The sequence below is a fragment of the Paracoccus sp. J39 genome (assembly GCF_000518925.1).
Taxonomy (GTDB): Bacteria; Pseudomonadota; Alphaproteobacteria; order Rhodobacterales; family Rhodobacteraceae; genus Paracoccus.
The window spans coordinates 1-57,671 of sequence record NZ_JAEN01000019.1 but is presented as its reverse complement, the minus strand read 5'-3'; the positions used below and the strand labels follow the sequence as shown (position 1 = coordinate 57,671).

At 69.7% G+C, this 57,671-nt stretch carries 48 protein-coding genes (1 of these 48 running past the window's edge); 33 read left to right on the top strand and 15 right to left on the bottom strand.

Features of this window, described 5'->3' with window-relative positions; genetic code table 11:
* The 11 genes in view from L632_RS23590 to L632_RS0116400 are tightly spaced (at most 24 nt apart) and all read left to right on the top strand, a layout consistent with a single transcriptional unit that may run on beyond the window.
* A protein-coding gene (locus L632_RS23590; RefSeq protein ID WP_051476471.1) for a hypothetical protein crosses the window boundary here: on the top strand, positions 1-1,522 show its final stretch. 3,554 nt of this gene lie to the left of the window's left edge; only the last 1,522 of its 5,076 coding nucleotides appear in the window; its start codon lies beyond the left edge, outside the window; its stop codon occupies positions 1,520-1,522.
* Positions 1,523-2,167, top strand: coding sequence for a hypothetical protein (locus L632_RS0116445; RefSeq protein WP_028713686.1), 645 nt, complete (start codon positions 1,523-1,525; stop codon positions 2,165-2,167).
* 7 nt (positions 2,168-2,174) lie between these two features.
* On the top strand, positions 2,175-2,462 hold the full coding sequence (locus L632_RS22915) for a tail protein X (RefSeq protein WP_051416282.1): 288 nt from the start codon (positions 2,175-2,177) through the stop codon (positions 2,460-2,462).
* 1 nt (position 2,463) lies between these two features.
* A complete protein-coding gene (locus L632_RS0116435; RefSeq protein WP_028713685.1) occupies positions 2,464-3,606 on the top strand; it encodes a hypothetical protein in 1,143 nt (380 codons plus the stop codon).
* On the top strand, positions 3,603-4,100 hold the full coding sequence (locus L632_RS0116430) for a phage baseplate assembly protein V (protein WP_028713684.1): 498 nt from the start codon (positions 3,603-3,605) through the stop codon (positions 4,098-4,100). Before L632_RS0116435 ends, L632_RS0116430 begins: the two co-directional genes overlap by 4 nt.
* Positions 4,100-4,426: a hypothetical protein gene (locus L632_RS0116425; protein ID WP_036698593.1), complete on the top strand. Its 327-nt coding sequence runs from the start codon at positions 4,100-4,102 to the stop codon at positions 4,424-4,426. The genes L632_RS0116430 and L632_RS0116425 overlap by 1 nt, the downstream gene beginning before the upstream one ends.
* Complete coding sequence (locus L632_RS0116420) at positions 4,423-4,785, top strand: GPW/gp25 family protein (protein WP_028713682.1); 363 nt, start codon at positions 4,423-4,425, stop codon at positions 4,783-4,785. Before L632_RS0116425 ends, L632_RS0116420 begins: the two co-directional genes overlap by 4 nt.
* A 3-nt stretch (positions 4,786-4,788) precedes the next feature.
* Positions 4,789-7,296, top strand: a complete 2,508-nt coding sequence (locus L632_RS0116415; RefSeq protein WP_028717145.1) for a putative baseplate assembly protein — start codon at positions 4,789-4,791, stop codon at positions 7,294-7,296.
* Positions 7,293-9,947 carry a putative baseplate assembly protein gene (locus L632_RS22910; protein ID WP_036698590.1) on the top strand — a complete coding sequence of 885 codons (2,655 nt, stop codon included), beginning with the start codon at positions 7,293-7,295 and terminating at the stop codon, positions 9,945-9,947. Before L632_RS0116415 ends, L632_RS22910 begins: the two co-directional genes overlap by 4 nt.
* Positions 9,944-12,013: a hypothetical protein gene (locus L632_RS24420; protein ID WP_028717144.1), complete on the top strand. Its 2,070-nt coding sequence runs from the start codon at positions 9,944-9,946 to the stop codon at positions 12,011-12,013. The genes L632_RS22910 and L632_RS24420 overlap by 4 nt, the downstream gene beginning before the upstream one ends.
* 24 nt (positions 12,014-12,037) lie before the next feature.
* A complete protein-coding gene (locus tag L632_RS0116400) occupies positions 12,038-14,890 on the top strand; it encodes a DUF6519 domain-containing protein (RefSeq protein ID WP_028717143.1) in 2,853 nt (950 codons plus the stop codon).
* 197 nt (positions 14,891-15,087) lie between these two features.
* Here the strand turns inward: L632_RS0116400 and L632_RS0116395 are convergent, their stop codons facing one another.
* Positions 15,088-16,290: a pyridoxal phosphate-dependent aminotransferase gene (locus tag L632_RS0116395; protein WP_028713678.1), complete on the bottom strand. Its 1,203-nt coding sequence runs from the start codon at positions 16,288-16,290 to the stop codon at positions 15,088-15,090.
* Positions 16,291-16,360: 70 nt separating this feature from the next.
* On the opposite strand from L632_RS0116395, the gene L632_RS0116390 reads away from it, so the two are divergent.
* Both L632_RS0116390 and L632_RS0116385 read left to right on the top strand, forming a co-directional pair.
* Positions 16,361-16,642, top strand: coding sequence for a succinate dehydrogenase assembly factor 2 (locus L632_RS0116390; protein ID WP_028713677.1), 282 nt, complete (start codon positions 16,361-16,363; stop codon positions 16,640-16,642).
* 91 nt (positions 16,643-16,733) lie between these two features.
* The gene (locus L632_RS0116385) at positions 16,734-17,249 is read left to right on the top strand and encodes a MarR family winged helix-turn-helix transcriptional regulator (protein ID WP_371255997.1); all 516 of its coding nucleotides are present in this window, start codon (positions 16,734-16,736) and stop codon (positions 17,247-17,249) included.
* A gap of 237 nt (positions 17,250-17,486) precedes the next feature.
* Here the strand turns inward: L632_RS0116385 and L632_RS0116380 are convergent, their stop codons facing one another.
* A complete protein-coding gene (locus tag L632_RS0116380; RefSeq protein WP_028713675.1) occupies positions 17,487-17,915 on the bottom strand; it encodes a VOC family protein in 429 nt (142 codons plus the stop codon).
* A 156-nt stretch (positions 17,916-18,071) separates the two neighbouring features.
* Here L632_RS0116380 and thyX point away from each other — a divergent pair, with 156 nt between their 5' ends.
* Positions 18,072-18,977, top strand: a complete 906-nt coding sequence (gene thyX, locus L632_RS0116375) for an FAD-dependent thymidylate synthase (protein ID WP_028717142.1) — start codon at positions 18,072-18,074, stop codon at positions 18,975-18,977.
* Between the two features lie 120 nt (positions 18,978-19,097).
* Positions 19,098-20,084, top strand: a complete 987-nt coding sequence (locus tag L632_RS0116370) for a BMP family protein (protein WP_028717141.1) — start codon at positions 19,098-19,100, stop codon at positions 20,082-20,084.
* Between the two features lie 20 nt (positions 20,085-20,104).
* Here L632_RS0116370 and L632_RS0116365 read toward each other — a convergent pair whose 3' ends face one another.
* Complete coding sequence (locus L632_RS0116365; RefSeq protein ID WP_028713672.1) at positions 20,105-20,887, bottom strand: 3-hydroxybutyrate dehydrogenase; 783 nt, start codon at positions 20,885-20,887, stop codon at positions 20,105-20,107.
* A 396-nt stretch (positions 20,888-21,283) separates the two neighbouring features.
* Between L632_RS0116365 and L632_RS0116360 the strand changes: the two genes are divergently transcribed.
* From L632_RS0116360 to L632_RS0116350, 3 genes are read left to right on the top strand one after another with little or no spacing between them, the layout of a single operon-like run.
* On the top strand, positions 21,284-23,140 hold the full coding sequence (locus L632_RS0116360) for an extracellular solute-binding protein (RefSeq protein WP_028713671.1): 1,857 nt from the start codon (positions 21,284-21,286) through the stop codon (positions 23,138-23,140).
* Positions 23,137-23,271 carry a hypothetical protein gene (locus tag L632_RS25080; RefSeq protein WP_256380445.1) on the top strand — a complete coding sequence of 45 codons (135 nt, stop codon included), beginning with the start codon at positions 23,137-23,139 and terminating at the stop codon, positions 23,269-23,271. Before L632_RS0116360 ends, L632_RS25080 begins: the two co-directional genes overlap by 4 nt.
* Positions 23,271-23,609 (top strand): hypothetical protein, encoded by a 339-nt coding sequence (locus L632_RS0116350; protein ID WP_028713670.1) that lies wholly within the window; start codon positions 23,271-23,273, stop codon positions 23,607-23,609. The genes L632_RS25080 and L632_RS0116350 overlap by 1 nt, the downstream gene beginning before the upstream one ends.
* Before the next feature lie 349 nt (positions 23,610-23,958).
* Here L632_RS0116350 and xth read toward each other — a convergent pair whose 3' ends face one another.
* A complete protein-coding gene (xth, locus tag L632_RS0116345) occupies positions 23,959-24,744 on the bottom strand; it encodes an exodeoxyribonuclease III (RefSeq protein ID WP_028713669.1) in 786 nt (261 codons plus the stop codon).
* Positions 24,745-24,798: 54 nt separating this feature from the next.
* Entirely contained in the window at positions 24,799-25,134 is a 336-nt protein-coding gene (locus L632_RS0116340) for an iron-sulfur cluster assembly accessory protein (RefSeq protein ID WP_028713668.1), read from the bottom strand.
* A gap of 72 nt (positions 25,135-25,206) precedes the next feature.
* On the opposite strand from L632_RS0116340, the gene L632_RS0116335 reads away from it, so the two are divergent.
* On the top strand, positions 25,207-26,343 hold the full coding sequence (locus L632_RS0116335; RefSeq protein ID WP_028713667.1) for a deoxyguanosinetriphosphate triphosphohydrolase: 1,137 nt from the start codon (positions 25,207-25,209) through the stop codon (positions 26,341-26,343).
* A 93-nt stretch (positions 26,344-26,436) separates the two neighbouring features.
* Here the strand turns inward: L632_RS0116335 and L632_RS0116330 are convergent, their stop codons facing one another.
* Together L632_RS0116330 and L632_RS0116325 are read right to left on the bottom strand one after the other, a co-directional pair.
* A complete protein-coding gene (locus L632_RS0116330) occupies positions 26,437-26,790 on the bottom strand; it encodes a DUF305 domain-containing protein (RefSeq protein ID WP_028713666.1) in 354 nt (117 codons plus the stop codon).
* Between the two features lie 70 nt (positions 26,791-26,860).
* On the bottom strand, positions 26,861-27,754 hold the full coding sequence (locus L632_RS0116325) for a DMT family transporter (RefSeq protein WP_028713665.1): 894 nt from the start codon (positions 27,752-27,754) through the stop codon (positions 26,861-26,863).
* A 105-nt stretch (positions 27,755-27,859) separates the two neighbouring features.
* Between L632_RS0116325 and L632_RS0116320 the strand changes: the two genes are divergently transcribed.
* The 6 genes from L632_RS0116320 (at position 27,860) to L632_RS0116295 (ending at position 36,223) form a co-directional block, all read left to right on the top strand.
* Positions 27,860-28,282, top strand: coding sequence for an OsmC family protein (locus L632_RS0116320; protein WP_028713664.1), 423 nt, complete (start codon positions 27,860-27,862; stop codon positions 28,280-28,282).
* Between the two features lie 635 nt (positions 28,283-28,917).
* Positions 28,918-30,138, top strand: a complete 1,221-nt coding sequence (locus L632_RS22905) for an efflux RND transporter periplasmic adaptor subunit (protein WP_036698605.1) — start codon at positions 28,918-28,920, stop codon at positions 30,136-30,138.
* A 1-nt stretch (position 30,139) separates the two neighbouring features.
* On the top strand, positions 30,140-32,095 hold the full coding sequence (locus L632_RS0116310) for a MacB family efflux pump subunit (RefSeq protein ID WP_028713663.1): 1,956 nt from the start codon (positions 30,140-30,142) through the stop codon (positions 32,093-32,095).
* A 210-nt stretch (positions 32,096-32,305) separates the two neighbouring features.
* A complete protein-coding gene (locus L632_RS0116305) occupies positions 32,306-33,436 on the top strand; it encodes a carboxylate-amine ligase (RefSeq protein WP_028713662.1) in 1,131 nt (376 codons plus the stop codon).
* Between the two features lie 104 nt (positions 33,437-33,540).
* Positions 33,541-34,038 (top strand): superoxide dismutase family protein, encoded by a 498-nt coding sequence (locus L632_RS0116300; RefSeq protein WP_028713661.1) that lies wholly within the window; start codon positions 33,541-33,543, stop codon positions 34,036-34,038.
* 484 nt (positions 34,039-34,522) lie between these two features.
* Entirely contained in the window at positions 34,523-36,223 is a 1,701-nt protein-coding gene (locus L632_RS0116295) for an ABC transporter ATP-binding protein (RefSeq protein ID WP_028713660.1), read from the top strand.
* A gap of 113 nt (positions 36,224-36,336) precedes the next feature.
* Here the strand turns inward: L632_RS0116295 and L632_RS0116290 are convergent, their stop codons facing one another.
* On the bottom strand, positions 36,337-38,388 hold the full coding sequence (locus L632_RS0116290) for a TonB-dependent receptor domain-containing protein (RefSeq protein WP_028717140.1): 2,052 nt from the start codon (positions 38,386-38,388) through the stop codon (positions 36,337-36,339).
* A gap of 150 nt (positions 38,389-38,538) precedes the next feature.
* Here L632_RS0116290 and L632_RS0116285 point away from each other — a divergent pair, with 150 nt between their 5' ends.
* Genes L632_RS0116285 through L632_RS0116270 form a run of 4 tightly spaced genes read left to right on the top strand, consistent with a single transcriptional unit; the run spans position 38,539 to position 42,300 of the window.
* Positions 38,539-39,579 (top strand): hemin-degrading factor, encoded by a 1,041-nt coding sequence (locus L632_RS0116285; RefSeq protein ID WP_028717139.1) that lies wholly within the window; start codon positions 38,539-38,541, stop codon positions 39,577-39,579.
* The gene (locus L632_RS0116280) at positions 39,576-40,454 is read left to right on the top strand and encodes a hemin ABC transporter substrate-binding protein (RefSeq protein ID WP_028717138.1); all 879 of its coding nucleotides are present in this window, start codon (positions 39,576-39,578) and stop codon (positions 40,452-40,454) included. Before L632_RS0116285 ends, L632_RS0116280 begins: the two co-directional genes overlap by 4 nt.
* Complete coding sequence (locus tag L632_RS0116275; RefSeq protein WP_028713656.1) at positions 40,454-41,530, top strand: iron ABC transporter permease; 1,077 nt, start codon at positions 40,454-40,456, stop codon at positions 41,528-41,530. The genes L632_RS0116280 and L632_RS0116275 overlap by 1 nt, the downstream gene beginning before the upstream one ends.
* The gene (locus L632_RS0116270; RefSeq protein ID WP_084648126.1) at positions 41,527-42,300 is read left to right on the top strand and encodes a heme ABC transporter ATP-binding protein; all 774 of its coding nucleotides are present in this window, start codon (positions 41,527-41,529) and stop codon (positions 42,298-42,300) included. Before L632_RS0116275 ends, L632_RS0116270 begins: the two co-directional genes overlap by 4 nt.
* Here L632_RS0116270 and L632_RS0116265 read toward each other — a convergent pair.
* Both L632_RS0116265 and L632_RS22900 read right to left on the bottom strand, forming a co-directional pair.
* The gene (locus L632_RS0116265) at positions 42,228-43,385 is read right to left on the bottom strand and encodes an ABC transporter substrate-binding protein (RefSeq protein WP_198019365.1); all 1,158 of its coding nucleotides are present in this window, start codon (positions 43,383-43,385) and stop codon (positions 42,228-42,230) included. The two genes, L632_RS0116270 and L632_RS0116265, sit on opposite strands and share 73 nt — an antisense overlap.
* A gap of 70 nt (positions 43,386-43,455) precedes the next feature.
* A complete protein-coding gene (locus L632_RS22900; RefSeq protein ID WP_036698586.1) occupies positions 43,456-45,564 on the bottom strand; it encodes a hypothetical protein in 2,109 nt (702 codons plus the stop codon).
* Positions 45,565-45,721: 157 nt separating this feature from the next.
* Between L632_RS22900 and L632_RS24415 the strand changes: the two genes are divergently transcribed.
* From L632_RS24415 to L632_RS0116245, 4 genes are all read left to right on the top strand, one after another.
* Positions 45,722-46,066: a hypothetical protein gene (locus L632_RS24415; RefSeq protein ID WP_156929494.1), complete on the top strand. Its 345-nt coding sequence runs from the start codon at positions 45,722-45,724 to the stop codon at positions 46,064-46,066.
* A 56-nt stretch (positions 46,067-46,122) separates the two neighbouring features.
* A complete protein-coding gene (locus L632_RS23585; protein ID WP_051416280.1) occupies positions 46,123-48,078 on the top strand; it encodes a glucosaminidase domain-containing protein in 1,956 nt (651 codons plus the stop codon).
* A 96-nt stretch (positions 48,079-48,174) separates the two neighbouring features.
* Positions 48,175-49,173, top strand: a complete 999-nt coding sequence (locus L632_RS0116250; protein ID WP_232220989.1) for a zinc-dependent alcohol dehydrogenase family protein — start codon at positions 48,175-48,177, stop codon at positions 49,171-49,173.
* A 64-nt stretch (positions 49,174-49,237) separates the two neighbouring features.
* Entirely contained in the window at positions 49,238-51,016 is a 1,779-nt protein-coding gene (locus tag L632_RS0116245; protein WP_156933680.1) for an alpha/beta hydrolase, read from the top strand.
* 33 nt (positions 51,017-51,049) lie between these two features.
* Here L632_RS0116245 and L632_RS0116240 read toward each other — a convergent pair whose 3' ends face one another.
* The 5 genes from L632_RS0116240 to acs form a co-directional block, all read right to left on the bottom strand.
* Positions 51,050-52,153 carry an acetate/propionate family kinase gene (locus L632_RS0116240; RefSeq protein WP_028713651.1) on the bottom strand — a complete coding sequence of 368 codons (1,104 nt, stop codon included), beginning with the start codon at positions 52,151-52,153 and terminating at the stop codon, positions 51,050-51,052.
* Positions 52,150-53,076, bottom strand: a complete 927-nt coding sequence (locus L632_RS0116235) for a bifunctional enoyl-CoA hydratase/phosphate acetyltransferase (RefSeq protein ID WP_028713650.1) — start codon at positions 53,074-53,076, stop codon at positions 52,150-52,152. The genes L632_RS0116240 and L632_RS0116235 overlap by 4 nt, the downstream gene beginning before the upstream one ends.
* A gap of 425 nt (positions 53,077-53,501) precedes the next feature.
* Positions 53,502-55,217: a cation acetate symporter gene (locus L632_RS0116230; RefSeq protein ID WP_028713649.1), complete on the bottom strand. Its 1,716-nt coding sequence runs from the start codon at positions 55,215-55,217 to the stop codon at positions 53,502-53,504.
* Entirely contained in the window at positions 55,214-55,522 is a 309-nt protein-coding gene (locus tag L632_RS0116225; RefSeq protein ID WP_028713648.1) for a DUF485 domain-containing protein, read from the bottom strand. Before L632_RS0116225 ends, L632_RS0116230 begins: the two co-directional genes overlap by 4 nt.
* A 190-nt stretch (positions 55,523-55,712) precedes the next feature.
* The gene (gene acs / locus L632_RS0116220; RefSeq protein ID WP_028717134.1) at positions 55,713-57,668 is read right to left on the bottom strand and encodes an acetate--CoA ligase; all 1,956 of its coding nucleotides are present in this window, start codon (positions 57,666-57,668) and stop codon (positions 55,713-55,715) included.
* Positions 57,669-57,671: the final 3 nt, after the last annotated feature.

Genomic DNA, 57,671 nt, shown 5'->3' with positions numbered 1-57,671 from the left:
GCAGGCCAAGGGCGAGCAGACGAAAAGCGCCGTGGCGCGGGTGCTGGAATTCTTCGGCATCAGCATCGTGCCGCTGGACCAGAAATTCGCCCCCGAGCTTGAGGCGATGGCCCCCTCGCTGTCCGAGAACCTGCGCCGCTACGTGCTGCCCAATCTGGACGTGGCGCGCTATACGCCGCTGGACTGGCGCGGCTTCGCCACCATGCTGGCCGGCGACGGCAGTGCGACCGAGCCCTGGCGGCGGCCGGCCAATGCCACGGGCGCCGCCCGGCGCTTCACCGGTGGCGGTTTCGACGCGTCCGTCTCGGCCGAGGCGCGGCGGCTGGCCAAGGCGCTGAGCCTGCCGAATGCCGATACCTTCCTCGGCACCGAACCGGCATTCGACCCGGCGCGGGTCGGCCAGCTTTTCGGCGACCATCTGACGCGGCGGCTGAACGAGGGCGGCGCGACGCTGGCAATCACCGACCAGCTTCTGGCCGGCGGCGGGCCGGATTATCCGGCGCTGATGACGGCGCTGGCCACGCCGCTCTCCGAGGCGGTGACCGCCATGTGCAGCGCCGGCACCGACAGCCACGACCACGCCTTCGAGCGGGTGACGGGCAGCTATTTCCGGACGGTGATCGTCGATCAGTTCGACAGCGTGATGACGCAGGGCGGCTGGGGCACCTATTACCAGGACGACGCCATGAACGCCGCCGGCAGCGGCGAGGGCGGGGTGACGAAGCCGCTGGGCCATTTCGTGCGCCCCGACCCGACCGGCAAGGCCGGCTCGAAACGCGCGGCGCGGAACGGCCAGCGGCTGGCCGATGCGGTCAGGGGCGCCGATCCCGGCCAGCACGAATGGATCGCCTCGCGCTTCGCGGCGCAGATCATCCGCAATGCCGCCGACGATGTCGAGCGCGGCGAGACCGAGCGGCTGCGCGGGCTGTGCGAGCTGATCCAGTTCCAGCACCGGGTCCGCACGCCCACCAGGCAGCTGATCTTCGCGCCCCAAGGCCCCTATCCGGCGCAGAAGGTGGTCATCAGCTATCAGGCCTATGGCCACCGCATGGACCCGGAATGGAAGGACACGCCCGAGGACCGCCTGCCCGAGGCGCGGCGCGCGGAATGGTATCCGCCGGGCAGCCCGCATCAGGGCGCGCGCATCGGCATCATGCAGGGCCATCCCGGCGCCATCTATGCCCGCGTCAGCGGCGGCGTCCCCAGCCCCGAGATCAAGCAGCAGACCGCCGGTCACGGCACCTGGGACCAGGCGCTGGAGGGGATCGTGGCCCGCGACCTCTCGGACGGCACGGTCTATTTCAGCGAGATGCACCAGATGGCCGAGAACATCGTCCGCTTCTTCCGGCTGACGGTCTGGAACGGCGAGACGCTGCCCGAGGGCGGCTCGGCCTACGGCGAATATTTCAACTCTGGCCAGCAGGCCGAAAGCCTGTCGGCGCTGGCCGCCGAGTATCGCGGCTATTTCCCGAATTTCGAGGCCACGCTGCAGGCCCAGATCGACCAGGTGAGGAGCGCCTAGATGTCCGGCTATTCCCGCTCGCCCCGCTTGCTGAAAGGCGCCATCGTCGCCTTCCGCCCGCCGGTGCCGCTGCCCGAGGTGATCCCCTTCCAGATCAACCCGGAAAGCCTGCAACGGACCATCGAGGCCAATGCCGCCGAAAGCGAGGGCGGCGCCGACAGCTTCCGCCTGGCCGGCGCCCCGAAAGAGGTCATCAAGGTCGAGGCGGTGCTGGACGCCAGCGACGACCTGGAAAAGGGCGAGGCCGAGGAACTTGGCCTGCATCCGCGCCTGGCGCAGTTGGAGACGCTGCTTTACCCCGCCGCCTCGACCGTCATCGCCAATGCGGTGCTGCTGCGCCTGGGCACGGTCGAGATCCTGCCCGCCAGCGGCACCTTCACCCTGTTCATCTGGGGCAAGACCCGCATCCTGCCGGTGCGGCTGAAATCCCTGTCGATCACCGAGGAAGCCTATGACCCCCGGCTGAACCCGATCCGGGCCAAGGTGTCGATGGATCTGGCGGTGCTCAGCTATTCGGACCTGGAAAGCAGCCATCCCGGCTATGCCATGTTTCTCAGCCACCAGCTGGTCAAGGAAACCATGGCCATGGTCGGGCGCATCAACTCGCTGGGCTCGGTTCTGGGCTCGGACGTGAAGATAATGTGAGGGCGCCATGATCGACCGCGACTCCCGCTATGCCAAATCCGCCGTCCTGCACCTGACCGATGCGCAGGGGCGCGACATCGCCTATCTGGACCGCCGCATCATCCCCGACGCGCCGCGCATCGCCGCGCGCATCGCGGTCGCGGATGGCGACCGGCTGGACCTGGTGGCGCATCGCGCCTATGGCGACGCGCGCCAGTCCTGGCGGGTGATGGACGCCAATCCCGACCCCGAGCCGCTGGCCCTGGCCGACATCCCCGGCCGCCGCCTGAACCTGACCCAGCCGGGGGAGGCGTGACATGCTGCAGGAACTGATCGGGGTCCGCCTGACGCTGCTGGCCGGAACGGGCCTGCCCCGGCCGCTGCCGGCCGAGCTGATGGAGCGCTTCGTCTCGGCCGAGGTGGCGATCTCGGACCGCGAGGTCTCGGGCTTCGAGCTGGTTTTCGACGCCATCCGCGCCCCGGCGCTGGCGGGGGTGTTCCCGATCATGGCCGAGCCGGCGCTGAAGGCGGGCGCGCGTATCGTGCTGACGGCGGTGATGGGCCTGATGCCGGTGGTGCTGATCGACGGCATCGTCGAGACGGCCGAGTTCAAGCCGGCGCAATCGGCCGGCCCGGCGCGGCTGCAGCTGCGCGGCAAGGACCTGAGCTTCGTCATGGACCGCGAGGAGCGCGAGACCACCCACCCCGCCCAGGGCCCGGGCGAGATCGCCAGCATGATCCTGCTGCGCTACATGCAATATGGCATCGTGCCGATGGTCATCCCGCCGATGACGGTGGACCGGCCGAACCCGACCGAGCGGGTGCCGATGCAGCGCGGCACCGATTTCGCCTATCTCAAGGACCTGGCGGCGGCGCATGACCGCATCTTCACCATCATCCCCGGCCCGGTGCCGCTGACCTCGACCGGCTATTGGGGGCCGCCGCCGCGCATCGGCCTGCCGCAGCGCGCCATCACCGCCGACATGGGGCCGGACAGCAACGTCTCGGGGCTGAGCTTCGAGAACGCGGCGGGCGAGGCGGCCGAGGTCCAGGGCCAGGTGCAGGACCCGGCCACCGGCCAGACCATGCCGGTGCGCTCGACCATGGCGCTGCGGCCGCCGCTGGCCGCGCAGCCCTCGATCTCCAATCGCGCCACGGTCCGGACCAACCTGTTCCAGACCGGCGGCGCGCCATCCGCCGCGCAGGCCATGGGCGAGGCGCAGGCGCAATCCGACGCCACCACCGACACGGTCAAGGTGACGGGCGATCTGGATACCGCGCGCTATGGCGCGATCCTGTCGCCGCGCGGGCTGGTCGGGCTGCGCGGCGCGGGGCTGGACAATGACGGGCTTTATTACGTGCAAAGCGTGATTCACAAGATCTCGCGCGGCGCGTGGACGCAATCCTTCACCCTGAACCGGGAGGGCACGGGAACCACCGTGCCCATGGTGCTGCCATGAACGAACAGACGACGCGCGCCGGCTATTTCGGCAAGTATCGCGGCACGGTGTCGAACAACACCGACCCGCTGCAAAAGGGCCGGCTGCAGGTGCAGGTGCCGGCCGTCTACGGCACCAACACGCTGAACTGGGCCATGCCCTCGGTGCCCTTCGCCGGCTCGGGCGTCGGCTTCTACCTGATCCCGCCGGTGGGCGCCAATATCTGGGTCGAGTTCGAGGGCGGCAATATCGACGCCCCCATCTGGTCCGGCTGCTTCTGGGGCGAGGGCGAATGCCCCGGCCAGACGCCGATGGTCAAGATCATCAAGACCCAGGCCGCCACGATCACCCTGGACGAGGTGAATTCCTCGGCCCCGCTGGTGATCGAGACCACCGCCGGCAACCGCATCACCATCACTGCGCAGGGCATCACGCTGGAAAGCTCGGGCGGCGCCAAGGTCGAGCTTTCGGGGCCCAAGGTCACGGTGAACTCGGGCGCATTGGAGGTGACGTGATGACCAACCTTCTGCACATGGGCGCGACGATCCTGTGCCCGCATGGCGGACAGGCGCAGCCCGGCTCCAGCTCGACCCGCGTGCAGCTGGGCGGCCAGCCGGCGGTGACGGTGGCGCATATGATGACCATTGCGGGCTGCTCGTTCTCGACGCCGGACGGGCCGAAGCCCTGCACGCAGGTGCAATGGACCACGCCCGCGACCCGCGTGACGATCGAGGGCAGCCCGGCGCTGCTGTCTTCCTCGGGCGGCATCTGCATCGGCGCGGCCGGGCCCGCCGGCCCACCGCAGGTCGTGGCGCAGCAGGTCAGGGTGACAGGACAATGACCGATCTTTCCGCCCCCTTCCGCATCGACGGCACCGGCCGTACCGCCACCACCGGCGACGCCCGCCGCCATGCCCGCGACCTGATCGAGGCGGTCTTGTTCACCGCCCCGGGCGAGCGGGTGAACCGGCCCGATTTCGGCTCGGGCCTGCTTGAGATGCTGTTCGACACCAACAACCAGGCGCTGGAGACCGCCGCCGATTTCCTGATCCAGTCGGCGATCCAGAAACACCTGTCCGAGATCCTGACCGTCTCGGAACTGCGCCTGCGCCGCGACGAGGGGCTGCTGGAGATCACCCTCTCCTATGTCCTGCGCGACACCGGCGAGACGGTCAGCGACACCTTCACGCGCGAGGTCTAGGCCATGGCACGCTCGGAAAGCTTCCTGGACGAAAGGCGCGAAAGGCTCGCCGCTTCGGCCGCGCGGGTGAACGGCATCGCCGGGATCGAGGTCGATGCCGGCGACATGACCCGGCTGGTGCTGCGCTTCGTCCATCCGCTGCCCGGCCAGCCGAACGGACGGCCGACCGCGCCGGCGCTGCGGCCCTCGGACCTGCTGGTCGAGGGCGGCGACCGCATCCGCGGCGTCAGTGTCATCAGTGCCGAGGCGTCGGGGCGCGAGCTGCGGCTGCGGGTGAACCGGGCGGGCGATTTCTCGACCTACCGGCTGCGCATCCGCGACGGGCTGCCGGGCTGGGACCCGATCCTGCGCGAGATCCGCTTCGCCTTCCGGCTGCATTGCGACACCGGCGATTGCGCCGCGCCGCCCCCCGCCCCCGAGCGGCCGGCCGAGCCGCCGCAGATCGATTACCTGGCGCGCGACTACGACAGTTATCGCCGGCTGATGCTGGACCGCATGGCGGTCAGCGTGCCGGACTGGACCGAGCGCAACCCGGCCGACCTGGGCGTGGCGCTGGTCGAATGGCTGGCCTTTATCGGCGACGCGCTCAGCTACCGGCTGGACCATGTCGGCACCGAATACGCGCTGCAGACGGCGCGGCTGCGGGTCTCGGCCGCGCGCCATGCCCGGCTGGTCGGCTACCGGATGCATAACGGCGCCAGTGCGCGGGTGCTGGCGCAACTGCGGCTGGCGCCGGGGGTGACGGATTTCACCCTGCCCGACCAGGGCGTGGCCTTCCTGACCCGCTCGGACAGCGACGGCGAGGCGGTGATCCCGCTGGCCGCAGCGCAGGCGGCGGTCGAGACCGGCGCCGTGGCCTTCGAGCCGCTGGCGCCCGCCGCCCTGCGCGCCGCCCATCACCGCATCGCCCTGCATCACTGGGGCGATGCCCAGGCGGTGCTGGCGCGGGGCGCCACCTTCTGCGACCTGCGCGACCCGGACCAGGCGCTGCAGCTGGCCGAGGGCGACCTGCTGGTGCTGGTGCAGAACCGCGACCCGGTGACGCGGCGGCTGTCCGACGCCGATCCCGGCGCGCGTCAGGCGGTGCGGCTGACCGCCCCGCCCGAGATGCTGGCCGATCCGCTGGAACTGCTGCCGCCCCCCGGCGGCGGTGCCGCACAGCCGCTGCGGGTCTGGCGCATTCGCTGGGGGCCCGCGGACGCGCTGCGCTTCGACCTGGACCACGGCGCAACCGAAGGCGAGCCGATGGCGCTGGCGCTTGGCAATATCGTGCTGGCCGATCACGGCCTGACCCTGCCGGACCCGGCGACCGACCAGCCGCTGGCCGAGCCGCTGGGCCTTGCCCCCGACCTGACCGACCCCGAAGAGCCGCCCGCCCCCGGCCAGCCCGACGAGCCGAAGCCGCTGGCGGCGCTGGACCGGCCGCGGCCCTTCCATCCGCGCCTTGCCCGCCGCGACCTGAGCTTCGCGGTGCCGCCGGACGGCGGCGCGGCCCCGGCGGCCGAGCTGCTGCGGGTCGATCCGGCACGGGCGGTGGCGCAGATCACCCTGCGCTCGACGCACGAGAGCGACCGCTGGTTGCCGGTGCCGGACCTGCTGGGCCAGCCCCCCGATGCGCTGGTCTTCGTCCCCGAGGTCGAGGCCGACGGCACCACCCGGCTGCGCTTCGGCCAGCCGCAGGGCGCCTCGCCCAGCCTGAACGGCAAGACGCCGCGGCCCGGCGACGGCTTCACCGCCAGCTATCGCGTCGGCCATGGCCGCGCAGGCAATATCGGCGCCGGGGCGCTGGCGCGGGTCGCGGCCTCGGGCGCGGTGGCGGCCAATGTCGCGGGCGTGACAAACCCGCTGCCCGCCGCCGGCGGCGCGGAACGCGAGACCGTGGCGGAAGTGCGTCAGCGCGCGCCGGTCGGCTTCCACCTGCAAAGGCGGGCGGTGACGCTGGCCGATTACGAGGCGCTGCTGGACGCCCATCCCGAGGTGCAGCGCGCCACCGCCCGCAAGCGCTGGCTGGGCGGCTGGCCGGCGATCTTCCTGACCGTGGACCGGGTGGCGGGCCTGCCGGTGGATCAGCCCTTCCGGCAGATGCTGCTCGACTATCTCGAGCCCTACCGGATGATGGGCCACGACCTGACCGTGGACGCGCCGATCCTGGTGCCGCTGACCATCGCCATCCGCGCCTGCGCCGAAGCCGACGCCTTTGCCGACAAGGTGGCCGAGGCGCTGGCCGCGCGTTTTTCCGCCGGGCTGGCCGAGGACGGGCGGCCGGGCTTCTTCCATCCCGACAACGTGACCTTCGGCAGCCGCATCTATCTGAGCCATATCTACCGCGCCGGGCTCGATGTGCCGGGGGTGGCCGACCTGCGCGTCACCGCCTTCGGCCGCTCGGGCCAGCCCGATGCCAGCGCCGAGGGCGTGCTGGATTTCGGCCCGCGCGAGATCCCGGTGCTGTCGAACGACCCGAACCGCCCCGGCGAGGGACGGCTGACCATCGAGACGAGGGGGGGCAGATGAGCAGCGTCAAACCCACGCCGGAACCGATCGCCAACCGCGCCGGCCTGCCGGCGCTGCGCGCCCGCGCCGGCAGGCATCCGACCTTCCTGGCCGCGCTGCGCCGCGGGCTGGCGGACGGCAACCGCCCCGGCCTGTCCGAGCTGCGCAGCCGCGACCGGGACGACCTCACCCTGGGCCTGCTGGACGCCTGGGCGGCCACGCTGGACACGCTGACCTTCTATGCCGAGCGGCAGGCGAACGAGGCCTATCTGCGCACCGCGACCCGGCGCGAAAGCGTCCGCGCCCATGCCAGGCTGATCGGCTACGAGCTTGCCCCGGCCAAGGCGGCCTCGTGCCATCTGGTCTTCGAGGCCGAGCCCCATGACGCGCCCGAGGCGGTGCTGGACTATCCGCCGGGCCTGCAGGTGCGCTCGATCCCGCGCGACGGCGAGCTGCCGCAGCTGTTCGAGACCGTCGAGCCGCTGCTGGCGCGCGCCGAATGGAACGCCATGCGGCCGCTGATGGCCTGGCCGCAGGTCCTGGCCGCGGGCGCCGAGGAGATCCAGCTGGCGCCGGACGCGCCGCGCCTGGCGCTTGGCGATCCGCTGCTGCTGATGCAGGGCGAGGTGCCGGTGGCCACCGGGTCGGGCGATCAGGCCGGGTTCCTGCGCCGGGTCTCGGGCCTGCGCGACGGCATCGGCGGGCGGCGCATCCTGGCGCTGCGCAGCGATCCCGCCAGCCAGCCGCCCTACAGCTTCCAGCCGATCCTGCAGGCCATCTGGATGCCGGGGCTGGCCTTCTCGACCAGCAGCATGGTGGCGCTGCTGGCCGGGCACAGCTGGTCGGTGGCGACGCTGGCCAGCGCCAGCAATTTCCACAGCCTGACCCCGCGCGAGATGCGGCAGGCGGTGCAGGCCTCGGATTTCCGGGCCGAAGGGCCGATCCGCCCGGCAATGCTGCGCATCCGCGCCGGGTTCTTCGGCAATACCGCCGCGGTCAAGCTGCTGCCGGCGAATTCCGGGATCGGCGCGCCGGGGGCGGTCACCGCCACCGCAGGCCAGGTGGGCGACACGCCGCCGGGCAACCGCGCCTATCTCTATCTCGACCGCGATTATCCCGAGATCACCACCGGCCAGGGCCTGCTAATCCGCAATGCCGCGAACGAGGCCTGGCTGCGCATCCATGCCGCCGAGACCCAGGGCGTCGAGGCCTACGGCCTTGCGGCCAAGGTCACGCGGCTGGAGGTCGACGACAAGGGGCTGGCGCCGGACGGCGCGCTGATCGCGCTGTCGGGCTTCACCACCCGCGGCAGCATTGCCCATGCCCTGCCCGAGCCGCTGCCGCTGGCCGACCTGCCGATCACCGATCCGGTCGGGCAGGCCGCGGGCGCGCTCGGCGCCGATCAGGTCGAGATCGCGACGCCCGAGCTGCAGCTGATGCCCGGCAAGGTGCTGGCCATCACCGGCGAGCGCGCCGATCTGGCCGGCGTCGCGGCGGCCGAGATCCGGGTGCTGGCGCAGAACCTGATCGTCGGGGACCATTCGCTGCTGACCTTTACCCAGCCGCTGGCGCATCGCTATGTCCGCGCCACGGTGCGCCTCTCGGCCAATGTGGCGCTGGCCACGCATGGCGAGACGGTGGCCGAGATGCTGGGCGACGGCGACGCCACCCGGACCTTCCAGCGCTTCAAGCTGAAATCCGGGCCGCTGACCCATGTCTCGGCCCGCAACGCGCGCGGCATGGTCCCGGCGATCGAGGTGCGGGTCAACCGCATCCGCTGGGACCTGGTGGAGGATTTCCGCGCCGCCGGGCCGCAGGACCGGGTCTGGCTGCTGCGCATCGAGGAGGACGGCAGCGCCTATGTCGTTTTCGGCGATGGGCTGCGCGGCGCCCGCCTGCCCACCGGACAGGGCAATGTCGAAGCGGTCTATCGGCGCGGTGCCGGGCTGTCCGGCCATCTGGAGGCCGGGCAGCTGGCGCTGCTGGCGACCAAGCCCGCCGGGCTGAAGGCGGTGACGAACCCCCTGCCCCCCGCCGGCGGCGCCGATGCCGAGCGGCTGGAGGATGCGCGCCGCAACGCGCCCATGGGCGTCCTGACGCTGGGCCGCGCCGTGTCCTTGCGGGATTACGAGGATTTCGCCCGCAGCTTCGCCGCCGTGGCCAAGGCGCGGGCCGACTGGACCTTCGACGGCTTCGCCCGCCCGATCCTGGTCACTGTCGCCGGACAGGGCGGCGCCATCCTGCCCGAGGCCGGCGACGACATGCAGAACCTGCGCGCCGCGCTGCTGGCGGCGGGCGAATCCGACCTGCGCGTCGGCCTGCGCAATTATCGCCCGGTCGGCTTCGGCCTAGCGGCGCGGCTCTTCGCCGATCCCGGCCACATGCCCGAGGACGTGATCGAGGCCGCGCGCCGGACGGTGCTGGCGGCGTTTTCCTTCGACGCGCGCGAGCTGGGGCAAGGCGTCAGCCAGGCCCAGGTCATCGCCGCGCTGCAATCGGCGCCGGGCGTGGTCGGGGTCGATCTGGACGCGCTCTATACCGGCGACACACCGCAATTGCGCCCGCGCCTGACCGCCGCGCTCGGCCGGCCCGACCTTGCCGGAGCGCTGCCGGTCGCGGCGGAACTGCTGACGTTGGATCCCACCCGGCTGCATCTGGAGGTGGCGGCATGAAACTGACGACCGAGGACATCTTCGCCCTGCTGCCCGCCTATATGCGGCTGCGCGACGCGGCCGAGGGCGCGGCGGTCAAGGGCCGGCTCGACCCGACCGACGTGCGCGAGGCGCAGGATTTCGGCCCGCTGCGCACGCTTGCCTCGCTGATCGCGCGCGAGGCGCAGGTGATGGACGAGCAGATCGCCCGGCTTTACGACGATGCCTTCATCGAGACCTGCGCGCCCTGGGTGGTGCCCTATCTGGGCGATCTGCTGGGCGTGCGGGGCCTGGGCGAAATCCCCGAGGGGCTGGACCTGCGCGCCCGCGTCGCCGATGCGCTGGCCCTGCGCGCACGCAAGGGCACGCTGCGGGCGCTGGAACACGCGGCCTCGGAAAGCGCCAACCTGCCGGTGCTGGCGGTGGAATACGGCCGCAAGCTGGTGCATGCGCAATCGATGCGCCTGACGCATCCCGCCATGGGCGCGGCGGTGGATTTCCGCGACAAGCCAGGGCTGGCGCGGATCGGCGCGGCCTATGAGCGCGCCTCGCGCGGGGTTGAGGTCCGGCGCATCGACACGCGTGGCGGGCGCTGGAACCTGGGCAATGTCGGGCTGCATGTCTTGCGGCTGCGGCCCTGGCCGATCAGCAACCATCAGCTCAACCCGGTGGTGGCGGGCCGGCGCGCCTTCCGCTTCCATCCGCTGGGCTGCGACGCGCAGCTTTTCGACCGCGCCCAGGCCCGGCCGCCCATCGAGCAGCCGATGCGCGAATCCGCCCTGCCGATCCCGATCAGCCGCGCGCTGATGGCCGAGGATCCCGGCCGCTTCTATGGCGAGGGCCGGGCGATCCGGGTCTTCGTCGGCAATGCCGAGGTGCCGCTGGCCGAGATCCGCGCCGCCCATCTGGGCGACCGCGCCGGCGGCGGCACCGAGCCGTGGAACCGCGCCCCCCTGCCCGACCGCACCCTGATCGATCCGGAACTGGGCCGGCTGGTGGTCGGCGCGAACCGCCCCGGCCCGGTGCGTGTGACCTGCCGTTTCGCCCGCCCCTATGAGATCGGCGGCGGCGAACATGACCGATCGGCCTCGATCGGCTCGGTCGAGGATGCGGTGGCGATCCCGCCCTCGGTGGTCATCGCCACCCGCATCGCCGAGAACGGCAGCATTGGCACCTTCCTGCTGGAACAGAGCACGCATTACCGCTCGGGCGGCAGCATCGCAGTGCCGGATGGCGGCGTGCTGCGGCTGATCGCCGCCGAGGGACGCTTCCCGACCCTGCGGCTTTCCGCGCCCCTCACCATCACCCTGGGCCGCGCTGCGCGGGTCGAGCTGAACGGCCTGCGGATGCATGGCGGCATGCTGCGCATCCGCGGCAATGCCAATGCGCCCGGCACGCTGGTCCTGCGCGACTGCACGCTGGTGCCGGGGCTGGGGCTAGACCGGCTGGGCAACCCGGTCTCGCCCGGCGAGGTCTCGCTGCTGATCGAGGCGACGGGCATGGCGCTGAGCTGCGAGCGGGTGGTGACCGGTCCGGTGCGGCTGGCCTCGGATGTCGAGGCGGGCTTCGCCGATTGCATCATCGACGCCGGCAGCGGCGCGGCTCGGGCGGTCTTCGCGGCGCCGAACGCGCTGCGCCACGTCCTCAGCCTGACCCGCTGCACGCTGCGCGGCCGGGTCGAGACCGACGGCTTCACCGGCGGCCTGACCGCCGAGGAAGAGACCGCCGAGGGTCTGCCCGCCACCACCGACACGCTGTTTCTGGGCAGCGCCCCGGCGGTGACGGCAGCGCCTCGGCAGGTCGGCTGCATCCGCTTTTCGCTGGTTCCCGAGGGGTCGCTGGTGCCGCGGCTTTATCGCTGCATCCGCGGCCCGGCCCCGGTCTTCGCCAGCCTGCGCTATGCGGATCCCGGCTATTTCCTGCTGGCCCCCGGCACGCCCGACGCATTGCGCCGCGGGGCCGAGAATGGCGGCGAGATCGGCGCCTATAACCGCGCCGCCCTGACCGTCCGCGACGACAACATCGCCCGCAGCATCGAGGATTTCCTGCGCTTCGGCCATGCCGCGGGGATCTTCCATGAAAGCTGACGCGCCCAGAACGAGGAGGTTGACATGACCGGAGATTTTTCACGCTGGCGCGGCCCGAACGCGAAGCATCGCGGCTATTCGGGCGTGCTGATGCAGCAGGGCCGGCTTTACACCGACTCGGACTGGAACGAAAACACGGCCATCCAGACCGAGCGCATGGAAAGCGCGCTTGCCCGCGTCATCGGGCCGGGCGGCACGCCCAAGACCGCGCCGGGCTTCGCCATCACCGCCGGCGCGGGCGGCTTCGGCATCGGCGCCGGCAGCTATTGGGTGGATGGCGTCCGGGTCGAGAACCCGGCGCCCGTCTCCTATGCCGACCAGGGCGGCGGGCTGAACCTGGAGCCGCTGGCCGAGATCGTGCAGGACGGCGCCGAGATGCTGATCCATCTGGAGCTGCGCAAGGATGAGGTCTCGGCGCTGCAGGACGGGCTGCTGGCCGATCCGGCGCTGTCGGGCGTCGATACCGCGGTGCGCGAGCGCGCGCATTGGCGCGTCGCCATCCGCCCGGTGACGCTGACCGATGCCGAGCGCGCCGAGATCGTCGCGCGCGCCGGCTGCGGCCATGCCCCGGACTTTCCCGACTGGCGGCCCGGCACCGGCCGGATGAGCGCCGGCACCGCCCCCGCCGCCGACCTGCCCGACGACAGCGACTGCCTGATCCCGCCCGATGCCGGCTATCTGAGCCAGGAGAACCAGCTTTACCGCGTCCAGATCGTCCGGGGCGGTACGCGGGCGCAGGCGCGCTTCGTCTGGTCGCGCGAGAACGGCGCGGTCGCCGCGCGGCTCGGCCGCAACGAGGGCGGCGAGTTCATCCTGCTGGGCGCGCGCGAGGACGAGGCGCTGGGTTTCCCCTCGGGCGGCTGGGTCGAGGTGCAGGACGACCGCGACGCGGCGCTTGGCCGGCCAGGCACCTTCACCCGCATGACCCTGACCGAGGGCGTGGCGACCTTCTCGCCCGGCATCGGCAATTTCGACCAGATGGTGAACCCGCGCATCCGGCGCTGGGACCATGGCGGCGCCTCGGCGCTCGGCCTGCCGCTGACGGGCGCGCCGACCCTGCTGGAGCGCGGCGTGCAGGTCGCCTTCACCGATGGCAGCTATGTCGCGGGCGACGCCTGGATGTTCGAGGCCCGCGCCGCCACCGGCGCGGTGGTCTGGCCGCCCTATCCCGGCGCGGCGGACGAAGCGGTGCCGCCGATGACCTGGGGCGTGCGGCGGGTGCCGCTGGCGCTGGCGCGGCGCGCGGGCGACGGCATCGCCCAGATCACCGACCTGCGCGCCACCTTCCCGGCGCTGACCTGCCTGCAGGCCGAGGATGTCGGCTATGACGACAGCGCCACCGGGCTGGGCGCCGAGACCGTGCAGGAGGCGATCGAGGCGCTGGCCGGCCGCTCGGGCCAAGGGCTCTGCACGGCGCTGGTGCGCAACCGCGACGAGCTGCGCGCCGCCGTCGAGGCGCTGCGCCCCGGCCAGAGCATCCGGCTGTGCCTGACCGGCGGGAATTTCCAGCTGCAGCAGACGCTGCGCCTTGAGCGGCTCGGCCATGTGATCGTGCAGGGGACCGGGCCGCAGACCGTGGTCTCGGTCGCCGAGGGCGAGGCGGCGCTGCTGTTCCGGGGCTGCGCCTCGGTGCGGGTCGCGGACCTGTCGGTGAATGGCGGGCCCAACGGCGATGGCGGGCGGCGCGGCGGCCGCCATGGCGCGCTGACCATGCTGGGCTGCGGCGACATCAGCGTCGCGCGGGTGCGGGCGCGCTGCCGGCCGGGGCCGGACCGCGCCTCGGCCTGCATCGCCAGCATCGGCGCGCTGGGACGGCGGCAGGAGGTGCGGGTGCGCGACTGCGCCTTCAAGGTCGGCCAGGCGCAGATCGGCCTGCTGATCGTCGGCGCCTGGCGTGCGGTCGTGCAGGACAACAGCTTCGTCCCGCTGCCCGGCCGCGAAGGCAGCGCGGCGCTGCGGCTGGCGACCGACCGTCGCATTCTGGCGCGGATCCGCCGGGGCCTGCTGCGCTTCGGCAGCCTTGACGTGCAGCCCGACCTGACGGCCTATCAGACCGACGGGCGACAGCTGCAGGGCCGGCCGATCTCGCTGCCCGAGCTGATCTTCGGCGGCTCGCTGGGCGAGGTGCCGCTTTACCGCCGCGGCACGGTGATCCTGCGCGGCGATCCCGAGGTGCTGCGGCTGCTGGCGACGCTGGCCCCGGGCGGCGCGCGCGGCCGCATCACCGACCCGGCCGAGATGCGGCGGCGCATCTCGAACCTGATCACCGAGGCGGCGGCGAACCAGGGCCGGGTCGTCTTCAACGGCCGGCCGCTGCGGCTGCTGCGCCCCGAGATCTTTCGCACCGCGGCAGGCGCCTATATCGGCGAAGCCATCTGCATCGCCGGCCCCGCCGTCGAAGAGGCGCAGGTCAGCGGCAACCGCATCGAGGGCGCCGATTGCGGCATCCGCATCGCCGCCTCCTCGGCGCGGGACGAGGTGCCGCCGCGCTGGCGCGACCACCGGCCGGGCAATGCCATCCGCCATGCGCTTGTCAACGGCAACACCATCCTGCTGCGCCCGGCCAGCACCGCCACCCCGGCCTTCGGCCTGTTCATGGGCCATGGCGACCGGCTGCTGGCCAGCCAGAACAGCGTGCTGGGCGAGGACCAGCCGCTTCGGGGCGGCCTGCCTTCCCCGCATTTCGGCTTTTGCCAGTTCGGCTGGCACGGCGATCAGCTGGTCTGGTCCGAAAACCGCGCCGCACAGCTGACCAACGGCTTCGCGGTGATCCCCGCCCTGCGCGAGGCCCGGGCCGGGATCTGGCGGCTGCGCGACAATGCCGCGCCCGACACGCTGCGCGCCTATGTCGTGGCCGCCGGCGTGGCGATCAGCTAGAAAACGCTTTGGCAACAGCCGGCTGCATGCTAGGATCTTTCCGTCGAAGGCGGTCTTTGATCGTCACAGGTAGCCAAGCGCGAGATATGCGTCGCGAGTCGCTGTTCAGTCTCAAGTCGTAAGGTGCTGTTCGAATCATCCGGAGACATGGACGAGGCGGGACATACCCGCCTCTACCCATTTTCAGGACTGCATCTTCAGCGCAGCCCCTCGCAGAACCCCTTGATCCGCGCGCAGGCGTCCGTCAGCACCGCGTCCGAGGTGGCGTAGGAGATGCGGAAATGCGGCGCAAGCCCGAAGGCCGCGCCGAAGACCACCGCCACCCCGGTCTCGTCCAGCAGCGCGGTGGCGAAGGTCTCGTCATCGGCGATGACCGTGCCGCCGGCCGAGGTCTTGCCGATCAGCGCCGAAATCGAGGGATAGACGTAGAATGCCCCCTCCGGCACCGGGCAGACGATGCCGGGGCAGGCGTTCAGCCCCGCGACCACCAGGTCGCGCCGGCGCTGGAAGACGGCACGGCTTTCCGCGATGTAATCCTGCGGCCCCTGCAGCGCGGCCAGCGCCGCATATTGGCTGATCGAGCAGGGATTCGAGGTCGATTGCGATTGCAGCTTGGCCATGGCGCGGATCAGTTCCTCGGGCCCGGCCCCATAGCCGATGCGCCAGCCGGTCATGGCATAGGCCTTGCTGACGCCGTTCATGGTCAGGGTACGGGATTTCAGCCCCGGCTCGACCTGCGCCGGGGTGACGAAGCGGAAATCGTCGAAGACCAGATGCTCATAGATGTCGTCCGACAGCACCCAGACCTGCGGGTGGCGCATCAGCACCTCGGTCAGCCCGCGCAGGTGCTCTTCGCCATAGCCCGCGCCGGTCGGGTTCGAGGGCGAGTTCAGGATCAGCCATTTCGTCCGCGGCGTGATCGCCGCTTCCAGCTGTTCTGGGGTGATGCGATAGCCGTTCTGCATGGCGCCCTCGATCACCACCGGCGTGCCGCCGGCCAGCAGCACCATGTCGGGATAGCTGACCCAATAGGGTGCGGGGATGATCACCTCGTCGCCCGGGTTCAGCGTCGCCATCAGCGCATTGTAGAGGATCTGCTTGCCGCCGGTGCCGACCGTCACCTGAGCGGGCGCATAGTCCAGCCCGTTTTCCCGCGCGAACTTGTCGCAGATGGCGCGCTTGAGTTCCGGGATGCCGTCCACCGCGGTATAGCGGGTATGGCCGGCGTCGATGGCGGCCTTGGCGGCCTCGCGGATATGCGCGGGGGTGTCGAAATCCGGCTCGCCGGCGGACAGGCTGATGATGTCCCTGCCCTCGGCGGCCAGGTCGCGGGCGCGGCCGGTGATGGCGATGGTGGGCGAGGGTTTGACGCGGGCGAGCGTCTGCGACAAAAAGCTCATCGAATTCATCCTGCGGCTGGGTCGCCTCGTCATAGGCGCCCCCCCGCGGACAGGCAAGCCGGGGACGAGCATGGACGAGCATGAGGCAAGGCTGAAACGGTTGCGGATGCGCAGCTGGCGGCGGGGCACCAAGGAGATGGACCTGATCCTGGGCCCCTTCGCCGACAGCGAACTGGCCGGGCTGGGCCCCGAGGAGCTGGACCTCTACGAGGCCGTGCTGGCCGAGAACGACCAGGACCTTTATCCCTGGATCACCGCGCGGCTGGGCGATGCCCGGCCGGGACCCGCGCCGCTTCTGCCCATGCTGGACCGGGTGGCGGCCTTTGCCCATGCCCGGCTGACCCGGAAATAGCCGCAATTTTAGCGAACCGCGCCGGGATTAACCGAAGATTGGGAAATATGCGGCATGGTGGCGGAAACGAGGCCATCAACGGAACCCGCATATGCAACAGCGCAGCTCTGCCCAAACGGTGCCCGCCCTGCGGCCCATGCCGCGGACCGGCCGGACCGAGGCTTATCTGGAAAGCCTGCAGATGCTTGAGCGTCTGCACCGGCTTCTGCTGGATCTGGTCAAGGACGAATTCGAGCGGCTGGGCCGGTCCGAGCTGACGCCGGTGCAGGCGCTGCTGATCTACAATCTCGGCACCTCCGAGGTGACGGCGGGCGAGTTGCGCTCGCGCGGGATGTATCAGGGCTCGAACGTGTCCTACAATCTCAAGAAGCTGGTCGAGCTGGGCTATGTCCATCACGAGCGCTGCGAGATGGACCGCCGCTCGGTCCGGGTGCGGCTGACCCCCGCCGGGCAGGAGGTGCGCGATTGCGTGGCGCGGCTGTTCATGCGCCATGCCGAAGGGCTGGACCTGTCCGGCGTGCTCGACGATCCGCCCATCGAGACGGTGAACCTGCAATGGCGGCGGGTCGAACGCTTCTGGGCGGAACAGATCCGCTACATCTACTGAAAGCGCCGCTGCCGAACGCGCCGCCGGGATGCATGGCCCGGCCGCGCCATCATGCCCGGCCCGACGCGAATCGGCCAAGGGGGCCTCTTCCCGCCGGCCGGTCCTGGGGGCGTCGGGCCGGGCATGATCCTGGCGGCACAGCTGCCGCGCGAAAAGGCGGGCCGCCGCGGGAAAGAGCGGCCGCCAGGCGACAGGGCCGCGCCATCCGCGCGGCGCTTTGCGCTTGCGGGCCGGCGCCTACCAGTGGCCGGTATTCTCCATGCTGGCCCAGGGTTCCTGCGGCGGCAGATGTTCGCCTTCCTGCAGCAATTCAATCGAGATGTTGTCGGGGCTGCGCACGAAGGCCATGTGCCCGTCGCGCGGCGGCCGGTTGATGGTCACGCCCGCATCCATCAGCTTCTGGCACATCTCGTAGATGTTCTCGACCCGATAGGCGAGATGGCCGAAATGCCGGCTGTCCGAGGGCAGGCCCTCGTCCCCGTCCCAGTTCCAGGTCAGTTCGACCGGGCATTCCGGCTGGCCGGGCGGCGCCATGAAGACCAGGGTGAAGCGCCCCTTCTCATTGTCGATGCGCCGCGTCTCCTCAAGCCCGAGCAGGCGGAAGAACGCCATCGTCTTTTCAAGATCGAGCACGCGGACCATGGTGTGCAGATAGCGGACCTTCATCGTCATCCCTTTCCCTTTCGTCGCCGCCAGACTGGCATGCCGGCGGCCTGACCGCAATGTGGGACGATTGGCTGCACCCGCCGCGCCCACACTGCCGGTTGATTGAATCACCCGTCGGTGCCACAAGATATGCCCAACAGCACGAAGGATTCCGCCATGCCCCTGACCCCCGAACAACAGGCCGAGATCGACGAGTTGCGCGCCCACCCGCGCCCCACCCTGCGCGCCGTCTCCGAGGGGATGGAGCGTCATCTCTACAAGGCGCATCCGGTGCTGGACCACGGGCTGGTGCGGGTCATCGACTACATGGGCGACGACGGCGCGATCACCCAGGCCGCGCGCGTGAGCTATGGCCGCGGCACCAAGTCGGTCAGCAATGACGAGGGGTTGATCCGCTATCTGATGCGGCACTGGCACTCGACCCCCTTCGAGATGTGCGAGGTCAAGTTCCACGTCAAGCTGCCGGTTTTCGTCGCCCGGCAATGGATCCGCCACCGCACCGCCAACGTGAACGAATATTCGGCGCGCTACTCGATCCTGGACCGCGAATTCTACATTCCGGCGCCCGAGCACCTCGCCGCGCAATCGACGGTGAACAACCAGGGCCGCGGCCAGGTGCTGGAGGGCGACGAGGCCGCCCGCGTCCTGGACCTGCTGCGCGAGGACGCGATGCGCAGCTATGACCATTACGAGGCGATGCTGAGCCAGGAAGGCCAGCAGGGTCTGGCACGCGAGCTGGCACGGATGAACCTGCCGGCGAATGTCTATACGCAATGGTATTGGAAGGTGGACCTGCACAATCTGTTCCACTTCCTGCGCCTGCGCGCCGATGCCCATGCGCAATACGAGATCCGCGCCTATGCCGAGGCCATCTGCGGCATCGTCCGGGACTGGGTGCCCTTCGCCTATGCCGCCTTCGAGGATTACCGGCTGGGCGGGGTGCAGCTTTCCGCCAGGGGCGTCGAGGTCTTGCGCCGCCGGCTGGCGGGCGAAGAGGTCACGCAGGAGAACAGCGGCATGAGCAAGGGCGAGTGGCGCGAGTTCGAGGCAGTCTGGGGGTGAACCGCGTTGCGACGATTTTCAATATTTCGTTGCGACAACCTCAAATTCCTGTGCGTTGACGCGACGTCATCCAAGACTTCCCCTGTCGGAACCCGAAGCCGATAAAGGACAGCGAACAGGATGAATACGACAATTCGGCTGGCTTTGGCCGCCTCGCTTCTGGCGAGCGGCGCCAGCCACGCCCGTGACGGCACGCTTTCGATCGCCATGCTCATTCCGGGCAAGATCGACGATAACGGTTTCATGGAGGCCGGCTATAACGGCCTTCTGAAGATCGAGAAGCAGTTCGGCGCACAGATCGCCTATATCGATCAGGTGCAGCCGGAACAGGACCAGCTGGAACAGGCGCTGCGCACCCTGGCCCGGAAAACCCCCGACATGGTCATCGCCCATGGCGGCCAGAACAACGAGGCCGCCAGGGCCGTCGCGGCCGAGTTCCCGGAGATTCCCTTCGTCGTGGTCCAGGGCGGCGTCACCGGACCGAACCTGTCGAGCTACGAAGTGCTGCAGGAGCACAGCGCCTGGCTCGGCGGCGCGGCCGCGGGGCTGTTGACGCAGTCCGGCGTGGTCGGCCACATCTCGGGCATCCGGGTGACGCCGGGGCTGAAGGGGCGCGGCGGCTTTTACAACGGGCTGATGCATACCAGGCCCGACGCGAAATTCCTGACGATCTTTGCCGGCAACCAGGACGATACCAAACTGGCCGCGCGGGTGGCCAAGGCCCAGACCGACCAAGGCGCCGACATCATCTTCACCATGCTGAACGCCGGCCGCCAGGGCGCCACCGACGCCATGCGCGCAGCCGGCGCGAAGCAGATCGGCAATGTCATCGACTGGACCAAAGTCGAGCCCGATGTCTTCATCGCCTCGGCCATCGCCGATGTCAGCATTCCCAGCGTGCAGGCGGTGCAGGATCTGATGGACGGCACATGGAAGCCCGAAACCGTCAAGCATATGGGGCTGGAAAACCCCGAGGCGGTCTCGCTGACTCTGTCCGATGCCGTCCCGGCCGAGATCCGCAGCCAGATCGACACCCTGCGCGAGCAGATCGTAAAGGGAGAGATCGCGGTCTCGACCGAATATTCCGGGCCGGAACTGGAGATGTAACCAGCGGGTCGGGGCGGCGCCTAGAGCGCCGTCCACCCCCCGTCGACCGAAATCGTCGTACCGGTGATCTGCTCGGCCGCCGGCGAGCACAGGAAGACCGCCGTGCCGCCCATCTGCTCGACCGTGGCGAACTGCCCCGAGGGCTGGCGCTGCAGCATGACCTTGGCGATCACCTCCTCGCGGCTCATGTTATGGGTCTTCATCTGGTCGGGGATCTGCTTTTCCACGATGGGGGTCAGCACATAGCCGGGACAGATGGCGTTGCAGGTGATCGGCTCCTTCGCGGTCTCCAGCGCTGTCACCTTGGTCAGGCCGACAATGCCGTGCTTGGCCGCGACATAGGCCGACTTGTATTCGCTGGCCGTCAGACCGTGCGCCGAGGCGATGTTGATCACCCTGCCCCAGCCGGCCTGGCGCATCAGCGGCAGCGCCGCCGCCGTGGTGTGAAAGGCGGAGCTCAGGTTGATGGCGATGATCGCGTCCCATTTCTCGGCCGGGAAGTCCGGGATCGGCGCGACATGCTGGATGCCGGCATTGTTCACCAGGATATCGCAGGCGCCGGCCTTCTCGATCAGGGCGCGGCAGTCGGCGCCCTTGGACATGTCGGCCTGGATATAGCGCACCTTGACGCCATGCTCGGCGGCAAGGCTATCGGCCAGCGCGTGATCCTCGGCCGCGTCGGTGAAGCTGTTCAGCACGAGATCCGCGCCCGCCCGCGCCAGCTCATGCGCGATGCCAAGCCCGATCCCAGAATTGGAGCCCGTCACCACCGCCGTCTTGCCGCCAAGGAATTTCTCGAACATCGCCGCCTCCACGTCCGCGTTGCTGTTGCGGCCGCAGCATGGGGAAAAAGCCGGCGCCGCACAAGCTTGGACGCCAGGGGCCCGCGGGGCGCAGGAATCCGGCAAGACCGCACATTCCGTTCACTTTTTCGCGTGATCGATTCCCCCGGCCGGGGCGGACCCGTCCGGGACGGCGAACGGCCGGGAAAAGCCGCAAAATCCCCAAGAAAAAAGCGCCCGCACGAGGCGGGCGCAAGTCATGAGGCAGGTTTCATACAGGCAAGAAACCTATCGAGCAGTGCCTTATCTATACGCTTTTCCCCCCATGAGTCCAAGGCGTAAGTTTGCCTCATGGTGAACGGGCGGCTAATCTGCGCGCGGACAGGATCAACGACCCGGAAATCAGGGCAATCGAGCATGCGATTCTTCAAATTTACTAACGAATCCGCGATCTGGCGGCGAATCGCGCTGTGCCTGTGTGTTGCATCCATGCCGCTGGCAAGCCCTGCCGAACCCATGCATGCCATTGCAATGTATGGAGAACCTGCGCTGCCGCCCGGCTTCACCCACCTGCCCTATGCCAATCCCGAGGCGCCCAAGGGCGGCACGATTCGCCTGGCCGAGACGGGCAGCTTCGATTCGCTCAATCCGTGGATCCTGATGGGCAATCCGGTCTGGCCGATCTTCACCCAGCCGGGGCTGCTGGCCGAGTCGCTGATGACCCGCTCGATCGACGAGCCCTTCACGCTTTACGGCCTCCTGGCCGAAAGCGTCGAGACCGATGCCGAGCGCAGCTGGGTCGAATTCACCCTGCGGCCCGAGGCCCGGTTCTCGGACGGCACGCCGGTGACCATCGAGGACGTGCTGTGGTCCTATGAGGTGCTGGGGACCAAGGGGCATCCGCGCTATACCGCCGTCTGGTCCAAGGTCGAGACCATGGAACAGACCGGCCCGCGCTCGGTCCGCTTCAGCTTCAACACCCCCGACCGCGAGCTGTCGATGCTGATGGGCATGCGGCCGATCCTGAAGAAGGCGCAATGGGAAGGGCGCGATTTCAGCCAGTCCAGCCTGATGGTCCCCATCGGCTCGGGTCCCTATGTCATCGACAAGGTGGATCCCGGCCGCGCGATCACCTTCCGCCGCAATCCGGACTATTGGGGGCGCAATCTGGCCGTCAGCCGGGGCCTGCATAATTTCGACGTGATCCGCTACGACTATTTCGGCGATGCCTCGGCCATGTTCGAGGCCTTCAAGGCCGGCGAGATCGATGTCTGGCGCGAGCTGGTCGCGGCGCGCTGGGACCGCGACTTCGATTTCCCCGCCATGCGCGACGGCCGGATGGTGAAATCCGAGATCCCGCACAGCCGCCCCTCGGGGATCATGGGGCTGGTGATGAACACCCGCAATCCGCTCTTCGCGGACTGGCGGGTGCGGCAGGCGATGATCGAGGCCTTCAACCACCGCTTCATCAACATGACGCTGACCGGCGGCAAGGACCCGCGCATCACCAGCTATTTCGCCAATTCCGAACTGGCGATGCAGCCCGGCCCGGCCAGCGGACGCGAGGCCGAGCTGCTCGCCCCCTTCGCGGACCAGCTGCCGCCCGGCACCGTTGACGGCTACGCCCTGCCCGAGGGCGGCGAGCGCGCCATCGACCGCAAGGGCATCCGCGCCGCGCTGGACCTGCTCGGCGAGGCGGGCTGGACCGTCCAGCAGGGCGAGCTGCGCGACGCCCAGGGCCGCCCCTTCAGCTTCGAGATACTGCTGAACCAGTCCGGCAGCGCCATGCGCACCAGCGCCGAGATGCGGCAGATCGTCGACATCTTCGTGCAATCGCTGCGCAACCTGGGCATCCGTCCCAAGGTGACGCTGCTCGATTCGGCGCAATATGTGGAACGCACCAACAACTACCAGTTCGACATGACCTGGTACGAGCGCGGGCTGTCGCTCTCGCCCGGCAACGAGCAGCGGCTTTACTGGGGTCGCGAGGGCGTGACCAAGCCGGGCAGCCGCAACTGGATGGGCATGGACAGCCCCGCCGCCGAGGCGATGATCGCCGAGATGGGCCAGGCCCGCACGCATGAGGGTTATGTCGCCGCGGTCAGGGCCCTTGACCGGATCTTAACCGCCGGACGCTATGTCATCCCGGTCAGCTATTCACGGATTTCCCGCTTGGCCCATCGCGCCGACCTGGATTATCCTGAAAACACGCCGCTTTACGGTGACTGGCCCGGCTTCATGCCAGAAACCTGGTGGCAGGAGGAAAGAGAATGAAATTCAGTCGGATCGCAACCGTCCTGATCGTCCTGGCGCTTGCCGCGTGCAATACCGTGGCCGGCGTCGGCGAGGACATCACCGGCGCCTCGCGCCTGGTTCAGGGCGGGCTTGGCGGAGGAGGCTACTGATGAAATGGGTGCACGTCCGCGACAACTGGCCCGCCTTCTTCGAGGCCATCGTCGAGAAATGGCCCACGGCCGATGAAAGCGACCTGGAGGAGATCGACGGCGACCAGCGCGCCTTCATCGCCTATATCGCCGAGGTCACGGGGCAGGAGATCGACGAGACCAAGGACGAGATCCGCGAATGGCTGGCGGGCGAGATCCCCTCGGACATCGTCATGGACCCGATCCACGACAATCATTCGATCAAGCTTTCCTCGAAATATGTCGGCGAGGGCGAGGACGAATATGACGACGACGCCCGGTTCGGCGATGACGACGAGGTCCCGGACGACGGCGACTGAGCACAGCCTTCGGCCGGCCCCGACGGGCCTGCCGCGCCGCGGGGCCCGGCCGCGATGATCCGGGGCGCGCGGACGGCTGGTCCCCCTCCTGACGGCTGGCCCCGTCCTGACGCGATCCGCCTTCCCATCGCCGCAGCGGCGAAAGCCGGGGCCGCACCGGCTCCGGAAGGCGGGAACCGCACCCGACCGCCAGCCGGGCCGAGCGTTCCTCGGCCAGCCCCATGCCCGGCGAGGCCGGCGGACCAGCGAGTCCACTCCTCCGGCGTTGCCCGGAATGCCCGCCCGGCTCCCGTTCTCCCAATACTCTCGGGGAGTACGGGGGCGAAGCGCCCCGGCTGCTCCAGGACCGTCAGGCGTCGAGGTCGATCCAGACCGGGACGTGATCGCTGGGCTTCTCCTTGGCGCGCTCGTCGCGGTCGATACCCAGGTCGATCAGCAGATCGGCGGCTTGCGGCGACAGCAGCACATGATCGATGCGGATGCCGTTGTCTCTCTGCCAGGCGCCCGCCTGGTAGTCCCAGAAGGTGAAGGGGCCGCGCGTGCCGTCCGGATGGCGCAGGCGCACCGCATCCGCCCAGCCGTCGAAGACGATCCGGCGCAGCGCGGCACGGCTTTCGGGCTGGAACAGCGCGTCGTCCCGCCATTTCTCGGGAAAGGCGGCGTCGCGCGGCTCGGGGATGACGTTGTAGTCGCCCAGCATCACCGCCGGCATCTCGGTCGCCAGCAGCGCCTTGGCCCGGGCGCGCAGCCGCTCCATCCAGGCCAGCTTGTAGTCGAATTTCGGCCCCGGCTGCGGGTTGCCGTTCGGCAGGTAGAGCCCGGCGACGCGCAGGGCGCGGTGGCCCACCACCGTCGCCTCGATATAGCGGGCCTGCTCGTCGCCGTCGTCGCCCGGCAGGCCGCGGCTCACATCCTCAAGCGGCTGCTTCGACAGGATGGCGACGCCGTTGAAGCCCTTCTGGCCATGCGTCTCGATGTTGTAGCCCAGATCGGCGATCGGCTCGCGCGGGAAGCCCTCGTCCTGGCACTTGATCTCCTGCAGCACGACCACGTCGGGCTGCGCCTCGGAAAGCCAGCCGGTCAGGGTTTCGATGCGGGCGCGGACGCCGTTGATGTTGAATGTCGCGATCTTCATGCGTGCGAGACTAGCGGGCCGCGCCGGTTCGCGCCAGATCAGATCGGGGCCGGATCAGATCGAGAAGGAGGTGCCGCAGCCGCAGGACGAACTGGCATTCGGGTTGTCGATGGTGAAGCGGGCGCCGATCAGCTCGTCCGCGAAGTCGATGACCGCGCCGGCCAGGAAGGGCAGCGAGACCGGATCGACCACCACGCTCTGGCCGCCGCCCTGCAGCACCAGATCGTCCTCGGCCGGGTCGTCCAGCCGGATGTCGTATTGAAAGCCCGAGCAGCCGCCGCCCGCCACCGCGACCCGCAAGGGCCGGGCGGGGCCGTCGCCATTGATCTCGGCCAGGCGCGCAAAGGCGCGCTCGGTGACCCTGGGGGGCAGGTTCAGACCTGTGTTCATGGGGCGTTCCCGTTTCCGTCGTCCGGCATGGAATATAGGGTTCGCCGCGAAGCCCCGCAAGGAAGCGACGAGATGATGGCACCCTATGCCTGCCAGCCCGAAGAAAGCCGCGGCCGCCGCTGGCCCGAGCGCATGTCCACCTTCCGCAGCCCCTGGCAGCGCGACCGCGACCGCATCATCCATTCCAGCGCCTTTCGCCGGCTGAAGCACAAGACCCAGGTCTTCGTCGAGCACGAGGGCGACTATTACCGCACCCGCCTGACCCATACGATCGAGGTGGCGCAGGTCGCCCGCACCATCGCCGGCACGCTGGGGCTGAACACCGACCTGGCCGAGACCGTGGCGCTCGCCCATGACCTGGGCCACCCGCCCTTCGGCCATACCGGCGAGGATGCTCTGGCGGCGCTGATGGCGCCCTATGGCGGCTTCGACCACAATGCCCAGGCGCTGCGCATCGTGACCCGGCTGGAACGGCATTACGCGGATTTCGACGGGCTGAACCTGACCTGGGAAAGCCTCGAGGGCATCGCCAAGCACAACGGGCCGGTGACGGGCGATCTGCCCTATGCGCTGGCCGAGGTGAACGCCGAATGGGACCTGGAGCTGCACAGCAATGCCAGCGCCGAGGCCCAGGTCGCGGCGGTGGCCGACGACGTGGCCTATAACCACCACGACCTGCATGACGGGCTGCGCGCCGGGCTGTTCACCGAGGAGGATCTGGCGCAGCTGCCGGTGGTGGGCGAGGCCCTTGCCGAGGTCGACGCGCTGCATCCCGGGCTCGAGCCGATGCGGCGGCGGCACGAGGCGCTGCGCCGGGTCTTCGGCATCATGGTCGAGGACGTGATCGCCGTGGCGCAGAACCGCCTGGCCAGCCTGCAGCCGCAGAGCGTGCAGGAGATCCGCGACATGGAGGGGCCGATCATCCGCTTCTCCAAGCCGCTCTACCAGAATCTCAAGGCGATCAAGCTGTTCCTGTTCCAGCGCATGTATCGCGCCCCCTCGGTGGTGATCGAGAGGAAGCGCGTGACCGAGATGCTGAACGGGCTGTTTCCGCTGTTCCTGAACGACCCCTCGAAGATGCCCGAGCATTGGTTCACGGCCGCCGAGGCCGCCGGGGACGAGACCGGCCGGGCGCGGGTAGTGCTGGATTACGTCGCCGGCATGACCGACCGCTTCGCCATCCAGGAGGCGCAGCGCCTGCTGGGCTGAGGGAAGGGGGGGCTTTGCCCCCCGCCGGCCCTGCCCCTCGCCGGGGGCCGGGCCGGCTCCCCCCAGGATATTTGGGCAAGAAAGAAGGGCGTGCTATTCGGCCGTGTCGTGTTCCTGCAGCCATTGCCGCATCATCTCGATCTCGGCCTGCTGAGCGTTGATGACCTCTTCGGCCAGCTTGCGGACCTGCGGGTCCTGGCCGTGTTCCAGCGCGACCCGGGCCATGTCTATGGCGCCCTGGTGATGCGGGATCATGCCGCGCATGAAATCGACGTCGGCATTGCCGCTGTAGTCGATCATCATGTCCTGATGCATCCGCTCCATCGCCTGCCGGTAGCCGGCGGTCGAGGGGCTGTCGTCATGCCCGGCGTGATCCCCGGCCGAATGGTCCTGGGCGACGGCGGGCAGGGCGATCAGCGCGGCAAGGGTGAAGGTGGCGAGGCGCATGGCTTTCTCCTGTCGTGGCAACGCGCCAGAGAGAAGCGCGGCAGGGCGCCGGGGGCAAATGACAAACCCGTCAGCGCAGGAAGATCAGCGCCATGCCCAGCACCGCCAGCAGCGCCCCGGCCCAGGAGGTCGCCGAGGGCCGCGCCCCGATCATCGCCCAGAGCACCGGCAGGATCAGCACCGGCGACAGCGCCGAGAGCGTCGAGACGATGCCGACCTTGCCGCCCTGCAGCGCAAACATCAGCAGCGTCATGCCGATCACCATGGCGATCAGGCCCGACAGCGCGGTCAGCAGCAGCACGCGCGGCGTCGGGGCCGCGCGCGGCTGCACCGCGCGGATCGGCAGGGCCATCAGTAGGGCCAGGCAGGCGACCGCCACGCCCACCCGCACCAGCGAGGCGACATAGGGATCGAATCCCGTCGCCATCACCGGCCGCGCGATCAGCGATCCCAGCGCCTGCCCCGCCGCCGCCATGAGCCCGAAGCCCGCAGCGACCCAGACCGAGCCCTGCACCGCCTCGAACCGGTGCCCGCCCGAGCGGCCGGGCCGGCCCAGCACCGCCATGGCCACGCCGAGGGTGGACAGCATTACCCCCAGAACCGCCGGCAGCGACAATTGCTCGCCCAGGGCCAGCCAGCCCATCAGCGCCGCCATCGGAGCGTTCAGGGCGAAGAGCGCCCCCGAGCGCCTTGGTCCCAGCCGGATCAGCGCGACGTAAAGCAGCGTATCGCCCAGGAAGATGCCGATCACGCCCGAGAGCGACAGCCGCCAAAGGTCCTCGGCCGAAATGCCCTGCCAGCGCCCGGTGGCGACCACGATCGCCGCCAGCATGGCCGCGACCATGGCCTGGCGCAGCCGGTTGAAGCCGAAGGCCCCCAGCGCCTGCGCCGCCGATTGCGACAGGATGCCGGTGATGGCCCAGCAGGCCGCCGCGCCCAACGCCGCAAGTTCATGCACCGGCATGCGGTTTTTTCTCCCCCTCGTTCTGCACGGGATAGGCCGGCGATTGAACCCGCGCAAGGGATCGCGCGTTCAGCCGGCAGGTCACGGCAGAAAAGGAGAACGGCGATGATCGTGAATTCCGGTTCGGCGAAATGGGAGGGCGGGCTCAAGGACGGCAAGGGGGCGCTGTCCACCAAGTCCGGGGCGCTGAGCAACCAGCCCTATGGCTTCAACACCCGCTTCGAGGGGCTGCCCGGCACCAACCCCGAGGAACTGATCGGCGCGGCCCATGCCGCCTGCTTCAGCATGGCGCTGTCGATGATCCTGCAGGAGGCGGGGATCGGCAATGTGAAGATCGAGACCACCTCGGAGATCGGGCTGGCCAAGGAGGGCGACGGTTTCGCCATCAAGACCGCGCATCTGAACACCCGGATCTGGGGCGACGGCGACAAGGCGGTGATCGAGGACTGCGCCCGCAAGGCCGAAAAGGGCTGCCCGGTCAGCAAGGTGCTGAATGCCGAGGTGACCATGGACGTGACGGTGGGCTAGGGCCGGGAGGCCGGAACGCAATCCCGCGAGGGTGCGCGGCGCGAGTCGCGTCCCCGCCCCGTGGGTGATTCCGCCATCCGGCAACTGCCGCGGCATATGGCAGCTGGACGGCCATGCCTCCTGCAACTGCGGCGCCAGGACGGCGGCAATGCCGGCTGGCGGGCGGCCAGGGGCGGGGCGAGCTTCACCCGGCCGGGCCGCTTGCCGTCGTCACCACCGCTGTCGAGAATCTGCCCGGTTTTCGAAGCTCGGACGGGCGGGACGATCCACCCAGAGCGGGAGCCAGCTACGGCGCGACCTCGGGCGGCAGGCTGCGTCGACCTTGCCGCGGGTCTCGCCGGCCGAAGCGTCGCGCGCATTCGGAAACCCTCGGCGGCTGCGCCGGGCTGGACAGGAATCGCCATCGAGGGCGGGCCGCGGCCATGCCCCGGCGGCTCGGGGCGACGACGGGCATCGAGCCCGCGGCCGGGCGCTGTCCCGACAGCACGGAAAGATGACCGATTTGATACAATTGCGCAGTCGCGCAGGGCGGCCGCGCGCGCTACAAGCGCGCGAAGCGGCGCCCGGCGCCCGGTGCGTCTTCATCCTTGTCGCCCGGCGCGCAGGCGGTCCGGCCGACTGTCATGGAGCATCGCATGCGCAAGCCTGTCGCCCTTGTCCTGATCCTTGCGGCCCTGGCCGCGGTTCTGGCCGTTCTCGCCGGCCTGGCCGAAGGAAAATCCGCAACTCCGAATTATCTGAGCGCCCGGGTCAGCCGCGGCGATGTCGAGGTTTCGGTCCTGGCCGAGGGGCGGCTGAAGCCGCAGAACCTCGTCGCCGTGGGGGCGCAGGTCTCGGGGCGGATCACGGAACTGGCGGTGGGGCTGGGCCAGCGGGTGGAGCAGGGCGACCTGATCGCCCAGATCGACTCGGTCCAGCAGGCGAACGAATTGCGCACCGCCAAGGCCGCCCTGGCCAATCTCAGGGCGCAGATGGCCGAGCGCCAGGCCGTGCTGACGCTGGCGGAAAAGACCATGGAGCGCCAACAGAGCCTGATCCGCTCGGCCGCCGCCGCGCGCAGCAGCTTCGAGAGCGCCGAGCAGGAGGTCGAGGTCGCCCGCGCCCAGATCGCCGCGCTTGAAGCGCAGATCGCCCAGGCCGAGGTCGCCATCGAGATCGCGCAGACCAATCTCGACTATGCCCGCATCACCGCGCCCATCGACGGCACCGTGCTGGCGATCGTCAGCCAGGCCGGGCAGACGGTGAACGCGGTGCAATCCTCGCCCACCATCGTGGTGCTGGGGCAACTGGATCGCATGGACGTGCATGCCGAGATCTCGGAGGCGGATATCGGCAAGGTGCAGGCCGGCCAGAAGGTGCGCTTCGTCCTGCTCGACGACAGCGGCAGCAGCTACGAGGGCGTGCTGGCCTCGATCGCGCCGGCGCCGCAGAGCATCGTCAACGACGGCGCCATCCAGGGCGGCAGCACCGACAGCAGCAGCACCGCGATCTATTACACCGGCATCATCCCGGTGGCCAATCCCGACGGCCGGCTGCGCAGCTACATGACCGCGCAGGTCAGCATCATCCTGGGCGCGGCGCAGGACGTGCTGACCATCCCCGCCAATGCGCTTGGCCGGCGCAACCCGGACGGCAGCCACGAGGTCCGGGTGCTGGCCGAAGGCGGCGGGATCGAGACCCGGAATGTCCGGATCGGCCTGAACGACAAGGTGGTGGCCGAGGTGGTCTCGGGCCTTGACGAGGGCGAGCGGGTGATCACCGGCGAGCCGGGGGCCGGCCCGGCAACAGGCGCGGGCTCGGGCGGCGGCGCCGGCCGCAGCGGCCGGGGGCGCATGATGGGTCCGCTGGGTGGCTGAGATGGGCGCCCCGCTGATCCGGCTGCGCGGCATCGGCCGCGCCTACCCTTCGGGCGAGGGCAGGCTGCAGGTGCTGCAGGACATCGATCTCGACATCGCGCGGGGCGAGTTCGTGGCCATCATGGGCGCATCGGGCTCGGGGAAATCGACGCTGATGAACATCCTGGGCTGCCTCGACCGGCCCAGTTCGGGCAGCTACCTCTTGGACGGGCGCGAGGTGGCGCAGCGCGATTCCGGCGCGCTGGCCGCGCTGCGCCGCGAGTTCTTCGGCTTCATCTTCCAGCGCTACCACCTGCTGGCCGAGATGACGGCGCTGGGCAATGTCGAGGTGCCGGCGATCTATCGCGGCCTGCCCGCCGAATCGCGCCGCGCCAAGGCCCGCGCCCTGCTGGACCGGCTGGGCCTGGGCGACCGGCTGGGCCACAAGCCGGGCCAGCTGTCGGGCGGCCAGCAGCAGCGGGTCTCGATCGCCCGGGCGCTGATCAACGACGCGCGGGTGATCCTGGCGGACGAGCCGACCGGGGCGCTGGACAGCCGCAGCGGCGACGAGGTGCTGGGCATTCTCGAACAGCTGAACGCCGAGGGCCGCACCGTGGTCATCGTCACCCACGACCCGAAGGTCGCGGCGCGGGCGCATCGCGTGGTCGAGATCGCCGACGGCCGCATCATCGCCGACCGCCGGCCCCCGCGCACCGCGCCCGCACCCGCCACCCCGCCGTCCCCCGGGGAAGCCGGCGGGGCCGGCCGCGCCGCCGCCCCGGTGCTGGGCCGGCTGGCCGAGGCGCTGCGCATGGCGGTGCTGGCCATGCGCGCCCACAAGCTGCGCAGCTTCCTGACCATGCTGGGCATCATCATCGGCATCGCCTCGGTGGTCTCGGTGGTGGCGCTTGGCGAGGGGTCGCGCCGGCAGGTGCTGCAAAACATCGCCGGGCTGGGCACGAACACGCTGCAGATCATGCCGGGGCGGGATTTCGGCGACATGCGCTCGGGGCGGGTGACGACGCTGGTCATGGCGGACGGCGCGGCGCTGGCGCGCCAGCCCTGGGTCGCCTCGGTCAGCCCGACGGTCAGCACCAGCCAGACCCTGCGCCACGGCGCCACCGAGGCCAGCGCCCAGATCAGCGGCGTGGGCGAGCAGTATTTCGACGTGGCCGGCATCAGGCTGACCGAGGGCCGCGCCTTCGACGCCGGCGACGTGGCCGCGATGACCCAGAACGTGGTCATCGACCAGAACACCCGCCAGAGCCTGTTCGGCGACGGCCAGGCGCTGGGGCGGACCTTCATGGCGGGCAAGGTGCCCTTGCGGGTGATCGGCGTGGCCGAGGTGCAGAACCGCGGCCCCGGCGGCAGCACCAGCCTGGGGGTCTATGCGCCCTATACCACGGTGCAGGCGCGCTATCTGGGCACCACCAGCGTCAGCGGCCTGACGCTGCGGGTGGCCGACGAGGTGGACATGGCGCTGGCCGAGCAGTCGGTGACCGAGATCCTGATCCAGCGCCACGGCAGCAAGGATTTCTTCATCGTCAACAACGACCAGATCCGCGAGGCCATCACCTCGACCACGCAGACGCTGGCGCTGCTGATCGCGGCGATCGCGGTGATCTCGCTTCTGGTCGGCGGCATCGGGGTGATGAACATCATGCTGGTCTCGGTCACCGAGCGCATCGGCGAGATCGGACTGCGCATGGCGGTCGGCGCCCGGCGCGGCGACATCCGCGCGCAGTTCCTGATCGAGGCGGTGCTGGTCTGCGTCATCGGCGGCGCGGCGGGCATCCTGGCCGCGCTCGGCTTCGGCCTGGCCTTCGAGCGGCTGAGCAGCGATTTCACCCTGGTCCATTCGCCGCTGGCGATGGCGGCGGCGCTGGCCAGTTCCTGCGGCATCGGGCTCGTCTTCGGCTACCTCCCCGCCGTGAACGCCGCCAAGCTCGACCCCGTCGCGGCGCTGGCCAAGGGGTAGGATCGGCGCCCCGGTCGCCGGCCGCGCCCGTGCCCGCATGGCAACAGCGGCGACGCTATCGAAGGCATGGCGGCTCCGTTCGGCCGGCCTGCGCCATGCGGATCGGGGCCGCGCGACCGCCCGACCGGCCGCGCCGGGCCAAGCCGCCGGAACAGACCGCCCCCCTGCCCGGTTAAGGCCGGTAAACTCCTGACAAGGAAAGGGCCTGCCATGGCGGAAGACATCCCGTTCTCTCTGGGCATCGAAGAGGAATACCTGCTGGTCGATGCCCGGACCGGCGAGGTGCGCGAGGCCCCCGACGCGCTGGTCGCGGCCTGCAAGGCCGAGCTGGCCGATCAGGTCAGCCAGGAATTCCTGCGCTGCCAGATCGAGATCGGCACGCCCGTTTCCGCCGATGTGGCCGAGGCGCGCGCGCATCTGGCCCGGCTGCGCGGCAGCATCGCGCGGCAAGCCGCCGAATTCGGCCTGGCGCCGATCTCGGTCGCCTGCCATCCGGTCGCCGACTGGCGCGACCAGGACCATACCGACAAGGACCGCTACAACCGGATCTCGCAAGAGATGGGCGGTGTGGCGCGGCGCATGCTGATCTGCGGCATGCATGTCCATGTCGGCATTCCCGACCAAGCCATGCGCATCGACCTGATGAACCAGCTGTCCTGGTTCCTGCCGCATCTGCTGGCGCTTTCCGCCTCCAGCCCGTTCTGGCAGGGCGAGGATACGCTGCTGGCCTCGTATCGCACCACGGTCTTTGCCGGCTATCCCCGCACCGGCCTGCCGCCGCGCCTGGGCAGCTGGGACGAGTTCGAGCGTTCGGTCAAGGCGCTGACCGAGGTCGGCATCATCGAGGACGGCAGCAAGATCTGGTGGGACCTGCGGCCCTCGTCGCGCTTTCCCACGCTTGAGACCCGGATCTGCGACGCCTGCCCGCGGCTGGACGACACGATGACCCTGGTGGCGCTGGTGCAGGCGACGGTGCGCATGTTGTGGCGGCTGTCGCGGAAGAACCTGCGCTGGCGGCAATACGACAATTTCCTGCTGGGCGAGAACCGCTGGCGCGCGATCCGCTACGGGCTGACCGAGGGGCTGATCGATTTCGGCACCCGGCGCATCATCCCCTTCGACCAGACCGCCGAGGACTGGCTGGCCGCGATCTCCGAGGATGCCGATGCGCTGGACTGCCAGCCGGCCGTGGCCGGGATGCGCGACATGATCGCGCGCGGCTCGGCCGCCGAACAGCAGCGGGCCGTCTTCGCCGCCGCACTGGCCGCCGGCGCCACGCGCGAGGAAGCCTTTCGCGAGGTCGTTCTGTGGCTGATCGAGGCGTTTCGCAGCGACCTGTAAAGCCGGGCATGCCGCGGCGGCGGGGGCGGCGATTTCCCCGCCGCCGGGAACAAAGCCGGCAGGCGCGGGTTGCCTCGGCGACATCGACTGGACAGGAGGACGCGATGAAACGATCCCTGATGCTGCTTGGCCTTGCCCTGCTGCCGGCCGCGGCGCAGGCGCAGGACGCCACGGCGAAATTCCTCGACGCCCAGGGTCAGGAGGCCGGATCGGCGACCTTGACCGCGACCCCGAACGGCGTGCTGATCGAGGCCGAGGTGACCGGCCTGCCGCCCAGCAGCTGGCTTGCCTTCCACATCCACGAAACCGGGACATGCGACCACAGCACCGGCCACGAATCCGCCGGCGGGCATTTCAACCCTTCCGGGACGCCGCATGGCGTGCTGGCCGAAGGCGGCCCGCATGCCGGCGACATGCCCAATATCTGGTCCGATGCCGAGGGCACGGCGCGCGTCCAGGTCTTCAACCCCCTGGTCACCCTGGCCGAGGGCGAGAATGCCGTCCAGGGCCGGGCGCTGATGGTCCATGCCGGCCCCGACGACCACCAGACCCAGCCCAGCGGCGGCGCCGGCGACCGGCTGGCCTGCGCGGTGATCGAATAGGCCGGCATCGCGCGGCGCAGCGCGAGCTGCGGCGCGCGCCCTCTCCTTTCCGCCCCCCCCCCCGCCGGGGTTCCCGGACCGGCCGAAGCGCGGGCCGCCGCAGCGACCGCCACGGGCCAGGGCGACGGTTTCCGCCGCCGCGAGGCCCGACGATGGCCCCCCGAAACGGCGGGCGCCCGCGTGCGGCAAGCCTCGCGCCGAGGGCCTTGCTTCTGGCGCCATGCCCTGAAATCGCGGTCCTCGCCAGGCGCGGCCGCACCCCAGCGGCGCGCGAGGAACCGAGGTGCTTCCCCTTGCCCTCCGAATATGTCACGGACGGGGTTGCAGCGCCGTCATCGCCATGCGCCGGTCCGCGGGCCGGCGCCTGGGCGACGGGCTCTGCCGGCCGGGCGCGAGCCGCGGCCCGGGCCGATGCGGGCGCTGCGCCGCGCGGATGCGGTCCGGCCGTCTTCCGTGCCTGACGAAGGGATATGAAGGGACTGCCATGCTGCGCGCATTCTTCGCCTATTATCGCCCCTGGATGGGGCTCTTCTGGCTGGATTTCGGCTGCGCGGTGCTGTCTGGCCTGTTGGAGCTGGCCTTTCCGCTGGCCGTCACCGCCTTCATCGACCACCTGCTGCCCAGGGGCGATTGGGGGCTGACCATGCTGGCGGCGGCGGGGCTGCTGGGGCTTTACGCGCTGAATGCCGGGCTGATGGCGATCGTCACCTATTGGGGCCACAAGCTGGGCATCAATATCGAGACCGAGATGCGCGCCCGCGCCTTCGACCACCTGACCCGGCTGTCCTGGCGCTGGTATGACCGCGCCCGCACCGGCAAGCTGGTCGCCCGCGTCACCCGCGACCTCGAGGAGATCGGCGAGGTCGCCCATCACGGCCCCGAGGATGCCTTCATCGCCATCATGACCTTCTTCGGCGCCTTCGCGCTGATGTTCGCGATCAACCCGCAACTGGCGCTGATCGTGGCGCTGGTGGTGCCGGCGATGCTGGCGCTGGTCATCGTCTATGGCGGCCGCATGACCCGGACCTGGCAGGCGATCTATTCCCGCGTCGGCGATTTCAACGTCCGCCTGGAAGAGGCGCTCGGCGGCGTCCGCGTCGTGCAGGCCTTCGGCAACGAGGCGCATGAATCCGGGCTTTTCGCCACCGACAACCAGCGTTACCGCGCCGCCAAGCTCGACGCCTATCGCATCATGGCCGGCTCGCTGGCGCTGCAATACATGGGGCTGCGGCTGGTGCAGGTCGTGGTCATGGTGGCGGGCGCCGGCTTCGTGCTGGCGGGCGAGCTGACCACCGGCGGCTTCGTCGGCTTCCTGCTGCTGGTCGGCGTCTTCTACCGGCCGCTGGAAAAGATCGCCGCGGTGATCGAGACCTATCCGCGCGGCATCGCCGGCTTCCGCCGCTATCAGGAGCTGCTGGCGACCGAGCCCGAGATCCGCGACGCCCCGGACGCCGTCCCCGCCCCGGCGCTGAAGGGCGACATCCGCTTCGAGGGCGTCAGCTTCGCCTATGACGGCGACCGCCCGATCCTGCGCGATATCGACCTGACCATCCGCGCCGGCGAGACGGTGGCCTTCGTCGGCCCTTCGGGGGCCGGCAAGACCACGCTGCTGGCGCTGCTGCCGCGCTTCTACCAGCCGACGCGGGGCCGCATCAGCGTGGACGGCATTGCGCTGGACCAGATGCAGCTGCACAGCCTGCGCCGCCAGATCGGGCTGGTCAGCCAGGACGTGTTCCTGTTCGGCGGTACGCTGCGCGAGAACATCGCCTATGGCCGCCTGGGCGCCTCGGACGCCGAGATCCTCGATGCGGCGCGGCAGGCCCAGCTTGGCCCGCTGATCGAAAGCCTGCCCGAGGGGCTGGGCACCGTGGTCGGCGAGCGCGGCGTGATGCTGTCGGGCGGGCAGAAGCAGCGCGTGGCCATCGCCCGGGCCTTCCTGAAGAACCCGCCGATCCTGATCCTGGACGAGGCGACCTCGGCGCTGGACAGCCAGACCGAGCGCGAGATCCAGTCGGCGCTGGACGCGCTGGCCGTGGGGCGCACCACCCTGGTCATCGCGCATCGGCTGGGCACCATCCGCCATGCCGACCGCATCGTCGTCATGCAGGAGGGCCGCATCGTCGAGGCAGGCGAGCACGGCGCGCTGATCGCCAAGGGCGGTGTCTACGCCCGGCTTGCGGGGTGATCGCGCAGCGGAAGCGTCGCGGCGGAGTATTTGAAAAACGGTGAAGACCGGGCGCCGGAAAGGCGGCCGGCCTTGCGGGCCGGTCGCCATGCCCCCGGTGCCGGCAGGGCGGATCAGAAGCTGCGCGAGACCGACAGCTTGACATTCCGCCCCGGCGCCGGGCCGCTGAGCCAGGAGGCCGGCGTGTAGTCGCGGTCGGCGATGTTGTCGATGCCCATATGCACCTCGATCCCGGCCGCGGCCCCGGATTGCGGCGCCCAGGTGGCAAAAACGTCATGCACGCCATAGCCGGCGCGATGCGTGCCATCCGCCTTGTCGCGACCCCTGGCCAGCGTGCTGCGCAGCCCCAGCCGCCAGGCATCGCCGGCCTGCCAGATCGCCTGCAGCGTCACCCGGTCGTTGGGCAGCGTGTCGAGCACCGTGCCGTCCTGATCCTCGCCCTCGACCACCGAGACCGCGGCGCCGAACTCCCAGGCGTCGCGCGTATAGCTGGCCTCCAGCTCGCCGCCCCGCAGATAGGCGCGGTCGATATTGGTGAAATGGGCCGCCGGTCCCGCGCCCGAGCGGGCGATCATGTCGGTGATGTGATTGCGGAACAGCGTAAGCTTCATCACCGCCTCGTCGCCCTCGGCAAACAGCCCATTGCCGCGATAGGAGATCCCGGCTTCGAGGTTCTTGCCCTTCTCGTCCTTCAGGTTCGGGTTCGGCGCCGTCGCCATCGAGCCGTCGTAGAGCTCGTCCACCGTCGGCATCCGGTTCACGAAGGCGACGGAGCCGAAGACCGACCACTGCCCGTCCAGTCTGTAGATCGCCGCGACCTGCGGCTCGACCGCCTCGAAGCTGCGCTCTTCGGCGGCGAAGCCGACGGTGTCCTTGGGCTCGGTGCGCTGCCTTTCGTAGCGCAGGCCCGAATTGACCGTCAGCCTGTCCCAGGTCACTTCCGAGAGGGCATAGACCCCCCAGGCGCGGGTGAAGCCCTCGGGATGCGAGGCCGAGGGCACGCTGGACGACCGATCCTGCTTGAGCAGCTCGAAGCCGGTGGTCAGGGCGTGATCATGGCCGGCGCCCGACAGGTCGGCCACGTTGGCCAGCTTGAACTTCCACAGGCGATAGTCGCGCCGCCCCAGCAGCGAGGGCATGATCGGCTCGTCCGGGTCGTCGCCCTGCCGCACGTCCTTCATGGTGTTGGTATAGGACAGCGTGGCCGTCACATCGACATAGCGGTTGTCGTCCGGGTTCCAGCCCCAGATCAGCCGCGCGGTCTGGTCGCGGGTGGTGATGTCGCCGACGCCCCAGCCGGAGAAGCCCGGGAACAGCCCCACCTGCGCCCCTTCCAGCTGGTTGAAGTCCTGGTTCTCGCCCTTGGCCTCCAGATGCTGGTAGGAAAAGGCGACATGGTGATCCCCGAAGGTCTTCCTCGCCTTCAGCAGCAGGTTCGGCGTCCTGGAGTTCGAGCGGATGCTGGTATTGCCCTCTGCATCCTTGGTATCGCCCAGCTTGCGCCAGGCAAAGGCGGCGAGCGCCTCGAAATCCTCGGCCGGGCGCCAGCCGAGCGCGACGCTGCCCAAGGCCGTGTCGGGGTTGCTGGCATAGCCCAGCTTGGCCTTGCCGCCGAAGCTCTGGCCCTCGGCGATCAGGTCGCCGGCCTCGATCGTCTCCATGGCGATCACCCCGCCGAGGGCGCCCGAGCCGTAAAGCGTGGATGAGCCGGGGCCGCGCAGCACCTCGACCTGGCGCAGGAAGTCCGGCTCGACGAAGAGCGCGCCCTGGCGGTAGGATTCGAAATATTTCTCCTCGCCGTCGATCAGCTGGACGATCCCGGATTCCGAGGCCGCGGCGCCCGAGGAACCGAAGCCGCGGATGTTGAAGCCCTGGCCGAAGAAGCTGCCCGACCCGACGCCGGCAACCCCCGGCACCGTCGCCAGAACCTCGCCGATATGCACCGGCTCGATATCCGCAAGCTGCTGGCCGTCCACGACCGAGACCGATTGCGGCACCTCGGACGCCACCTTGGGCTTGCCGGCGCGCAGCACGATCTGGTCCAGCACATAGGCGGGCCGCGCGGCCTCGGCACGTTCCTGCGCCTGCAGCGGAAGGGTCAGGCTCAAGGCGGTCAGGCAGGTGGTTCCGGCCAGAAACGCGCCGCGAATTCTGTGGCGTGACATGTGATCCCCGTCGTCATCTCGTGAAACTGTTCGCTGGCCACGGGGCTGGCATCTTGCGCGGGGTAAAATAATCTTAGTAAAACTGTCAATGATTCCTTGCGCATCGCCCCGGGTCGAACCGGGCGTGCAGCAGCAGCGAAAGGCACCGCGATGACCAAGCATTCCCCGGCGGATCTGCGCCGCATCCAGGCCGAGGACAGCGGCCGCCCCTATGACCTGGCCGAACGGCTGGGCGTCCCCGAGGCCGCGCTGGTCGCGGCGCGGGTCGGCCATGGCGCGACCCGCATCAACCCCCTGCCCGGCCGGCTTATCCCGCAGGTGCAGGCCCTGGGCGAGGTGATGGCCCTGACCCGCAACCGGTCCTGCGTGATCGAGAAGCTCGGCACCTACAACGATTTCCACGATGGCGAACATGCCGCCATGACCCTGGACCCCGAGATCGACCTGCGCATCTTTCCGCGCCACTGGCTGCATGCCTTCGCCGTCGAATCCGAGGTCGGGACCGCCAGCCGCCGGTCGATCCAGGTCTTCGACGCGGCGGGCGACGCGGTCCACAAGATCCACCTGCGCGAGGGCTCGGACCTGACCGCCTGGGAAACGCTGCGTCGCGACCTGGCGCTGCCGGACCAGTCGGACGCGGGCCGCTTCGAGCCGCGGGCGCCGGTCGAGCCGCCGAAGGCCAGCGCCGAGCGCGCCGAGGCGCTGCGCCGGGAATGGGCGGCGATGACCGACACGCATCAGTTCAACATCCTGATCCGCCGGCTCAAGATGAACCGGCTGGGCGCCTATCGCCTCGCCGGGGCGCCGCTGGTGCGGCCGCTGGCGGTCGGGGCCGTCCCCGCCCTGCTGGAGCGCGTCCATGCCGGGGGCCTGGGAGTGATGTTCTTCGTCGGCAACATGGGCTGCATCGAGATCCATTCCGGACCCATCCATTCGCTGAAGCCCATGGGGCCATGGCTGAACGTCATGGACCCGCGCTTCAACCTGCACCTGCGCGGCGATCACGTCGCCGAGGTCTGGGCGGTGGACAAGCCCACCAAGCGCGGACCGGCGATCTCGGTCGAGGCCTTCGACGCCGAGGGGGCGCTGATCTTCCAATGCTTCGGATTGCGCCCGGAAAAGGGCGGCGATGCCGAAGAATGGGCGGCGCTGGTCGCCGACCTGCCGGCGCTGGCCGAGGCCGCGGCATGAAACGGCTGGCGCTGGCGCTGATCCTGCTGGCCGGCCCGGCCTTGGCGGACAGCCATCCCGAGGCGCGGCGCGTGCTGTCCCTGGGCGGCTCGGTGACCGAGATCGTCTATGCGCTTGGCGAGGAATCGCGGCTGATCGGCCGCGACACCACCTCGAACTGGCCGCCCGAGGCCAATGCCCTGCCCGATGTCGGCTATGTGCGCGCGCTGTCGCCCGAAGGCGTGCTGTCGGTCGGGCCCGACCTTATCGTCGCCGAGGACGGCGCCGGGCCGCCCGAGGCGGTCGCGGTGCTGAAATCGGCCGGGGTGGCCTTCGTCAGCGTCGAGGAACGCTATGATGCCGAGGGCGTGCTGGACAAGGTCGATGCGGTCGCCGAGGCGCTCGGCGTGCCCGACAAGGGCCGCGTGCTGCACGAGAAGCTGGCGGCGGACCTGCGGGCGGCCCTGGGCCGGGCGCAGGCGGTGACGGGCGAGCCGAAAAAGGTGCTGTTCGTGCTGTCCCTGCAGGGCGGGCGGGTCATGGCCGGCGGCGCCGACACGGCGGCGGACGGCATCATCCGGCTGGCCGGGGCGCGCAACGCCATGCCGGGCGTCCAAGGCTACAAGCCCCTCACCGACGAGGCGGTGATCGAGGCCGCGCCCGACGTGATCCTGATGATGCGGCGCGGCGACGCGCAGGCGGACGCGGATGCCAATGGCGGCAGCAGCCATACGGCGGCGAAACAGGCGGTGCTGGCCGTGCCGGCGCTGGCCCAGACCCCGGCGGGACGCGACGGGGCGGTGGTGATGATGGACGGGCTGAAACTGCTGGGCTTCGGCCCGCGCACCGGCGAGGCCGCGGTCGAGCTGCACGACCTGATCTATGCGGGGTCGTGATGGCGGCCCTGTCGCCCGAACTGCGCCCCCAGCGGCTGGACGGAGACCGCAGCCACCGCGCCCGCCGGCTGGGGCTGTTCCTGGCGCTGCTTCTGGCCGTGGTGGCGGTGGTCTCGCTGGGCTGGGGCGCCTCGGGGACCTCGCTCATGCGGGCGGTCTCGGACCTGCTGGCGGGGCGCGAGCTTGCGATGCAGGACCGGGTGGTGCTGCTGGACATCCGCCTGCCGCGCGTGGTGATGGGCATCTTCGTCGGCGCCTCGCTGGCGGTCTCGGGCGCGGTGATGCAGGGGCTGTTCCGCAACCCGCTGGCCGATCCGGGCATCGTCGGCGTCAGCTCGGGCGCCTCGCTGGGCGCGATCCTCGCCATCGTGCTGGGCGGCGCGCTCCCGGGCTGGGTCGCGGCGTTCTTCGGCTGGTATCTGGTGCCCGTCGCCGCCTTCATCGGCGGCTGGCTGACCACCATGGCGCTTTACCGCATCGCCACCCGGCGCGGGCGCACCTCGGTCGCGACCATGCTGCTGGCCGGAATCGCGCTGGGGGCGATCATGGCGGCGCTGTCGGGGCTGGTGATCCTGCGCGCCAATGATCGCGAGCTGCGCGACCTGACCTTCTGGGGGCTGGGCTCGCTGGCCGGGGCGAACTGGCCCAAGCTCTTGGCCGGGGCGCCGATCATGGCGCTGGCGCTGATCTCCGCCCCTTGGCTCGCGCGCGGCCTGAACGCGCTGGCGCTGGGAGAGGCGGCGGCCGGCCATGTCGGCATCCGCGTGCAGAAGGTCAAGAACCGCGCCATCCTGACCGTGGCGGGGGCCACCGGCGCCGCCGTCGCCGTCTCGGGCGGCATCGGCTTCGTCGGCATCGTCGTGCCGCATCTGCTGCGGCTGGCCAGCGGACCGGACCACCGCTGGCTGCTGGTCAACTCGGCGCTTCTGGGCGCGGTGACGCTGCTTCTGGCCGACATGGTCAGCCGCACCGTCATCGCCCCGGCCGAACTGCCCATCGGCATCGTCACCGCCATCATGGGCGGGCCGTTCTTCCTGTGGATCCTGCTGCGCAACCGCGGAGTGCTGGACCTGTGAGCCTGATCGCCGCCGACATCCATGTCAGCCTTGGCCGCAAGCCGATCCTGCACGGCGTCTCGATCACGGCGCGGGCGGGCGAGATCACCGCCATCGTCGGGCCGAACGGCTCGGGCAAGACCACGCTGCTGCGCAGCCTGACCGGAGAGCTGCCTTGCCGGGGCCGCATCACCCTGAACGGGCAGGACATGGCCCGCATGACGCCCGAGGAGCTGGCGCGCCGGCGGGGCGTGCTGCCGCAGGCGGCGGCGCTGTCCTTTCCCTTCACCGTGGCCGAGGTTGTGCGCATCGGCATCGAGGCGCGCGGCGAGCACGCCGATGCGCTGGTGCCTCGGGCACTGGCGGCGGTCGATCTGGCGGGCTTCTCCGGCCGGCTTTATCAGGAGCTTTCGGGCGGCGAGCAGCAGCGGGTGCAGCTGGCGCGCGTGCTGGCGCAGGTTTGGCAGCCGCTGGAGGCCGACGGCCCGCGCTGGCTGATGCTGGACGAACCGGTCAGCAGCCTCGACATCGCGCATCAGCTGACGGTGATGCGGCTTGCCGCCGGCTACGCGCAGGCGGGCGGCGGCGTGGTGGCGGTCATGCACGACCTGAACCTGACCGCGCTTTTCGCCCAGAATCTGGTGCTGATGAAAGGCGGCCGCGTGCTGTGCCAGGGCCGCCCCGAGGAGGTGCTGACCGACGAGGCGCTGTCGCATGCCTATGGCTGTTCGTTGCGGGTCAATGCCGTCCCCGAGGCCGGTGTCTGGGTTTTGCCGCATGCGGCGGCCTGAAAGCCCGGGATCTGGCACCTGTCGGGAATGGTATTGATGCGGAACAGCATGGTCAGCAGCGGCGACGAGGCCTCGGAAGGGAAATGGGCGCGATAGATGCGCTCGACGGTCCGGTCGGCGAACATGCTGTAGATGGCCCAGTTCATCTGGCGCGGAAACTCGGCATGATTGTGCGACGACATGATCAGCGCATAGGGCTCGTAACTGGCCGCGCCCTTGGCCGCCTGGCTGTCGCAGGTGGTGTCGGCCGGCTTTTCCGCCGCTTCCGCCGCCTTTTCCTGTTGGTTCTTCTGGTTCGCCACCTGCCCTGACGAGCTCGGGGCGTCAGAACCTGTCTTCGGGGCCGCGCCGCCCGCCGCCTTCTCCGCCTGCCGGGCGATCATCGCGCGCACGATCTCGGCATCGCCGTAATAGCGGTCCAGCTTGCCCTCGCAGAAAGCGGCGGCCGCCAACTGGTGCGAATCAAACTCTTCGGAACGCACCTTGACGTCCTGGCGCAGCATCGTCTCGGGCAGTTCCTGCTGGAGCACCGCCTCGATGGTCGCGCCCCGGACGAAACCCCAGACCTCCTCGCGCACCGGCGGCGCGGCATCCGCCGCCTTGCTGTCCTTGGGCGCATAGAGCAGCATCCGGAAAGTCTCGCCCAGCCAGTTGGGAGTGACGGGTTCCTTGGGAGGCTCTTCCGGGGGCTTCGCGGCGCGGCGTCCGCGCAGCTTTTCGCCCGGCTCGAAATAGGTGCCGTTGGCGATGAAGATGATCGGCGAGAAGGACAGCGATTCCACCAAGGATTTCTCCGTGATGTCCTTCGTTGGTTTCTCCCGGGCTTCCTTCTTGAGAGATGGCACCGTGTGGTAAATACGGTCCAGGGTGATGGTCGTGGGATCGCACAGCAGGTCAATGGTCTTGGAACCCAGGTCCAGGAACTGCGTGCGCCCGTCGGCATTCAGCTGCTCGGTCACGAAATGATAGCCGGCCCGCGTGACGGCCGCGATGCAAAGATCCCACAGGAAGCCGACATAGGTGTTGTCACGGGCGTTGCGGGACACGAAGGGCGGCACGTCGTCGCGCACGCCGATGACGATCACCTCTCGCGCCAGCGCCGCGGGACAGATCAGCAGCGCCTGGAGGGCCAGCAGCGCGGCAAGGCGGGCGATCCTAGGCATCGTGCGGCTCTCCGTCCGGATGGGTGCGGGACCCGGCCGATGCCGTCCCTGCAATCTGCGGGGGCCGCGGCGACCGCCGCACCAGCGCCGCAGCCAGGCAGAACATCACCGCCAGCCCGATCAGGCCCGAGAACAGCACGGAATAGAAGATCAGCCCCCGGTCCACCGAGTCGATCGCCGTGCGCGTGCTGTAGGACAGCGCGATCAGCGCCGTGAAATAGCGCGAGATCCCCCCCGTCGCCGCCATGATCAGCCCCCCGACGATGCCCCATTCCCAGGCAAAGCGCAGGCGGCTGTGCTGCGGCTCCAGCCGGTGACGGGTGTCGTCCATCAGCCAGAGCACCATCAGCGCCAGAACCACCCCGCGCAAGGCGCGCGGCGCCTGATAGTCGAAATCCACCTTGAACGCGGCCAGCTGGACCCAGAGATCGCCCTTCGTCCAGCCGGTTTCGTTGCGCAGCGCCGCGATCCAGGAATTGGTGCCGATGACGAACATGGTCGAGACGAACCAGGCCAGCACCGCGATCAGCAGAATCTGGGGCAGCCTGTCGGTCCAGTCCGAGCGCGCCAGGTCGTGCCAGGTGCCGCGCGGGCGCCGGGTGTCGCGCACCGCCAGCGCCACGACCAGGGGAATCAGATAGGTGTTGAACGAGGTGGCCAGCAATTCGAAGCTGCGGCCATAGAAGCTGATCTGCTGGATGCCGCGTTTTCCCCAGTTTTCCAGCTCGCGCTCATAGACGTTCAATGTCCCGGCCCAGAGCAGGCAGGCCACGACCACGATGCCGAAAGTCCAGACCAGCGCCTTTTGCGTGGCCTGCCGGCGCAGCTCGGGCAGGTTGTCGCTGAGGATCGGCCGCAGGAATTCTTCCAGCACCTGCTCGGCCTCGGCCTGCTGGAGGCCGCGCGCGCCGAGGGCGGACGAAGCATGTCCGAATTGCAGCATGTCGTGTTCGACGTAAAGCGCCAGCAGGGTGCAGAAATCCTCGGCCAGTTCCTCGGTCTGGCGGGTCAGGGCACGCCAGCCGCCCGGCGCCACGATCTCGTTGCCGGGCTTGTCGGTCTCTTCGCCCTCGCGGGCGGCGGCGCCGTTCTGCGCCGCCTTCTCGTCCAGCCGCACCCGTTCGTCCAGCGCCAGCACCAGCCGCCCGGTGCGGATCTTCAGATCCTCCTCTAGCCGCCTGAACATCTCGCGGTCATGCGCACGCAGCACCGGCAGCCGCCGTTCAAGCAGCCAGGCGTCGCAGGCGAAGATGATGCGCAGGTCGTTTTCGAAGGTCTCGGGATCGGGCAGCAGGCCGCGCGCCTGCGACACGGCGAAATAGCGCCCGAGCCGCAGCCAGTCCTCTTGCGGCAGCAGAAACCCGCCCTTGGACCGATCCGCAGCCGTGTCCCGGGCGGGTGCCGTCGCAGCCGTGACCTCTGCCGGCGGCGGCTGGCGGAAGCCGAAATAACGCCCCAGCCCCAGCCGGTCCCGCCGGCTCGGCAAGCCGCCGCCCGGCCGGTCCTCGGACGGGTCCGCGGGCTGATCGCGGACGGGCGCCGCGGGCGGGGACGGCAGGCGGAAATTGCCCTGGCGCAGCTTTTCGCTGGCGACGGCGACCTGGGTCGGAATGCCGGCCAGCCGGTGGGCCGCGTGGCGCATCCAGTCCTCGACGCGGTTGAGCAACTGGAAGCGCGGCAGCACCCCGACCATGATCAGCGCCACGGACAGCGATATCTGCGGCGAGATGCCGTTTCTGATCGCGGCCCCTCCGGCCGGGCCGAGCTGCTGCATGGCGAGGCCGGCGGCATCCGAGCCGGTGATCTGGCTCAGCGCCTTGGGCAGGTCCGTGGCGCCGATCCCGGGATCGAGCGGGATGCCGCCCAGCACCGGCAGCACCTCGGCATAGGCGCAAAGGAAGAAATAGATCGCCAGCAGCGAGACCGCATAAATCAGATATGCCTGCAGGACGACCTGCCGGGCGCGCAGATGATCGGCCGACAGAAGGTTGACCAGACGCTCCAGCTGCCCGGAATTCTCGAATGAGACCCGATTGAAACGCTCATAAGAAAACACGGCCACGATCGCTGCCCCGAAAAGCAGCGCAACCACTTCCTGCATGTTACGGCCTCAAGAAAATGAGGTCTGTCCTAACGGCATTGCTCGACGGCGGGGCGGCAGGCGCTTTGCGCCGATACCTGGGCCGTGACACCGGCAAGAACAACCAGAGCGAGAACCAAGCTTTTCATAACCCACTTCCTTTTATAAAGGAAACTGCGTGGATTATGCGCGTTTTCTTCAAGAATTTCAACTGGACTCCTGCGGGCTGCGTTCCGACCGCCGCCGGCTTTCGCAAAATCCGATAGCTGAATCTTTCTATTTCCAATCAAATGGTTTCAATTCGTTCCTGCGAAAAATACGCTTCCGCCAAGAAAAACCGCGTCGCGCAAGCTGGAAAGCCGGGGCATGGGCGGCGACTCGGATGGGGTCCGCCGTCCGCCGGGCCGGAAAAGGCGGTGCATTCATCCGGGACGGGCGCCCGATGCCCGGGTTCGGGACGAATATCGCCGATTGTCCAAAGCGATTGACGAAATTCCAAGTCGGATCAACTATTACGCAATAAGCCTTTTGCGACTCACCGATAATCCTTCCCCGACTCGGCTTCACAAGGAGGCTGACATGACATTGATTGACCAATCGGGACTGATCGGAAAAACGCGCGACCGACCCATCTGCAAGGAGCTGGAGACCGTCTTGCGCGGCGCCGGCCTGGCGGCGGGGATCGAGAGGATCCTGATCACCTCGGGCGGCCAGCCCGGCAGCGGCGGGCGGCGCACCGGCTCGACCCGCCACGACGGCGGGCGCGCCGCGGACCTGCAGCTGATCGCCGGCGGCCGCACGCTGAGCTTTTCGGACAGCCAGCCCGACCCGGCGCTGCGCAAGTTCGTCATCGCCGCCGCCGCGCAGGGTGCCACCGGCATCGGCGCGGGGACGGGCTACATGGGTGCGCATACGCTGCATGTCGGCTTCGGCACCACGCCCTCGGATCCGCGGCGCATCGTCTGGGGCGCCGGCGGCCGCGCGGTCAATGCCCCGCAATGGCTGCGCGACGCGGCGAATGACGGCTGGCACAGGCCGCCCGCCTGGGCCATGGTCTCGGACCAGCCCGAGGACCTGCCCGAAGACAGCGATACGCTGCTGGACGCCGCGGCCGAGGACGATGCCGATGCCGCCGCGCCCGCCGGCGACCTGCCGGCCCTGCCCGCTTTACCGCCGCGCTTCGGCATCGAGGTGATCCGCGCCGCCCAGGCCTCGCAACGGCGCTGGGGCGTGCCGGCCTCGGTCACGCTGGCGCAATGGGCGCTGGAAAGCGATTACGGCGCCCGCATGCCGGCGCGGTCGAACAACCCCTTCGGGATCAAGGCGGTCGGCAACCAGCCCAGCGTCGCCTCGTGGACGGTCGAGTTCCAGAACGGCACGCCCGGCCGCCGGCGCGAGCCCTTCCGGGTCTTTGCCAGCCTGGAGGACGCCTTTGCCGAACATGGCCGGTTGCTGGCCCAGTCGCGCCATTACACCCGCGCCCGCCAGTTCCTGAACGATCCCGACCGTTTCGCGGATGCCCTGACCGGCGTCTACGCGACCGACCCGCAATATGGCGCCAAGCTGCGCTCGATCATGCGCAAGAACGACCTTTACGCCTTCGACATCCCCGGCGACCTGCCGGCCGTCCGCGAACCCGCGCCGCCCTTGCGCACGGGCGACGACGACCCGATGCGGGTCAGGCTGCTGCAAGAACGGCTGACCGCGCTCGGCTACAAGCTGGGGCGGATCGACGGCATCTTCGGCTCGCTGACCGCGGCGGCGCTGCTGGCCTTTCAGCACGACAACGGCCTGCCGACCACCGGCGTGCTGGACGCGGCCACCGAGGAGCGGTTGCAGACCGCCCGGCCCAGGCCGCTGGACGAACGCCGCCTGACCGCCACCGAAAAGCAGCTGGCCGAGGACGGTTCGGTCATCACCCGCGACGCCCGGCGCGGCCGCGTGCTCAGCTGGGCGACGGCGATCCTGGGCGCCTTCGGCATCGGCAACCGCGCCGTGGTCAACGCGGCCGGCGGCGCCGAGGGCGCGGTCCTGCCCACCGCCCTGCCCGCCACCGCCCTGCCCGACGGGCTGGCGCCCTTCCTGGCCGAGATCCAGGCACTGGACAGCGGCAATGCCGCCGCCCAGGCCGCGCGGCTTTCGGCCGAGGCGGCGCGGCTGAACGAGCAGCTGCGCAGCCTGCCGGCGGGCGCGGTCCCGCGCGAGCTGACCGATATCCTGGCCGCGCTGCGCCCCGAGGCGCTTGGCGACCCGGCGCTGACCCGCACGCTCGGCCGGCTGGTCGAGCAGGGCGGCGCCGGCAGCGGGCTGCGCACCGTGCTGGACCTGCTGCCGGGCTTCTTCCAGGACGGTTCGGTGCTGCAGACCGCCATGCGGGGCGTGGCGACGTTCGGCGACAGCCTGCTGCCGAATTTTGCCGGCTCGGCCCTGCTGCTGGGCATCGGCCTGTTCGGCCGCCACCTGGCCAACGGCATCGCGGCGGCGCGGGTCAGGGACCACCGGACGGCCGGCAACCTCAACCCGCTGCGCGGCTGACGGCGCCCCTTTTTGCCGCGATCCCGGACCGCGACTTAAGGCCGCGCCCATTTACAAGCGCGGCCCATCATCCGCATATTGGACATGACCCGGAGGATGGGAGACGCCCGGATGCATGCCATGGTGCTGGAACGGATCGGCACGCCGCTGGTCTGGACCGAGCTTCCCGACCGCGACCCCGGCCCCGGCCAGATCCGGGTCCGCGTGCTGGCCTGCGGCGTCTGCCGCACCGACCTGCATGTCGTCGACGGCGAATTGCCCGATCCGGTGCTGCCGATCATTCCCGGCCACGAGATCGTCGGCCGGATCGAGGCGCTCGGCCCCGGGGTGGACGGCCTGCGGGTGGGCCAGCGGGTCGGCATTCCCTGGCTGGGCCACAGCTGCGGCTGCTGCCGCTATTGCCGGGACGGGCAGGAAAACCTTTGCGATGCGCCGGGCTTCACCGGCTATACCCGCGATGGCGGCTATGCGACCGCGGCGATCGCCGATGCGCGCTTCGCCTTTCCCCTGGGCGAGGCTGGCGACGAGGTGGCGCTGGCGCCGCTGCTCTGCGCCGGGCTGATCGGCTGGCGCGCGCTGGTGATCGCGGGCAAGGCCGAGCGGCTGGGACTATACGGTTTCGGCGCGGCGGCGCATATCGTCGCCCAGGTGGCACGATGGGAGGGCCGCGCGGTGCATGCCTTCACCCGGCCGGGCGACCTGCGCGCGCAGGATTTCGCGCGCAGGCTGGGTGCGGTCTGGGCCGGCGGCTCGGATCAGGCGCCGCCCGAGGCGCTGGACGCCGCGATCATCTTCGCGCCGGTGGGCGCTCTGGTCCCCGCCGCGCTGCGGGCGGTGCGCAAGGGCGGCCGCGTGGTCTGCGCCGGCATCCATATGAGCGACATTCCCGCCTTTCCCTATGCGCTGCTCTGGCATGAACGCCAGATCGCCTCGGTCGCCAATCTGACGCGGCAGGACGGGCTGGATTTCCTGGGCCTCGCGCCCCGCATCGGCATCGTGACCGAAACCAAGACCTACCCGCTGCGCGAGGCCAATCGCGCGCTGGACGACCTGCGCGCCAGCCGTTTCGACGGCGCGGCGGTGCTCGTGCCGTAAACCGCCGGGCGCGGCTGCGCCCGGCCAGACCCATATCCGACCGGGAGCCGCAGCGATGAACGACATGAAACCTCCGCCCCCCGCCGCCCCCGAGCGGCCTGCCAGGCCGGACAGGCCCGGCGCCGAAAGCTATCGCACCCTGGACCGCCTGCGCGAGGCGGCCACCGCCGGCTTCAGCACCGGGCTGTCGCCGGTGGCGCTCGGCATGGCGCTTTTCGACTGGTCGGCGCATCTGGCCGCCGCGCCAGGCAAGCGGCTGGAACTGGCCGACAAGGCCCGGCGCGACGCGGCCGGGCTGCTGGCCCAGGCCGCCGCCCTTGCCGCCGATCCGGAAGCCGAGCCGATGATCCGCCCGCCGCCGCAGGACCGGCGCTTCCAGTCCGAGGCCTGGCGCCAGCCGCCCTTCAGCCTCTGGGCGCAGGGGTTCCTGCTGACGCAGCAATGGTGGCGCGACGCCACCCATGGCGTCCCCGGCGTCAGCCCGCATCACGAGAACCTGCTCTCGGCCCTGGCGCAGCAATGGCTCGACATGGTCTCGCCGGCGAACCTGCCCTTCACCAATCCCGAGATCATCGCCCACAGCATCCGCAGCGGCGGGCTGAACCATCTGGCCGGGCTGCGCAACTGGGCCGAGGACATGGCGCGGCTGGCGGCCGGCAAGCCGCCGGTCGGGGCCGAGCGGTTCCGCGTCGGCCATGAGGTCGCGGCGACGCCCGGCACGGTGGTGTTCCGCAATCATCTGGTCGAATTGATCCAATACGCCCCCGCGACCGGAACCGTGCTGGCCGAGCCGGTGCTGCTGGTCCCGGCCTGGATCATGAAATACTACATCCTGGACCTGTCGCCGGAAAACTCGCTGGTCCGGCATCTGGTCCGGGCGGGGCATACGGTGTTCTGCCTGTCCTGGCGCAACCCGACGGCCGAGGACCGCGACCTGACGCTGGACGATTATCGCAGCCTCGGGGTGATGGCGGCGGTGGATGCGGTCTCGGCCATCCTGCCCGGGCGGCGCATCCATGCGGCGGGCTATTGCCTGGGCGGCACGCTGCTGGCCATCGCGGCAGCGGCCATGGCCGGGGCGCGGGACGACCGGCTGGCCTCGGTCTCGCTGCTGGCGGCGCAGACGGATTTCACCGAGCCGGGCGACCTGGGGCTGTTCATCGACCACGACCAGCTGCATGTGCTGGAAAGCCTGATGTGGCAGCGCGGCTATCTGACGGCCGAGCAGATGCTGGGCGCCTTCCGCTTCCTGCGCTCGGACGAGCTGATCTGGTCGCGCATGGTGCGCAGCTATCTGATGGGCGAGCGCGATCCGATGACCGACATGGCCGCCTGGGCCACGGATTCGACCCGCATGCCCTGCCGCATGCAGGGCGAATACCTGCGCCGGTTCTATCTGGAAAACGCGCTGGCCACCGACCGGCTGACGGCAGAGGGCCGCCCGGTGGCGCTGCGCAACCTGCGCGCGCCGATCTTCGCCGTGGGCACCGAGGACGATTACGTCGCGCCCTGGCAATCGGTCTATCGGCTGCATTACCTCAGCGATGCCGAGCTGACCTTCGTGCTGGCGGGCGAAGGGCACAATACCGGCATCATCTTCGACCCCGCCCGGCCCGGCAGCCATTACCGCATCGCCAGCCGCGAGCGCGACGGCGCCTGCCTCTGCCCCGAGGACTGGGCGCGCGCTGCGGCGATGCGCCAGGGCTCGTGGTGGCCGGCCTGGAGCGACTGGCTGGCGCAGCATTCCAGCGCCGGGCGCGTGGCCCCGCCGGCCATGGGCGCGGCCGAGGCGGGCTATCCGCCGCTGGAAGAGGCGCCGGGCAGCTATGTCCGGCAGCGGTGACGCCGCCCTGCCCTGCGCCGGCGCGGCGCGGGGTCAAAGCAGCAGGGCGGCCTCCATCGCCATCATCCGCTCTTCGTTGGCGGGGATGACCATGCTGGTGAATTTGCCCAGCGGCGCCATGTGCCGCAGGATCGCCTCGCGCACCGGGGTGGCGTTCTCGCCGATGCCGCCGGTGAAGATCATCGCGTCGATCCCGCCCAGCGAGACCGCCATGGCCGCCGCCGCCTGCGCGCATTTCAGCGCGAAGAAATCCAGCGCGAAGCGCGATTGCGGCTTGCCGTCCTTCAGCAGCGCCGCGACGTCGTTCGACCGGCCCGACATGCCCAGCAGGCCCGAGCGGTTGTAGATCAGGTCCTCGATCTCTTCCGGCGCCATGCCGAAGCTGCGCTGCATGAGCAGGATGGCCCCGGGATCGACGGCGCCCGAGCGGGTGCCCATCGGGATGCCGTCCACCGCCGTCATGCCCATGGTGGTGTCGATGCTGCGCCCCTCGCGCATGGCGCAGAGGCTGGCGCCATTGCCCAGATGCGCCGCGACGACCCGGCCGCGATGCAGCCAGGGCAGGTTCTCGGCCAGCACATGCGCGATCCACTGATAGGAGAGGCCGTGAAAGCCATAGCGGCGGATGCCCTGCTCGAACATCGGCTCGGGCAGGGCGAAATGGGTGAACAGGGGATCGCGGCCGGCATGGAAGGCGGTGTCGAAGCAGGCCAGGTTCGGCACCCCCTCGCCGAACAGCCGGCGGGCGGCGGCGATGGCCGCCAGCCCGTGCGGCTGGTGCAGCGGCGCCAGCGGGACCAGTTCCTGCAGGTCCTGCAGCACCTGCGGCGTGACCGGGGTCGAACGGGTATAGGCCGTCCCCCCATGCACGATGCGATGCGCCACCGCCTCGATGCGCCAGCCCTCGTCATGCGCATCCAGGAAATCCAGCACCGCCTGCAGCGCGGCGGCATGGTCGCCGCCGGCGGCGAGGGGGATGCGGCGCTCCGGCTCGCCGGTCAGCGCCGCGGTCAGTTCGGCATCGGCGCCGATGCGGCTGACCGCGCCCCGCGCCATGAGCGACAGCCCGTCGCGGGCGAAGACGCGGAACTTCAGACTGGACGAGCCGGCATTGAGGGTCAGGATCGCCGGGATCATTTCACCAGCCCCCGCCGGCGCGCATCCGCCATCAGCACGGCCAGCGCGGTGGAGAGCATGCGGGCGCGCACGGAATCGGCGCGGCTGGTCAGGACCACCGGCACCCGCGCGCCCAGCACGATCCCCGCAGCGTCGGCGCCGCCCATGAAGACCAGCTGCTTGGCCAGCATGTTGCCCGATTCGATATCGGGGACCAGCAGGATGTCGGCCTGCCCCGCCACCGGCGAGACGATGCCCTTTTCCCGGGCCGCCGCCGGGCTGATCGCATTGTCGAAGGCCAGCGGCCCGTCCAGTTCGGCATCCTCGATCTGGCCGCGATCGGCCATCTTGCACAGCGCCGCCGCGTCCAGCGTAGCCTGCATCTTGGGATTGACCGTCTCGACCGCGGCGAGGATCGCGACCTTGGGCCGGGCCGGGCCCCACAGCACGCGCCAAAGGACGATGGCATTGTGCAGGATGTCTGCCTTGACCATCAGGTCGGGCTCGATGTTGACCGCCGCGTCGGTGATGATGAAGGGGCGCGGATAATCCTCGGTCAGCATCAGGAAGGCATGGCTGATGCGCCGCTCGGTGCGCAGCCCGCATTGCGGATGGATCACCGCGCCCAGCAGCTCGTCGGAATGCAGCGAGCCCTTCACGATGGCGCCGACCTGGCCCGCCGCGGCCATCTGTGCGGCACGGGCGGCGGCGGCGTGGCTGTGTTCGGTATCGACGATCTCATAGGCGTCGGGGGCCTGGCCGGCCTCGATCAGCGCGGCGGCAATGCGGGCGGCGGGGCCGATCAGCACCGGCTCGATCAGCCCGGCGGCCACCGCATCGCCCACCGCCTCGAAGACGGAATGCTGCACCGGATGGACCACGGCGGTGCGCAGGGGCGGCAGTCCGGCACAGCGGTCGATGATGGCTTGATAGGCGTCGGTCATGGCTGTCCTTCCGTGCTGGCGCACTCCGCTGGCGCTTCAGTCTGCCCCCGGATCGCGTTCCGGGACAAGCCATGGAAAGACCGATATGTCTGTGTCTGGCAAGCAAAAAACGCCGTTCGCCTGCGTCTTTGCAGTGCGGCGACTGGCCGCGGGCGCGCTCGGGCGGTCCCGAGGGGGCGCGCCATCCCGGCCCGCGGGTCCGATCACCGGCCGCAGCGAGCCTCGGGCAGGGCCGGATCGGCCCCGGATCGCCGCAAGGGTCCGGCAGGTCGGGCGGCATGATGTCCGGCAACGCAAGCCCGGGATGGCCTCCGAACCCGGCGCGGGGCGCCGGGCGTCGCGCCGGCCACAGGGGCGGACACCGTCCCTGACCGGTCCGGGTCCGGGACGGCAAGACGGCCCGCCCCGAAGGGCGGGCCGGCGTTTCAGTGCGACGAGGCCTCTGCCGCGCCGATCCCGGTTTCCGAGCGCACCTGCTGGGCCAGGAAGCCCGCCCGGTCGATCCGCGCCCGCGTGCCGTTGTCCATCTTGGACACCAGCCAGATGCCCAGGAAGGCCAGCGTCATCGAGAACAGCGCCGGAGAGGTGTAGGGGAAGGGCGCCGAACCGGCCGGGTTGCCCAGCGTCGCCTCCCAGACCGAGGGCGACAGAACCGTCAGCACCACCGAGGAGATCAGCCCCAGGAAGCCGCCGACCACCGCGCCGCGGGTCGTGCAATCCTTCCACAGCACCGACATGAACAGCACCGGGAAGTTGGCCGATGCGGCCACCGCGAAGGCCAGCGACACCATGAAGGCGATGTTCTGGTTCTTGAAGGCGATGCCCAGCACGACCGCAACCAGGCCCAGCACCAGCGTGGTGATGCGCGAGACGCGCAGCTCGCTGCCCGGCGCGGGATTGCCGTTCTTGATCACGGTCGCATAGAGGTCGTGGCTGACCGCCGAGGCGCCGGAAAGCGTCAGGCCGGCGACCACCGCCAGGATGGTGGCGAAGGCCACGGCCGAGATGAAGCCCAGGAAGACGTTGCCGCCCACCGCCTGCGCCAGATGCACCGCCGCCATGTTCGAGCCGCCGACCAGTGCGCCGGAGCCGTCCAGGAATTCTGGATTGGTCAGCACGAAGGTGATGGCGCCGAAGCCGATGATGAAGGTCAAGAGGTAGAAATAGCCGATCCAGCCGGTCGCCCACATCACCGACTTGCGCGCTTCCTTGGCGCTGGGAACGGTGAAGAAGCGCATCAGGATATGCGGCAGGCCGGCGGTGCCGAACATCAGCGCCATGCCGAAGCTGATGGCCGAGATTGGATCCTTGATGAAGGTGCCCGGACCCATGATCGACTGGCCGGCCGTTGCCGCATCCTCGGCGCTGGCGCCGCCGCTGGCGGCAAGCTCGGCCTTGACGCGCACGGCGTCGGCGAACATCGCCTCGGGGCTGAAGCCGTAATGCCACATGACCATGAAGGACATGAAGGACGCGCCGCCCAGCAGCAGGCAGGCCTTGATGATCTGCACCCAGGTCGTCGCGGTCATGCCGCCGAACAGCACATAGATCATCATCAGCGCGCCGACGATCACCACCGCGATCCAGTAGTCCAGCCCGAACAGCAGCTGGATCAGCGAACCCGCGCCCACCATCTGCGCGATCAGGTAGAAGGCCACCACGACCAGCGTGCCCGAGGCGGCGAAGATGCGCACCGGGGTCTGGGCAAAGCGGAAGGCCGCCACGTCGGCAAAGGTGAAGCGGCCCAGGTTGCGCAGCCGCTCGGCCATCAGGAAGGTCAGGATCGGCCAGCCGACCAGGAAGCCGATCGAATAGATCAGCCCGTCATAGCCCGAGATCATCACCGCGGCCGAGATCCCCAGGAAGGATGCCGCCGACATGTAGTCCCCGGCGATGGCGAGCCCGTTCTGGAAGCCGGTGATACCGCCGCCGGCGGTATAGAAATCCGCCGCCGACTTGGTCTTAGACGCCGCCCATTTGGTGATGTAGAGCGTGCCCAGCACGAAGACCGCGAACATGACGATGGCGGTCCAGTTCGTCGCCTGCTTCTCGGCGCCCTGGATCACGTCGGCGGCCATGGCCGCGCCGGGCGCGGCCAGAAGCGCGGCCGCCAGGCCGCAGCGCAGGATATTGCGATTCATTTCAGCGCCTCCTGCCGGACCTTCTCGCTGAGCTCGTCGAACTCGCTGTTGGCGCGGCGCACATAGATGCCGGTGATGATGATGGTGAAGACGATCACGCCGAAGCCCAGGGGAATGCCCCAGGTCATGACGCCGTCGCCGATCCGCGCGGCGAGCAGTTCCTTGTCGAAGGCAATCAGCAGGATATAGCCGTAATAGACAACGAGCATCGCGATCGTCAGAATCCAGCCGTAGCGGGATCGCTTCGCTTTCAGCAATTGATAATTCGGATCTGCGGCGATCCGTTCGACCAGGTCTTCTTGCATCGGGGTCGTGCTCCTCCACTGCCACGATCTGGGCTTTCTCGGCCGCGCCGGCGGAATTGCCGGCGAGACGAATTTTTCGGTAGCGGGCCGGCGGCGGACTCTCGGGCCAAGCCGGGACCGGTCGCGGGCGACGCTGCCGCCCGCGCTAGCCGGTATTGCCTGCGGGCGCTTCCGGCGCCCGCGCTTTTCCTCAGTGCCGGTTCATTCTGTTTTCGATGAGTTCGTCGACGACGGCGGGGTCTGCGAGGGTGGAGATGTCGCCGAGGGCGGCGAAATCGTCCTCGGCGATCTTGCGCAGGATGCGGCGCATGATCTTGCCCGAACGCGTCTTCGGAAGACCCGGCGCCCATTGGATCAGGTCCGGCTTGGCGATCGGCCCGATCTCGGTGCGCACCCATTTCTCCAGGTCGGCGCGCAGCTCGTCGCTGGGCTCCACCCCGTTCATCAGCGTCACATAGGCATAGATGCCCTGGCCCTTCAGCGGATGCGGATAGCCCACAACCGCCGCCTCGGCCACCTTCTCATGCGCCACCAGCGCCGATTCCACCTCGGCCGTGCCCATCCGGTGGCCCGAGACGTTGATCACGTCGTCCACCCGCCCGGTGATCCAGTAATAGCCGTCCTCGTCCCGCCGGCAGCCGTCGCCGGTGAAGTAATAGCCCGGATATTGCTGGAAATAGGTCTCCATGAAACGCTGGTGGTCGCCCCAGACCGTGCGCATCTGACCAGGCCAGCTGTCGGCGATGCACAGCACCCCCTCGGCCGGGTCGCCCTCCTGCACCGCCCCGCTCGCGGCATCCAGAACCACCGGCCGGACCCCGAAGAAGGGCAGCGTCGCCGAACCCGGCTTGGTCTCGATGGCGCCCGGCAGCGAGGTGATCATGTGGCCCCCCGTCTCGGTCTGCCACCAGGTGTCCACGATCGGGCAGCGCCCCTTGCCGACATGCCGGTCGTACCAGACCCAGGCCTCGGGGTTGATCGGCTCGCCCACCGTGCCCAGCACCCGCAGGCTGGACAGGTCGTATTTCTCGACCCATTCCGGCCCCTGCCCCATCAGCGCCCGGATCGCGGTCGGCGCGGTGTAGAACTGGTTGACCTTGTGCTTCTCGCAGACCGCCCAGAAGCGGCCGGCATCGGGCCAGGTCGGCACCCCCTCGAACATCAGCGTCGTGGCACCGTTGGCCAGCGGGCCGTAGACGATGTAGCTGTGCCCGGTCACCCAGCCCACGTCCGCCGTGCACCAGAACACGTCGCCGTCGCGATAGTCGAAGACGTATCGATGCGTGATCGCCGCGAACAGCAGGTAGCCGCCGGTGGAATGCACCACCCCCTTGGGCTTGCCGGTCGAGCCCGAGGTGTAAAGGATGAACAGCGGATCCTCGGCCCCCATCGGCCGCGGCGGGCAGTCGGGGCTGACCTCCTCCATCAGCTTCAGCACGTCCACGTCGCGCCCCTCGATCCAGGTGGTCTGGTCGCCGGTATGCTTGACCACCAGGCAGCGCACCCGGTCCGAGCAATGCAGAAGCGCCGCGTCGGTGTTCGACTTCAGCGCCGTCTTGCGGCCGCCGCGCGGCGCGGTGTCGGCGGTGATCACCAGCTTGGCGCCGCTGTCGTTGATGCGGTTGGCCAGCGCGTCGGGCGAGAAGCCGGCGAAGACGATGGAATGGATGGCGCCGATGCGCGCGCAGGCCAGCATGGCATAGGCCGCCTCGGGGATCATCGGCAGGTAGATCACCACCCGGTCGCCGCGCATCACCCCCTGCGACAAGAGCACGTTGGCGAAGCGGTTCACCTTGTCGGACAGCTCGGCATAGGTGATGTGGCGCGCCGGCCGGGCCGGGTCGTCCGGCTCGAAGATGATCGCGGTCTGGTTCGCCCGCTCGGGCAGGTGGCGGTCGACGCAGTTCACCGAGGCGTTCAGCACCCCGTCCTCGAACCATTTGATCGAGACCCGGCCCATGGTGAAATCCGTGTCCTTCACCCTGGAATAGGGCTCGATCCAGTCGAGCCGCAGCCCCTCGCGCCCCCAGAACCCCTCGGGATCCGAGAGCGATTCGGCATAGAGCCGCGCATAATCCCCAGGCCCCGCATGCGCAGCAGCAAAGCCAGACGGAACAGGATGTTTCTCAAGCGATTCAATGGACATGGC

Coding starts and splice junctions, on each gene's coding strand:
- L632_RS0116285 (WP_028717139.1), top strand. CDS start 38,539: ATGACCAAGCATTCCCCGGCGGATCTGCGCCGCATCCAGGCCGAGGAC.
- L632_RS0116415 (WP_028717145.1), top strand. CDS start 4,789: ATGGCACGCTCGGAAAGCTTCCTGGACGAAAGGCGCGAAAGGCTCGCC.
- L632_RS0116275 (WP_028713656.1), top strand. CDS start 40,454: ATGGCGGCCCTGTCGCCCGAACTGCGCCCCCAGCGGCTGGACGGAGAC.
- L632_RS0116305 (WP_028713662.1), top strand. CDS start 32,306: ATGGCGGAAGACATCCCGTTCTCTCTGGGCATCGAAGAGGAATACCTG.
- L632_RS0116325 (WP_028713665.1), bottom strand. CDS start 27,754: ATGCCGGTGCATGAACTTGCGGCGTTGGGCGCGGCGGCCTGCTGGGCC.
- L632_RS0116425 (WP_036698593.1), top strand. CDS start 4,100: ATGACCAACCTTCTGCACATGGGCGCGACGATCCTGTGCCCGCATGGC.
- L632_RS0116445 (WP_028713686.1), top strand. CDS start 1,523: ATGTCCGGCTATTCCCGCTCGCCCCGCTTGCTGAAAGGCGCCATCGTC.
- L632_RS0116240 (WP_028713651.1), bottom strand. CDS start 52,153: ATGATCCCGGCGATCCTGACCCTCAATGCCGGCTCGTCCAGTCTGAAG.
- L632_RS0116290 (WP_028717140.1), bottom strand. CDS start 38,388: ATGTCACGCCACAGAATTCGCGGCGCGTTTCTGGCCGGAACCACCTGC.
- L632_RS0116320 (WP_028713664.1), top strand. CDS start 27,860: ATGATCGTGAATTCCGGTTCGGCGAAATGGGAGGGCGGGCTCAAGGAC.
- L632_RS0116365 (WP_028713672.1), bottom strand. CDS start 20,887: ATGTTCGAGAAATTCCTTGGCGGCAAGACGGCGGTGGTGACGGGCTCC.
- L632_RS0116360 (WP_028713671.1), top strand. CDS start 21,284: ATGCGATTCTTCAAATTTACTAACGAATCCGCGATCTGGCGGCGAATC.
- L632_RS0116420 (WP_028713682.1), top strand. CDS start 4,423: ATGACCGATCTTTCCGCCCCCTTCCGCATCGACGGCACCGGCCGTACC.
- L632_RS0116300 (WP_028713661.1), top strand. CDS start 33,541: ATGAAACGATCCCTGATGCTGCTTGGCCTTGCCCTGCTGCCGGCCGCG.
- L632_RS22900 (WP_036698586.1), bottom strand. CDS start 45,564: ATGCAGGAAGTGGTTGCGCTGCTTTTCGGGGCAGCGATCGTGGCCGTG.
- L632_RS0116225 (WP_028713648.1), bottom strand. CDS start 55,522: ATGCAAGAAGACCTGGTCGAACGGATCGCCGCAGATCCGAATTATCAA.
- L632_RS25080 (WP_256380445.1), top strand. CDS start 23,137: ATGAAATTCAGTCGGATCGCAACCGTCCTGATCGTCCTGGCGCTTGCC.
- L632_RS0116335 (WP_028713667.1), top strand. CDS start 25,207: ATGATGGCACCCTATGCCTGCCAGCCCGAAGAAAGCCGCGGCCGCCGC.
- L632_RS0116430 (WP_028713684.1), top strand. CDS start 3,603: ATGAACGAACAGACGACGCGCGCCGGCTATTTCGGCAAGTATCGCGGC.
- xth (WP_028713669.1), bottom strand. CDS start 24,744: ATGAAGATCGCGACATTCAACATCAACGGCGTCCGCGCCCGCATCGAA.
- L632_RS0116310 (WP_028713663.1), top strand. CDS start 30,140: ATGGGCGCCCCGCTGATCCGGCTGCGCGGCATCGGCCGCGCCTACCCT.
- L632_RS0116230 (WP_028713649.1), bottom strand. CDS start 55,217: ATGAATCGCAATATCCTGCGCTGCGGCCTGGCGGCCGCGCTTCTGGCC.
- L632_RS0116295 (WP_028713660.1), top strand. CDS start 34,523: ATGCTGCGCGCATTCTTCGCCTATTATCGCCCCTGGATGGGGCTCTTC.
- L632_RS0116370 (WP_028717141.1), top strand. CDS start 19,098: ATGAATACGACAATTCGGCTGGCTTTGGCCGCCTCGCTTCTGGCGAGC.
- L632_RS24420 (WP_028717144.1), top strand. CDS start 9,944: ATGAAACTGACGACCGAGGACATCTTCGCCCTGCTGCCCGCCTATATG.
- L632_RS0116385 (WP_371255997.1), top strand. CDS start 16,734: ATGCAACAGCGCAGCTCTGCCCAAACGGTGCCCGCCCTGCGGCCCATG.
- L632_RS0116235 (WP_028713650.1), bottom strand. CDS start 53,076: ATGACCGACGCCTATCAAGCCATCATCGACCGCTGTGCCGGACTGCCG.
- L632_RS0116350 (WP_028713670.1), top strand. CDS start 23,271: ATGAAATGGGTGCACGTCCGCGACAACTGGCCCGCCTTCTTCGAGGCC.
- L632_RS0116250 (WP_232220989.1), top strand. CDS start 48,175: ATGGGAGACGCCCGGATGCATGCCATGGTGCTGGAACGGATCGGCACG.
- L632_RS0116245 (WP_156933680.1), top strand. CDS start 49,238: ATGAAACCTCCGCCCCCCGCCGCCCCCGAGCGGCCTGCCAGGCCGGAC.
- L632_RS22910 (WP_036698590.1), top strand. CDS start 7,293: ATGAGCAGCGTCAAACCCACGCCGGAACCGATCGCCAACCGCGCCGGC.
- L632_RS0116280 (WP_028717138.1), top strand. CDS start 39,576: ATGAAACGGCTGGCGCTGGCGCTGATCCTGCTGGCCGGCCCGGCCTTG.
- thyX (WP_028717142.1), top strand. CDS start 18,072: ATGCCCCTGACCCCCGAACAACAGGCCGAGATCGACGAGTTGCGCGCC.
- L632_RS0116400 (WP_028717143.1), top strand. CDS start 12,038: ATGACCGGAGATTTTTCACGCTGGCGCGGCCCGAACGCGAAGCATCGC.
- L632_RS0116330 (WP_028713666.1), bottom strand. CDS start 26,790: ATGCGCCTCGCCACCTTCACCCTTGCCGCGCTGATCGCCCTGCCCGCC.
- L632_RS23585 (WP_051416280.1), top strand. CDS start 46,123: ATGACATTGATTGACCAATCGGGACTGATCGGAAAAACGCGCGACCGA.
- L632_RS22915 (WP_051416282.1), top strand. CDS start 2,175: ATGATCGACCGCGACTCCCGCTATGCCAAATCCGCCGTCCTGCACCTG.
- L632_RS22905 (WP_036698605.1), top strand. CDS start 28,918: ATGCGCAAGCCTGTCGCCCTTGTCCTGATCCTTGCGGCCCTGGCCGCG.
- L632_RS0116340 (WP_028713668.1), bottom strand. CDS start 25,134: ATGAACACAGGTCTGAACCTGCCCCCCAGGGTCACCGAGCGCGCCTTT.
- L632_RS0116390 (WP_028713677.1), top strand. CDS start 16,361: ATGGACGAGCATGAGGCAAGGCTGAAACGGTTGCGGATGCGCAGCTGG.
- acs (WP_028717134.1), bottom strand. CDS start 57,668: ATGTCCATTGAATCGCTTGAGAAACATCCTGTTCCGTCTGGCTTTGCT.
- L632_RS0116380 (WP_028713675.1), bottom strand. CDS start 17,915: ATGAAGGTCCGCTATCTGCACACCATGGTCCGCGTGCTCGATCTTGAA.
- L632_RS0116395 (WP_028713678.1), bottom strand. CDS start 16,290: ATGAGCTTTTTGTCGCAGACGCTCGCCCGCGTCAAACCCTCGCCCACC.
- L632_RS0116435 (WP_028713685.1), top strand. CDS start 2,464: ATGCTGCAGGAACTGATCGGGGTCCGCCTGACGCTGCTGGCCGGAACG.